53 protein-coding genes, 1 other RNA gene and 1 pseudogene (1 of these 55 cut by a window edge) are annotated in these 56461 nt (G+C 72.6%); 27 read left to right on the forward strand and 28 right to left on the reverse strand.

The features are described from left to right. Window positions 1-104: 104 nt before the first annotated feature. Entirely contained in the window at window positions 105-524 is a 420-nt protein-coding gene (locus tag ABT118_RS13115) for a hypothetical protein (RefSeq protein ID WP_350667337.1), read from the reverse strand. Window positions 525-708: 184 nt separating this feature from the next. Here ABT118_RS13115 and ABT118_RS13120 point away from each other — a divergent pair, with 184 nt between their 5' ends. Continuing rightward, a complete protein-coding gene (locus tag ABT118_RS13120) occupies window positions 709-1728 on the forward strand; it encodes an ATP-binding cassette domain-containing protein (protein WP_350667344.1) in 1020 nt (339 codons plus the stop codon). Then, window positions 1725-2546, forward strand: coding sequence for an ABC transporter permease (locus ABT118_RS13125; protein WP_350667352.1), 822 nt, complete (start codon window positions 1725-1727; stop codon window positions 2544-2546). The genes ABT118_RS13120 and ABT118_RS13125 overlap by 4 nt, the downstream gene beginning before the upstream one ends. Window positions 2547-2549: 3 nt before the next feature. On the opposite strand, the gene ABT118_RS13130 is transcribed toward ABT118_RS13125, so the two are convergent. Beyond that, on the reverse strand, window positions 2550-5861 hold the full coding sequence (locus ABT118_RS13130) for an ATP-binding protein (protein WP_350667357.1): 3312 nt from the start codon (window positions 5859-5861) through the stop codon (window positions 2550-2552). Between the two features lie 147 nt (window positions 5862-6008). On the opposite strand from ABT118_RS13130, the gene ABT118_RS13135 reads away from it, so the two are divergent. Beyond that, a complete protein-coding gene (locus ABT118_RS13135) occupies window positions 6009-6824 on the forward strand; it encodes a site-2 protease family protein (RefSeq protein WP_350667361.1) in 816 nt (271 codons plus the stop codon). Between the two features lie 98 nt (window positions 6825-6922). Here the strand turns inward: ABT118_RS13135 and ABT118_RS13140 are convergent, their stop codons facing one another. Further along, window positions 6923-7126 (reverse strand): hypothetical protein, encoded by a 204-nt coding sequence (locus tag ABT118_RS13140; RefSeq protein WP_350667364.1) that lies wholly within the window; start codon window positions 7124-7126, stop codon window positions 6923-6925. A gap of 114 nt (window positions 7127-7240) precedes the next feature. Then, the gene (npdG, locus tag ABT118_RS13145) at window positions 7241-7927 is read right to left on the reverse strand and encodes an NADPH-dependent F420 reductase (RefSeq protein WP_350667368.1); all 687 of its coding nucleotides are present in this window, start codon (window positions 7925-7927) and stop codon (window positions 7241-7243) included. A 48-nt stretch (window positions 7928-7975) separates the two neighbouring features. Between npdG and ABT118_RS13150 the strand changes: the two genes are divergently transcribed. Together ABT118_RS13150 and ABT118_RS13155 are read left to right on the forward strand one after the other, a co-directional pair. Then, window positions 7976-8569 carry a hypothetical protein gene (locus ABT118_RS13150; protein WP_350667372.1) on the forward strand — a complete coding sequence of 198 codons (594 nt, stop codon included), beginning with the start codon at window positions 7976-7978 and terminating at the stop codon, window positions 8567-8569. A gap of 43 nt (window positions 8570-8612) precedes the next feature. Then, complete coding sequence (locus ABT118_RS13155; protein ID WP_350667377.1) at window positions 8613-9923, forward strand: MFS transporter; 1311 nt, start codon at window positions 8613-8615, stop codon at window positions 9921-9923. Between the two features lie 7 nt (window positions 9924-9930). On the opposite strand, the gene ABT118_RS13160 is transcribed toward ABT118_RS13155, so the two are convergent. Continuing rightward, window positions 9931-10170: a hypothetical protein gene (locus ABT118_RS13160; RefSeq protein WP_350667381.1), complete on the reverse strand. Its 240-nt coding sequence runs from the start codon at window positions 10168-10170 to the stop codon at window positions 9931-9933. A 115-nt stretch (window positions 10171-10285) separates the two neighbouring features. Between ABT118_RS13160 and map the strand changes: the two genes are divergently transcribed. After that, on the forward strand, window positions 10286-11131 hold the full coding sequence (gene map, locus ABT118_RS13165; RefSeq protein WP_350667388.1) for a type I methionyl aminopeptidase: 846 nt from the start codon (window positions 10286-10288) through the stop codon (window positions 11129-11131). A 72-nt stretch (window positions 11132-11203) separates the two neighbouring features. Here map and ABT118_RS13170 read toward each other — a convergent pair whose 3' ends face one another. Continuing rightward, window positions 11204-11908: a bifunctional DNA primase/polymerase gene (locus ABT118_RS13170; RefSeq protein ID WP_350667393.1), complete on the reverse strand. Its 705-nt coding sequence runs from the start codon at window positions 11906-11908 to the stop codon at window positions 11204-11206. Between the two features lie 446 nt (window positions 11909-12354). Between ABT118_RS13170 and ABT118_RS13175 the strand changes: the two genes are divergently transcribed. Next, the gene (locus tag ABT118_RS13175; protein WP_350667396.1) at window positions 12355-12570 is read left to right on the forward strand and encodes a DUF8847 domain-containing protein; all 216 of its coding nucleotides are present in this window, start codon (window positions 12355-12357) and stop codon (window positions 12568-12570) included. Between the two features lie 46 nt (window positions 12571-12616). On the opposite strand, the gene ABT118_RS13180 is transcribed toward ABT118_RS13175, so the two are convergent. Next, entirely contained in the window at window positions 12617-13192 is a 576-nt protein-coding gene (locus tag ABT118_RS13180) for a PadR family transcriptional regulator (protein WP_350667402.1), read from the reverse strand. A gap of 217 nt (window positions 13193-13409) precedes the next feature. Between ABT118_RS13180 and ABT118_RS13185 the strand changes: the two genes are divergently transcribed. Then, window positions 13410-13793 (forward strand): hypothetical protein, encoded by a 384-nt coding sequence (locus ABT118_RS13185; protein WP_350667406.1) that lies wholly within the window; start codon window positions 13410-13412, stop codon window positions 13791-13793. Window positions 13794-13853: 60 nt separating this feature from the next. Next, window positions 13854-14048 carry a hypothetical protein gene (locus tag ABT118_RS13190; RefSeq protein ID WP_350667409.1) on the forward strand — a complete coding sequence of 65 codons (195 nt, stop codon included), beginning with the start codon at window positions 13854-13856 and terminating at the stop codon, window positions 14046-14048. 61 nt (window positions 14049-14109) lie between these two features. On the opposite strand, the gene ABT118_RS13195 is transcribed toward ABT118_RS13190, so the two are convergent. Together ABT118_RS13195 and ABT118_RS13200 are read right to left on the reverse strand one after the other, a co-directional pair. Further along, on the reverse strand, window positions 14110-14667 hold the full coding sequence (locus ABT118_RS13195; RefSeq protein WP_350667412.1) for a hypothetical protein: 558 nt from the start codon (window positions 14665-14667) through the stop codon (window positions 14110-14112). A gap of 122 nt (window positions 14668-14789) precedes the next feature. Then, entirely contained in the window at window positions 14790-15101 is a 312-nt protein-coding gene (locus ABT118_RS13200) for a hypothetical protein (protein ID WP_350667417.1), read from the reverse strand. 677 nt (window positions 15102-15778) lie between these two features. Here ABT118_RS13200 and ABT118_RS13205 point away from each other — a divergent pair. From ABT118_RS13205 to ABT118_RS13225, 5 genes are all read left to right on the forward strand, one after another. Beyond that, complete coding sequence (locus ABT118_RS13205) at window positions 15779-16126, forward strand: DoxX family protein (protein ID WP_350667422.1); 348 nt, start codon at window positions 15779-15781, stop codon at window positions 16124-16126. A gap of 44 nt (window positions 16127-16170) precedes the next feature. Next, the gene (locus tag ABT118_RS13210; protein WP_350667426.1) at window positions 16171-16542 is read left to right on the forward strand and encodes a hypothetical protein; all 372 of its coding nucleotides are present in this window, start codon (window positions 16171-16173) and stop codon (window positions 16540-16542) included. A 161-nt stretch (window positions 16543-16703) separates the two neighbouring features. After that, window positions 16704-17567, forward strand: coding sequence for a hypothetical protein (locus ABT118_RS13215; RefSeq protein WP_350667429.1), 864 nt, complete (start codon window positions 16704-16706; stop codon window positions 17565-17567). Next, entirely contained in the window at window positions 17561-18139 is a 579-nt protein-coding gene (locus ABT118_RS13220) for a bactofilin family protein (RefSeq protein WP_350667434.1), read from the forward strand. Before ABT118_RS13215 ends, ABT118_RS13220 begins: the two co-directional genes overlap by 7 nt. 49 nt (window positions 18140-18188) lie before the next feature. After that, window positions 18189-18587, forward strand: coding sequence for an ACT domain-containing protein (locus ABT118_RS13225; protein WP_350667439.1), 399 nt, complete (start codon window positions 18189-18191; stop codon window positions 18585-18587). Window positions 18588-18630: 43 nt separating this feature from the next. On the opposite strand, the gene ABT118_RS13230 is transcribed toward ABT118_RS13225, so the two are convergent. Further along, window positions 18631-20094: a CBM96 family carbohydrate-binding protein gene (locus ABT118_RS13230; RefSeq protein ID WP_350667447.1), complete on the reverse strand. Its 1464-nt coding sequence runs from the start codon at window positions 20092-20094 to the stop codon at window positions 18631-18633. 265 nt (window positions 20095-20359) lie between these two features. Between ABT118_RS13230 and ABT118_RS13235 the strand changes: the two genes are divergently transcribed. The 3 genes from ABT118_RS13235 to ABT118_RS13245 all read left to right on the forward strand — a co-directional run bounded on the left by ABT118_RS13235 (window position 20360) and on the right by ABT118_RS13245 (window position 23888). Then, window positions 20360-21619, forward strand: a complete 1260-nt coding sequence (locus tag ABT118_RS13235; protein WP_350667452.1) for an MFS transporter — start codon at window positions 20360-20362, stop codon at window positions 21617-21619. Beyond that, complete coding sequence (locus tag ABT118_RS13240; protein ID WP_350667455.1) at window positions 21616-22605, forward strand: TolB-like translocation protein; 990 nt, start codon at window positions 21616-21618, stop codon at window positions 22603-22605. Before ABT118_RS13235 ends, ABT118_RS13240 begins: the two co-directional genes overlap by 4 nt. 197 nt (window positions 22606-22802) lie before the next feature. Further along, the gene (locus ABT118_RS13245) at window positions 22803-23888 is read left to right on the forward strand and encodes a glycoside hydrolase family 19 protein (protein ID WP_350667461.1); all 1086 of its coding nucleotides are present in this window, start codon (window positions 22803-22805) and stop codon (window positions 23886-23888) included. A gap of 86 nt (window positions 23889-23974) precedes the next feature. Here ABT118_RS13245 and ABT118_RS13250 read toward each other — a convergent pair whose 3' ends face one another. From ABT118_RS13250 to ABT118_RS13260, 3 genes are all read right to left on the reverse strand, one after another. Beyond that, entirely contained in the window at window positions 23975-25246 is a 1272-nt protein-coding gene (locus ABT118_RS13250) for a serine hydrolase domain-containing protein (RefSeq protein WP_350667467.1), read from the reverse strand. Window positions 25247-25472: 226 nt separating this feature from the next. Then, entirely contained in the window at window positions 25473-27791 is a 2319-nt protein-coding gene (locus ABT118_RS13255) for a glycosyl hydrolase family 18 protein (RefSeq protein WP_350667473.1), read from the reverse strand. Window positions 27792-28095: 304 nt separating this feature from the next. Next, window positions 28096-28545, reverse strand: a complete 450-nt coding sequence (locus tag ABT118_RS13260) for a hypothetical protein (RefSeq protein ID WP_350667476.1) — start codon at window positions 28543-28545, stop codon at window positions 28096-28098. Window positions 28546-28836: 291 nt separating this feature from the next. On the opposite strand from ABT118_RS13260, the gene ABT118_RS13265 reads away from it, so the two are divergent. Together ABT118_RS13265 and ABT118_RS13270 are read left to right on the forward strand one after the other, a co-directional pair. Continuing rightward, window positions 28837-29400 (forward strand): TetR/AcrR family transcriptional regulator, encoded by a 564-nt coding sequence (locus ABT118_RS13265; RefSeq protein ID WP_350667483.1) that lies wholly within the window; start codon window positions 28837-28839, stop codon window positions 29398-29400. Then, a complete protein-coding gene (locus ABT118_RS13270; protein ID WP_350667490.1) occupies window positions 29397-30794 on the forward strand; it encodes an MFS transporter in 1398 nt (465 codons plus the stop codon). Before ABT118_RS13265 ends, ABT118_RS13270 begins: the two co-directional genes overlap by 4 nt. Here ABT118_RS13270 and ABT118_RS13275 read toward each other — a convergent pair. From ABT118_RS13275 to rnpB, 10 genes and pseudogenes are all read right to left on the reverse strand, one after another. Next, the gene (locus tag ABT118_RS13275; protein WP_350667494.1) at window positions 30748-32505 is read right to left on the reverse strand and encodes an immunity 49 family protein; all 1758 of its coding nucleotides are present in this window, start codon (window positions 32503-32505) and stop codon (window positions 30748-30750) included. The two genes, ABT118_RS13270 and ABT118_RS13275, sit on opposite strands and share 47 nt — an antisense overlap. A 102-nt stretch (window positions 32506-32607) precedes the next feature. Further along, window positions 32608-33312 (reverse strand): VC0807 family protein, encoded by a 705-nt coding sequence (locus ABT118_RS13280; RefSeq protein WP_350667499.1) that lies wholly within the window; start codon window positions 33310-33312, stop codon window positions 32608-32610. 87 nt (window positions 33313-33399) lie between these two features. After that, window positions 33400-33931: pseudogene (locus ABT118_RS13285) on the reverse strand (DUF1838 family protein). A gap of 280 nt (window positions 33932-34211) precedes the next feature. Next, complete coding sequence (locus ABT118_RS13290; protein ID WP_350667502.1) at window positions 34212-34394, reverse strand: hypothetical protein; 183 nt, start codon at window positions 34392-34394, stop codon at window positions 34212-34214. Between the two features lie 655 nt (window positions 34395-35049). Then, window positions 35050-35724 (reverse strand): class I SAM-dependent methyltransferase, encoded by a 675-nt coding sequence (locus tag ABT118_RS13295; RefSeq protein WP_350667508.1) that lies wholly within the window; start codon window positions 35722-35724, stop codon window positions 35050-35052. 66 nt (window positions 35725-35790) lie between these two features. Then, a complete protein-coding gene (locus ABT118_RS13300; protein WP_350667511.1) occupies window positions 35791-36528 on the reverse strand; it encodes a UCP032817 domain-containing protein in 738 nt (245 codons plus the stop codon). 345 nt (window positions 36529-36873) lie between these two features. Continuing rightward, window positions 36874-37251 carry a hypothetical protein gene (locus ABT118_RS13305; protein WP_350667514.1) on the reverse strand — a complete coding sequence of 126 codons (378 nt, stop codon included), beginning with the start codon at window positions 37249-37251 and terminating at the stop codon, window positions 36874-36876. Between the two features lie 93 nt (window positions 37252-37344). After that, window positions 37345-38193: a helix-turn-helix domain-containing protein gene (locus ABT118_RS13310; RefSeq protein ID WP_350667521.1), complete on the reverse strand. Its 849-nt coding sequence runs from the start codon at window positions 38191-38193 to the stop codon at window positions 37345-37347. Between the two features lie 24 nt (window positions 38194-38217). Further along, window positions 38218-38742: a DUF6879 family protein gene (locus ABT118_RS13315; protein WP_350667526.1), complete on the reverse strand. Its 525-nt coding sequence runs from the start codon at window positions 38740-38742 to the stop codon at window positions 38218-38220. 741 nt (window positions 38743-39483) lie between these two features. After that, window positions 39484-39884: RNase P RNA component class A (rnpB, locus tag ABT118_RS13320), an RNA gene on the reverse strand. Between the two features lie 265 nt (window positions 39885-40149). Here rnpB and ABT118_RS13325 point away from each other — a divergent pair. Next, complete coding sequence (locus tag ABT118_RS13325) at window positions 40150-41367, forward strand: cytochrome P450 (RefSeq protein WP_350667531.1); 1218 nt, start codon at window positions 40150-40152, stop codon at window positions 41365-41367. A 43-nt stretch (window positions 41368-41410) separates the two neighbouring features. Here ABT118_RS13325 and ABT118_RS13330 read toward each other — a convergent pair whose 3' ends face one another. After that, window positions 41411-42823, reverse strand: coding sequence for an MFS transporter (locus ABT118_RS13330; protein WP_350667535.1), 1413 nt, complete (start codon window positions 42821-42823; stop codon window positions 41411-41413). Then, window positions 42823-44268: an RNB domain-containing ribonuclease gene (locus ABT118_RS13335; protein ID WP_350667539.1), complete on the reverse strand. Its 1446-nt coding sequence runs from the start codon at window positions 44266-44268 to the stop codon at window positions 42823-42825. Before ABT118_RS13335 ends, ABT118_RS13330 begins: the two co-directional genes overlap by 1 nt. A gap of 189 nt (window positions 44269-44457) precedes the next feature. Here ABT118_RS13335 and yaaA point away from each other — a divergent pair, with 189 nt between their 5' ends. Beyond that, window positions 44458-45258, forward strand: a complete 801-nt coding sequence (gene yaaA, locus ABT118_RS13340) for a peroxide stress protein YaaA (RefSeq protein WP_350667544.1) — start codon at window positions 44458-44460, stop codon at window positions 45256-45258. Window positions 45259-45291: 33 nt separating this feature from the next. After that, complete coding sequence (locus ABT118_RS13345) at window positions 45292-45798, forward strand: DinB family protein (protein WP_350667550.1); 507 nt, start codon at window positions 45292-45294, stop codon at window positions 45796-45798. A 35-nt stretch (window positions 45799-45833) separates the two neighbouring features. On the opposite strand, the gene ABT118_RS13350 is transcribed toward ABT118_RS13345, so the two are convergent. The 3 genes from ABT118_RS13350 to ABT118_RS13360 form a co-directional block, all read right to left on the reverse strand. Then, window positions 45834-46991 carry a bifunctional RNase H/acid phosphatase gene (locus tag ABT118_RS13350; RefSeq protein WP_350667555.1) on the reverse strand — a complete coding sequence of 386 codons (1158 nt, stop codon included), beginning with the start codon at window positions 46989-46991 and terminating at the stop codon, window positions 45834-45836. A gap of 4 nt (window positions 46992-46995) precedes the next feature. After that, the gene (locus ABT118_RS13355; RefSeq protein WP_350667562.1) at window positions 46996-47739 is read right to left on the reverse strand and encodes a zinc ribbon domain-containing protein; all 744 of its coding nucleotides are present in this window, start codon (window positions 47737-47739) and stop codon (window positions 46996-46998) included. An 87-nt stretch (window positions 47740-47826) separates the two neighbouring features. Further along, complete coding sequence (locus ABT118_RS13360) at window positions 47827-48657, reverse strand: Nif3-like dinuclear metal center hexameric protein (RefSeq protein ID WP_350667571.1); 831 nt, start codon at window positions 48655-48657, stop codon at window positions 47827-47829. Window positions 48658-49035: 378 nt separating this feature from the next. Between ABT118_RS13360 and lanL the strand changes: the two genes are divergently transcribed. From lanL to ABT118_RS13385, 5 genes are all read left to right on the forward strand, one after another. Continuing rightward, window positions 49036-51771, forward strand: coding sequence for a class IV lanthionine synthetase LanL (gene lanL / locus ABT118_RS13365; RefSeq protein ID WP_350667576.1), 2736 nt, complete (start codon window positions 49036-49038; stop codon window positions 51769-51771). Window positions 51772-51827: 56 nt separating this feature from the next. Next, window positions 51828-53807: an alpha/beta hydrolase family protein gene (locus tag ABT118_RS13370; RefSeq protein ID WP_350667580.1), complete on the forward strand. Its 1980-nt coding sequence runs from the start codon at window positions 51828-51830 to the stop codon at window positions 53805-53807. 98 nt (window positions 53808-53905) lie between these two features. Continuing rightward, a complete protein-coding gene (locus ABT118_RS13375) occupies window positions 53906-54040 on the forward strand; it encodes a VenA family class IV lanthipeptide (RefSeq protein ID WP_350667585.1) in 135 nt (44 codons plus the stop codon). Window positions 54041-54184: 144 nt separating this feature from the next. After that, window positions 54185-55780, forward strand: coding sequence for an ATP-binding cassette domain-containing protein (locus tag ABT118_RS13380; RefSeq protein ID WP_350667588.1), 1596 nt, complete (start codon window positions 54185-54187; stop codon window positions 55778-55780). A gap of 109 nt (window positions 55781-55889) precedes the next feature. Next, on the forward strand, window positions 55890-56461 hold the beginning of the coding sequence (locus tag ABT118_RS13385) for an ATP-binding cassette domain-containing protein (RefSeq protein ID WP_350667592.1). It continues 1183 nt past the right edge of the window; 572 of the gene's 1755 nt are visible here — the first part of the coding sequence; it begins with the start codon at window positions 55890-55892; the stop codon falls past the right edge of the window.

The following is a 56461-nucleotide window of genomic DNA, read 5'->3' on the forward strand; positions in this document are numbered from 1 at the left end:
TTTTAGTCTCTGGTTTAGAGCCGTGTGATATACCGACCTACTTGGGCGGGGCGGTGCGGGGCCCCCCCCACCGCCCTTCCTCATGTCACGTCACCGACGCGTCGTCAGCAGGCGATCGGCAGGTCCAGCGTCACCGGGGTGTTGGCCCACGGGTAGGACGCGACCGAGAACGAGGCGTGCACGGTCGAGCCGCACGGCACGGTGCCGCCGACGCCGCGCACCTGGATGGTGGCCGAGTTGAAGTTGCGGTAGCCCTGGACGCTGCCGAGCGAGGCGCCGCCGACGATCCCGCCGGACAGGTTGACGATCAGCTCCTTGGACTGCGGGCCCGGGCCCGGCAGGCTGACCTGGCCGTACAGCTGGACCTGGTCGCCGGTGACCTCGGCGCAGACCTTGGTGGAGAGGCCCGACTGCAGGGCCGAGGGACCACAGGTGACGGTGGTCGCAGTGGTGGTGGCCGAAGCCGGGGTGGCGGCGAGCGCCAGGCCGGCCACGCCGGCGGCGACGAGAAGCTTGCGGAACATGGAAGTCCCTCCCTCTGGAACAGCGCGCAAGGCCCCACGCCGAGCGCTACTGCAATGTGATATTTCACTATACCCGTGAATCTGAGTGGCCGTCAGGTTGAACAGCGGATCACCTGTCAGCGACCTGTCGGTGCCGACAGCGGGCTGACAGCGGCGTGACAGCGGGCCCCGCCACGCTGATGCCATGAACCGAAACGACACCGTCCCGAACGACCGGGGGCTCAGCGGCACGAACGCCGTCGAGGTACGAGGCATCGTCAAGCACTACGGGGAGACCAAGGCGCTGGACGGCGTCGACCTGACCGTCCGCCAGGGCACCGTGCTCGGCGTGCTCGGCCCGAACGGCGCGGGCAAGACCACCCTGGTCCGGGTCCTCTCCACCCTGATCAAGCCGGACGCCGGCACCGCCTTCGTCGGCGGCTACGACGTGCTGCGGCAGCCGAAGCAGCTGCGCCGCACCATCGGCCTCACCGGCCAGTACGCCTCGGTCGACGAACTGCTCTCCGGGTACGAGAACCTCTACCTGATCGGCCGCCTGCTCGACCTGCCCGCCAAGCAGGCCAAGGCCAGGGCCACCGAGCTGCTGGAGCGCTTCTCGCTCACCGAGGCCGCCAAGCGCCCGGCCAAGACCTACTCCGGCGGCATGCGCCGCCGGCTCGACCTGGCCGCCTCGATGATCGGCAGCCCCAAGGTGCTCTACCTGGACGAGCCGACCACCGGCCTGGACCCGCGCACCCGCAACGAGGTCTGGGACGAGGTGCAGCGGATGGTGTCCGAGGGGGCCACCGTGCTGCTCACCACCCAGTACATGGAGGAGGCGGAGCAGCTCGCGAACGAGCTGACCGTGATCGACCGGGGCCGGGTGATCGCCAACGGCCGGGTGGCCGACCTCAAGGCCCAGGTCGGCGGCCGGACCCTCCAGGTCCGCCCGGTGCACCCGGCCGAGCTGCCCGAGATGGCCCGCTGCCTGCACGAGACCGGCCTGACCGGCGTCACCTTCTCGGCCGACACCGGTCTGCTCTCGGTCCAGCTCACCGACGACGAGCAGCTCACCACCGTGGTCGGCGTGCTCGGCTCGCGCGGCTTCGGCATCGCCGGTATCGACACCAAGCTGCCCAGCCTGGACGAGGTCTTCCTGACCATCACCGGCAAGCCCGGCGCCGCCCCCACCGTCCCGACCCTGGAGAAGGAGGCCGTGGCATGAGCGCCGCCACCCTCAGCCCCGCGACCGTGCCCCTGACCACCGACGACGTCCGGATCGGCCCCCGGGCCGCGCTGCGGCACATCGGCGCGCTGACCCGCCGCAACCTGATGCGGATCAAGGCCGACCCGGAGTCGATGCTCGACGCCCTGCTGGTGCCGATCATCTTCACCGTGCTGTTCGTCTACGTGTTCGGCGGGGCGATGTTCCCCACCCGGCAGGAGTACATCCAGTACATGATCCCCGGTCTGCTCGGCACCACCGGGCTGAACCTGGCGATGGCCGTCGGCACCGGGCTGAACAGCGACTTCCAGACCGGCGTGATGGACCGCTTCCGCACCCTGCCGATCGGCCGGTCCGCGGTACTGGTCTCCAAGATGGCCGCCGAGCTGCTGCGCGGGCTGGTGTCCTTCACCATCCTGATCAGCTTCTCGATGATCCTCGGCCTGGAGATCAAGACCGGTGTGCTGCAACTGCTCGGCGCCGTCGGCCTGTCCCTGCTGTTCGGCATGTCGATCGTCTGGATCTCGATGCTGCTGGGCATGGCGCTGCGCAGCGCGCAGGCCGTCCAGGGCGTCTCGATGCTGGTCATCATGCCGCTCCAGTTCGGCAGCTCGATCTTCGCCCCGACCGGCACCATGCCGGGCTGGCTGCAGACCTTCACCGAGTACAACCCGCTCTCCGCGCTGGCCGACGCCTGCCGCAGCCTGATCAACGGCGGGGCGCTCACCCACTCGGTCACGATCGTGCTGGTCTGGTCGGTGGGCATCACCGCCATCACCGCGCCGCTGGCGGTGGCCCGCTTCCGCAAGCGGACCTGAGCCTCATCCCAGCTCTCCGGCCCGGTCCAGCAGGGCGGCGGTCTCGGTCAGCCCGAGAGCGCCGCCCTCGGCGTGCGCGGCCAGGTACTCGGCCTCGCCCAGCATCGCCCGGGCGGTCGCCTCGGACTCCTCCCGCTCCTGCCGTTCGATGAAGGTGCCGCGCGGGCCGTGCAGGTTGTCGTGGGCGCCGAGCAGCACCGCGCCGAGCCGGGCGATCCGCAGGTCGTCCCGCATCCCGGCCACGATCAGCAGGGTGCCGGTGAACGCGGGCAGCAGCAGCACCGTCATGTGCTCGGCGAACACCCCGGCCGCACCGTCGACCCGCCGCATCTGCCGCCGGCCCTGCCGGAGCAGCGCCAGCGCACCGTCCGGATCGCCCGACCGGGCCACCACCCAGCTGCGGATGCAGACCAGCAGGCCGACGAAGACCTCGGGCACCAGCGGGCCGAGCATCTGCCGGTGCTCCATCAGGTGGTCCAGCCTGGCCAGCGCCTCGGGGTACTCGCCCCGGCGGGCGTGCACCGAGCAGAGCACCAGATTGCCGAACAGCTGGGCCCCGTCCGCCGACTGGTTGCCCGGCACCACCTCGGCCAGCGCGGCCCGCACCACCGCCTCGCCGCGCTCCGGGTCGGTCTGCAGGATCGACTCCCCCAGCCGGACCTTCAGCATCGGCACCTCGTGGTGCGCGCCCAACTGCTCGGCCAGCTCGATCGACTGACGGTACGTCCGCACCGCCCCCTCAGCGTCCCCCAGGTTGCTCATCGCCTCCGCCTGCGCGGCCAGCGCCTCGGACCGGCCCCACTTGTCGCCGAGCCGGGTGAAGATCTCCAACGCCTCCGCGCTGTCCAGGGTGGCCTGCGGCAGACCGCCGACCCAGTCGTTCATCATCCGGGCCCGGACCTGCAGCACGAACGCCAGGTCGCTCTCCCGGCCGTGCACCCTGGCACCCGCCACCGCACCGTCCAGCAGGCCCTTCAGGCTGTCCATCTGGCCGGCCAGGAAGGCGGCGAACACCCGCAGCAGCACCGGGAAGCGGAACGCCTGCGGCAGGTCCGGGGTGTAGACCTCCAGCACCCGCCGGGCCAGCCGGATCGCGTCGGTCTCGCCGAGCTGCTCCATGTTCCCGGCGAAGATGGTGACCAGCTTGAACAGCTGGACCTGCCGCCGGGCCTCGGCCACCATGTCCTCGGACATCGGCAGCGGCCGGTCCAGCGGGCCCTCGGTGAGCGGGACGGGCGCGGGGGCGCCCTCGGCGAAGGCGTCGGGGCCGAGCGCGCCGATCTCCACGTACCAGCCCTCGGCCTCGGTCCGGTAGTCCCGCAGCTGCCAGAACCAGCCCATCCCGAGCGCCAGGACCAGCGCCTCCTGCTCCTCGCCCCGGTCGATCGCCCGGCGGATCGCGGCCCGGATGTTGTCCTGCTCCCGCTCCAGCAGGTCCAGCACGGCCAGCTGCTCGGGGCCGTGCACCCGCAGGTCGGCGTTGCGCACCAGCTCGCGGTAGTGCCGGATGTGACGCAGCGCCACCTCCGGCTCGTCCGCCTCGGCCAGCCGCTCCCCCGCGTACTCCAGGATGGTCTCCAGCATCCGGTAGCGCGGGTGCTCGCCCAGCCCGGCCACCAGCAGCGACTTGTCCACCAGCGAGAGCAGCAGGTCGGCGACCTCCTCCCGGGGCACCTCCACCTCGTCGGCACAGACCTGCTCGGCGTCCTCCAGGGTGCAGCCGCCCGCGAAGACCGCGAGCCGGCGCAGCACGGCGCGCTCCCGCTTGCCCAGCAGGTCCCAGCTCCAGTCCACCACCGCGCGCAGGGTCTGCTGCCGCGGCAGCAGGGTCCGCGAACCGGCCGTGAGCAGGGCGAACCGGCCGTCCAGCCGGTCCGCCAGCTGACGCGGGGTCAGGCCGCGCAGCCGGGCCGCGGCCAGCTCGATGGCCAGCGGGAGGCCGTCCAGACGGCGGCAGATCTCGGCGCAGGCGTCCGGATCCTCGGCCGGGTCGAAGCCCGGGCGGGCGGCGGCGCCGCGCTCGGCCAGCAGCCGCAGCGCGACCTGGCCGGGCAGCGGCTCAACCGGGATCATCACCTCGCCGGGCACACCGAGCGGCTCCCGGCTGGTGGCCAGCACGGTCAGGCCGGGGCACTCGGCGAGCAGTTGGTCGGTCAGGTCGGCGGCGGCCTGGATCAGGTGCTCGCAGTTGTCCAGCACCAGCAGCATCCGGCGCTGCGCGCAGTGCTCGACTATCCGGCGGACCGGGTCGTGCACCCGGGCCACCTCGGCGACCGTGCCACCGGTGTGCAGCACGGTCTCGCGCAGCCCGAGCGCGGAGAGCACCGCGCCGGGGGTGGCGGCCGGGTCCTCCAGCGGGGCCAGCTCGACCAGCCAGACCCCGTCCGGCCACCTGCCGTCGGCCTGTTCGGTGAGCGCGGCCTCGACCGAGAGCCGGGTCTTGCCGGAGCCGCCGGGGCCGGTCAGGGTGGTCAGCCGGCCCGCCGCCAGCGCGGCCTTGACCCCCGTCAGGTCCTCGCTCCGGCCGACGAAGCTGGTCCGCCGCGGGCGCAGGTTGCCGGTGCTGCGGCGCTGCTCCCGGACGGTCTGCGGGGCGGGCTCCCCACCGTCCAGCAGCTCCCGGTGCAGGGTGCGCAGCGCTTCGCCGGGGTCGGTGCCGAGCTGGTCGGCCAGCGCGCGCCTGATCCGCTCGTACTGCTGGAGCGCCTCGGCGGTGCGGCCGCCGTCGCGCAGCGCGCGGATCAGCAGCGCGGCGAGCGGCTCGTCCAGCGGCCGGTTCTCGCACAGCTCGGCGAGTTCGGCGGTCACCCCGGCGGCCCGGCCGAGGGCCAGCTCGGCGGCGATCCGGTCGCGCCGGGTCTCGTCCCGCTGGGCCTCCAGCCGGACGGCGGAGCCGCCCCGGTCCGGCAGGTCGGCCAGCGCCGGGCCGCGCCAGAGGGCGAGGGCGGCGGTCAGCCGTTCGGCGGCCGGCCCGTGGTCGTCCGCCCCGGCCGCCCGGCGACCCTCGGCGGCCAGCCGCTGGAACTCGGTCAGGTCGCTGTCCGGCGTGGTCAGCCAGTACCCGGCGGGCCCGGAGCCGACCTGCTCCCGGCCGATCGTGCGGCGCAGCCGGCCGACCAGGGTCTGCAGCGCGGCGGCCGAGTCCTGCGGCGGGTCGGCGCCCCAGACCTCGTCCACCAGCAGGTCGGCCGGGACGGGGCGGCCCTGGCGCAGCACCAGCGCCGCGAGCAGCGCGCGCAGCCGCGCACCGCCCAGCGGTACGGGGGTGCAGTCGTCGAGGTGGGCGGTGGTGGTTCCGAGGATGCCGTAGTGCACCCGCCCATTCTGGGTGACGCCGGGCCCCGGGTACGCCCGGAACTGCTGTCCCGGGCGGTCCGTTCACCCAGCACGCCTTGTCCGGCCCCGGCCGGACCCGGCATGATCGACCGTCGGACCGTCCCCACGCATCGGAGCCACCCCGTCATGACCTTCGCCGAAACCCAGCGCTCGCGTCGCGAGGACCGCCGGATCAGTCCGGTGTTCTGGGTACTCCTCGCGACCCTCGGCACGGCCGGCTGGGCGGTGGCCACCGGGTACGGCAGCGCCCGGTTCGGCATCTTCCTGTTCGTGGTGGCGGGCTGGATGGTCTCGCTCTGCCTGCACGAGTACGCGCACGCCCGCACCGCGCTGCACAGCGGCGACATCTCGGTCGGCGCCAAGGGCTACCTGACGCTCAATCCGCTGAAGTACACCCACGCCCTGCTGAGCTTCGTCCTCCCGGTGGTCTTCGTGATCCTCGGCGGCATCGGCCTGCCCGGCGGCGCGGTCTACATCGAGCGGCACCGGATCCAGGGCCGGCTCAAGCACAGCCTGATCTCGGCGGCCGGGCCGCTGGTGAACGTGCTCTGCGCGGCGGTGCTGCTGATCCCGGTCGGCGCGGGCTGGCTCGACAACCCCTCGGTCCACGCCGAGCTGGGCGGCCGGGAGCTCTCGGTCTCGCCGCTGGCCGCCGCGCTCGGCTTCCTCGGCATGCTCCAGATCAGCGCCGCCCTGCTCAACCTGCTGCCGGTGCCCGGCCTGGACGGCTACGGCATCGTCGAGCCCTGGCTCTCGCCGAAGACCCGGCTCGCGGTGCAGCCGTTCGCCCCGTACGGCCTGCTGGCGGTGTTCATCCTGCTCTGGCAGTCCGAGGTGAACCGCTGGTTCTTCGACCTGGTGTACTCGGTGGTCGAGCTGTTCGGCGTCAATCCGGCGCTCAGCCAGCTCGGCGGCTACCTGTTCCGGTTCTGGGAGAACTAGGGCCGCTCTTTCGGGTCACGTCGGATCAGCGGGCGTCGTTGGGCAAGGAGGGCGCGTGCCCCGGCGACGCCCGCCCGACGTGATCCGAAAGAGAGGCCCTAGGCCTCCTGGGCGGATTCCCGGGCCAGTGCGGCGGCCTTGGCCTGGCGGGCGCGGCGCAGGTGGTACCAGGCGATGTTGCTGAAGACGCCGGCCATCAGCACCCAGATCAGCCCCAGCCAGCGGCCCTGGACGAGCGAGACCACGGCGGCGACCACCGCGAGCAGACAGACGATCGAGGCGAACAGGGCGTTGCGGGGCATGGCGCGGGACTCCTAGGGCCGGGAACGGTCGACCCATTCTCGCCGACCGCCCCGGGCGTCCCCGACGGGGTCCCGTCGGCCGGTACTCGGACGTCTGCGCTCAGACGTCCGTGCTCAGACGTCGGTGATGCGGATGCCCGCGTGGGCCTTGTAGCGACGGTTGACCGAGATCAGGTTGGCCACCAGCGACTCCACCTGGTGGGCGTTGCGCAGCCGGCCCGCGAAGATGCCGCGCATGCCGGGGATCCGGTCGGCCAGCGCCTGCACCAGGTCGGTCGCCTCCCGGTCCTCGCCGAGCACCAGCACGTCGGTGTCGATCCGCTCGATCGACTCGTCCTGCAGCAGCACCGCCGAGAGGTGGTGGAAGGCGGCGGTCACCCGGGAGTCCGGCAGCAGGGCGGCGGCCTGCTGGGCGGCGCTGCCCTCCTCCGGCTTGAGGGCGTACGCACCCTGCTTGTCGAAGCCGAGCGGGTTGACGCAGTCGACCACGATCTTGCCCGCCAGCTCCTCCCGCAGGGCGGAGAGGGTGTCCGCGTGGCCGTCCCACGGCACCGCGACGATCACGATGTCGCTGTCCCGGGCGCAGCCCGCGTTGTCCGTGCCCCGGACACCGAGGCCGAGTTCGGCGGCCGCCGCCTCCGCGCGCTCGGCCGTCCGGGAACCGATCACGACCTGCTGGCCGGCCTTGGCCAGCCGGAAGGCCAGCCCACGCCCCTGGTCCCCGGTGCCGCCCAGGACGCCGACCACCAGACCGGAGACGTCGGGGAGGGCGGGCTTGGTCACTGATTCGTGGGTAGTCATGCCGAAGATCCTGCCAAAGGGCCCCGGCCTGCTCCATCCTCTAGCCCCATGGACGCGGTGAGAGTTTCAGCACTACGCGAGCAACTGGCCGGCACCGGCTGGCCCGAGTCCGCCCTGGTCTTCGCCGGAGCGCTGCGCCGATCGGTCGGCCGCCGTACCGCCCGGGGCCTGCTGCTGGTCGGCACCGAGGCCTACGAACCCTGGCACCTGGCCGCCCACCTGGACGAGGAGGCCACCCGCTCGGGGGTCGCCCGGTTGGCCCCGACCCTGCTGCGGCACCGGGTCGAGCCCGGCGCGCCCGCCCATCTCTCGTACGGCCTGCGGGGCCTGACGGAGGCTCGGCGGGGCGCGACCGTGCTGCTGGTGGCGCCCGCCGCGGCGGAGGCGCCGCTGCTGGAGCGGGTGCAGGACGCCCGGCGCAGCGGGGCCACCGTGCTCGCGCTGGACTCCGGTGACTCGGAACTGACCGGCCTGGCCCACGAGCGGCTGACCGTCCCGGTCGCGGACCCGGCCGCGGCCCTGCTCGCGGCGGAGCCGTTCGAGCTGGTCCAACACCTCGTCAGCTCCGCCACGGGATCGCCCGGCTCCCGGCTGGCCCGGCTGGCCGAGCGGCTGGCCGGCCCCCCGGTCGCGCACTGGTAATTCGTTTGCCCTGCTCCGGCGCGCCGCCGCAGGATGGCTCCTCGTGACTTCGCACCCCTCCCGCTGGCAGCGGATACGCCCCGACCTGACGCCGTGGCGGTCCTCCAAGGACTTCCGCCTGCTCTGGAGCTCGGGGTGCATCTCCGCCTTCGGCAGCTTCCTCACCTACGTCGCGGTGCCGCTGCAGATCAAGGAGTTGACCAACTCCTCGTTCGCGGTCGGCCTCATCGGCGCGGTCGAACTCGTCCCGCTGATCGTCTTCGGCCTCTGGGGCGGCGCCCTCGCCGACGCACTGGACCGGCGCAAGCTGGTGCTCTTCTCCGAGGCCGGGCTGCTGCTGCTCTCCGGCCTGCTGCTGCTCAACGCGCTGCTGCCCAGCCCGGTGCTCTGGCCGATCTACCTGGTGGCCGGCCTGGTCGCCGCCGTGGACGGGCTCCAGCGCCCGGCCCTGGACTCGCTCACCCCGAGGATCGTCGCGCACGACCAGCTGACCGCCGCCTTCGCGCTCAACTCGCTGTACCGCAACGCCGCCTCGGTCGCGGGCCCGGCCCTGGCCGGCGTGATCGTCGCGGTGGCGGGCGTGCAGACCGCGTACGCGCTGGACGTGCTCACCTTCGGCGTCTCGCTGCTGCTGCTCGCCCGGATCCGGGCTGTCCCGCCGTCGACCGGCGCGGAGAAGCCCTCGCTGGGCACGATCGTCACCGGCATCAAGTACGCCTGGGGCCGCCGCGACCTGCTGAGCACGTACGCCATCGACACCTGCGCGATGCTGTTCGCCTTCCCGGTGGCGATCTACGCCTTCTGGGCCTCGGACCTGCGCGCCGACTGGGCGCTCGGCCTGATGTACGGCGCGACCGCCGCCGGTGCGCTGGTGGTCTCGGCCACCAGCGGGTGGACCTCCGCCGTCCACCGGCACGGCCGGATGCTGGTGCTGTCCGCACTGGGCTGGGGCGTCGCGATCGCGCTGGCCGGGTTCGTCGGCAACATCTGGCTGGTGCTGCTCTGCCTGGCCGCCGCCGGCGGCGCCGACCAGATCAGCGGCATCGCCCGCTCGACCATCTGGAACCAGTCCATCCCGGACGAGCTGCGCGGCCGGCTGGCCGGGGTCGAGCTGCTCAGCTACTCGGTCGGCCCCCAGCTCGGCCAGGTCAGGGCGGGCGGCATGGCCGGCCTGGTCGGCGTCCGGGGCTCGGTCTGGATGGGCGGGCTCGCCTGCGTGGCGGGCGTGATCGGGCTGACCGCCGCCGTGCCCCGGCTGCTGCGCTACGACGACCGGACGGACGAGAACGTCGCCCTGGTCCGGGCGCAGCACGAGGCCGCGGCGGCCGCGCGTCAGGCGGCCGCGGCCGCCTGACGGCCGGTCAGGAGTCCTTCTGCCCGGGCTCCCCGGCGCTGCCGTCGCCGTTGTTCCAGCGCGGGTCCTGCTGCCACTCGCGGTTGCGCTCGGCGGCGGTCTCCAGCGCCTGCCCGGCCTCCTCGCGGCTGGCGTACGGGCCGAGCCGGTCCTTGGCGGGGCACTCCGGGCCCTCCTCGACCTTGGCGTGCTTGATGCAGTAGAACCACTCGCCGGGCTTGCCGGTCGGCTTGCCGCGTCCGAACACCGTCTGCTCCCTCCGTCGCCGGCGCCGTTGCCGGCGCCCTGGGACGATCATGCCCCGTCCCGGCGTTCGCACGCACAGCCGGGTCCTCGGGGGCCCGGCCGATAGACTCGCGGCCATGGCTCTCGTTCCCGGCATCCAGTCCCCCATCCGCAAGGTCCCCGCGCACATCCCGCGCCCGGAGTACGTCGGCAAGCCCAAGCCGACCCCGTACACCGGGCCCGAGGTGCAGACCGCGGAGACCATCGAGAAGATGCGGATCGCCGGCCGGATCGCCGCCCAGGCGATGGCCGAGGCCGCCAAGCTGATCGCGCCGGGCGTGACCACGGACGAACTCGACGCGGTGGCCCACGAGTACATGTGCGACCACGACGCCTACCCGTCCGACCTCGGCTACCGGGGCTTCCCCAAGTCGGTCTGCACCTCGATCAACGAGGTGATCTGCCACGGCATCCCGGACTCGACCGTGCTCCAGGACGGCGACATCGTCAACATCGACGCCACCGCCTTCATCCACGGGGTGCACGGCGACCTGAACGCCACCTACTTCTGCGGCGACGTGGACGAGGAGTCCCGGCTGCTGGTCGAGCGCACCCGGGAGTCACTCGACCGGGCGATCAAGGCCGTCAAGCCGGGCCGTCAGATCAACGTGATCGGCCGGGTGATCGAGTCCTACGCCAAGCGCTTCGACTACGGCGTGGTGCGCGACTTCACCGGCCACGGGATCAACACCTCGTTCCACTCCGGCCTGATCGTCCCGCACTACGACAGCGAGCGGGCCACCGAGGTGATCAAGACCGGGATGACCTTCACCATCGAGCCGATGCTCACCCTGGGCACGTACGACTACGACATCTGGGCCGACGGCTGGACGGTCGTCACCAAGGACCGCAAGCGGACCGCCCAGTTCGAGCACACCCTGGTGGTCACCGCCGACGGCGCCGAGATCCTGACGCTGCCCTAGTCCCTGCTCGGTCCCTGAACGTGAGCGGGCCCCGGGCGGATCTCCGCCCGGGGCCCGCTCGCGTGGTCCGGCTCAGCCGATCAGCCACTGCTCCTCGGCGACCGCGCCCACCTCGGTGCAGGCGTCGGTCAGCACGTCGAGCACCCGGAGCGCGTCCGGGAGGGCGTACTCCGGGCCGCGCAGCCAGCGCACCTCGGTCCCGTCCGGCAGCGCGGCCGGGGGGAGCAGGGTGTAGGAGCCGCGGCAGTGCCAGCGCAGGCCGGGGTGCTCCGACATGGTGTCGGGCGTGCTGTCCAGCACGCTCGGCCACCACTCGTCCTCGTCCACGGGGGTGCCCCGGGTCGCGGTGAAGAAGAGGTAGCGGTCCTCGCCGACGGCGGCCACCGGGCCGTGCACGCCGAGCGCGTCGAGCCGCTCCAGTGCCAGCACGCCGGCCTCGGCCGGGACGTCCAGCACGTCGTGGGCGCGGCCGGTGGCGGTGATGAAGTTGGCCTGCGGATCGCGGGACAGCCAGCGGGCCAACTGCTCCGGATCGACCGTGGCCTGGGACTGCCAGGCGAACGAGACGGGGTGCTGGGCCGGCGCCGGACAGCCGACCCGGTCACACGAACATCGGTGCCCCGCCGGGTGCGCGGCCGGTGCCAGCGGGAAACCCGCACGCACCGCGCCGAGCAGCAGATCCAGTCGACCCGCCGCGTCCACCCCGTTCGCGGCCGTGACACGCTCGCGCTCCCGCCGCTGCCACCATGTGGTCCACCTGCTGCTGCTGGTTTCCATCGGGCCCCTTCCGCACCTGCTGTAGCTGCCGTGCCTGGTGTGACACAGCGACCGACGCAACATCCGACGCAACACCGGAGCCCGCCCCGTTGCTTCCCCGAGGACGCGGTTGGTCCGGCAGCTTCGCCGAAGGCCGGAGCCGGGGTTGCCGGACGGCCGAACGCCCGGGGGCACGGTACGGGTCACATGAGTCGGAAAACTCGGTGGGCGGGCGCGTCGCGCGCACCTCACCCGGCCCGTACGAGGGCCCGCCGACCCGGGAATCCCCGGGGGCGTACAGAGCAGGATAAGGGTGTCGGGGGGGCCGATCCGACCGGGGGGAGTGCTGCGCTGGTCACACCGGCTCCCGACGCCCTCCCGACACCCTTCACATCCCCGCCCCACCGCGCGCACCCCGGCCACCCGCACGTACCCGGACCAGCCCGGCTCCCCCGTAGGGTGGAGCCGTGAGAAGCGCGGACACGGAATTCCACGGCGGCCCCCTGGACGGGCGGGTGCTCCCCATCGCCCTGACCCCGTTCAGCAACATCCCCAAGACCTACCGGGTCCCGGTCCCCGCCCACGGCGACACCCCCGCCGCCACCCTGGTCTACCACCGGGCCAAGGAGTACGACCCCAAGGGCCGCTGGCGCTGGCGGTACGAATACGAGCCCGAGGCCTGACGCCCGCCTGACGCCCGTCTGACGCCTCTTCGGCCCGGACGCCGGGTCAGTCGCTCTCGGCGAGGATCAGGTACAGCTTCTTCCGGGCGTCGTTGAGCACCGCCAGGCCCTTGGCCCGCTGCTCCTCCGTGCCCGTGGTCATCACCTGGCGGATCGCCTGGTCGACCGCCCCGAGGGCCTGGCCGACCTCCTGGACGGACTCCCAGCCGAGCCCGCGCCCGGCCGTCTCCTCCCACGGCGACGCCGAACCGCCCGCCGCCTCGGCCCGACCGGCCTCGGTCAGCTCGAACAGCCGCTTCCCGGAAACCTCCTGACCCTTGATCAGGCCTTCCTCCTCCAGCAGCTGCAGGGTCGGGTACACCGACCCCGGGCTCGGCCGCCAGGCCCCGCCCGTCCGCTCGCCCAGCTCGGTGATCATCTCGTACCCGTGCATCGGCCGCTCCGTCAGTAGCGCCAGCAACGACACCCGGACATCGCCCCGCCGCGCCCGCCCCCCACGCCGCCCGTGCCCGGGAAACCCCCGCCCCCCATGCCCGAACGGAGGCCCGCCGAACGGACCACCCGGAGGCCGCCCGAACCCACCGAACGCCTCACGCTCCTCACGCCACTCCCACCTGCGCATCCCACTCACCGCTCTCTCAGTCGTACTATCTCGATACTTCGACGATATATCGCTACCTATCGCTCGTCAACGGATTCGGTTGCGGCTCCGACGAGGGCGCCGGTGCAGGCGGGGCGAAATCCGGTGGGTCCGGGCGATCAGGGTGTGGGCGCGGTTGCCGTTAGTGTTTGCTGCTGAACGAGGGGGTCGCTTGTCACCTGAAACAGCAGCGGCGGGGATGAAGGGGATCACGTTTCCTGCCTGGCACGGCAAGCACTACGTGACCCTGGCGGAGCTGCTGGTCCGCCTCGGGAGCTTCGGCCTGGGCCTGAGGTGGCGCGTCGAGTTCGACGAGATCGTCGATCCACGTTGCGTCGAGATGGAGAGGAAGTCTGCCGACGGCGGCATGGACACCTTGACGCTGCTGTCGCTGACGACGCCCTTCCTCCAGCTGATCGACGCTGAGGCACGTGGGTTCGCCGCGGACAAGGTCATGGTCGTTCTGACCGAAGTGGACAGCTCGTTGTGGGACGTCAGGGCGGTCGACGAGCGCGTACTCGACGAACTTCGCCGCCAATATCCCGGGGCAACGGACCTAGGCGCAGCGGCTTCGCCGCAGTAGCGGGGCCGTTTCTGGTGGGGCCACTGTCAGAGGCCGGGGGCGCTCGTAGATGATGTTGTCGTGACGAACCGCATCAGTGCCCTGATCTCGATCTTCGGTGTGGCCGCCGGCGTAGTGCTGGTCGTCCTGGCGGTCCAGCAGTACCGGTCCGGAGCATCGGTCCTCTGGCTCGCGGCCGGTGCTTTGATCTTCCTCTGTGCCCTGTTCGCCCTCGTTCGGGACGTGAAGCGGCTCCGCACCGGACCGACGGCCTGACCATCGGCACCGGGCGCACTTCGGTGAGACGCCGTCAGAGTTCCGTACGTTGTCGCGCGGGTCAGGACAGCGGCTGCCCGCCGCGGCCGGTGCGGCGGACACCGCGCGGCGAGAACGTCATCGGGCCGATCCAGCCCCGGCGGACCTGGGCGACCTGGGAGGGCAGCGGGGTCACCGGGTCCAGGGCGCGCCCGCGTGACCAGTTCGCGAAGAGGCCCTCGGTGGTCTCGACAGCGGACACCACCATGGTCACCTGACGGCCGTCGTCGTCCCAGGTGTTCCAGAGCGCCCATCCCTCCGGCCGGGCTTCGACACCGATACGCGCGCACGCCTGCTCGTAGTCGTCGTCCACTCCCGTCGGCATGACCCCGGGCTTCAGCACCGTGGCGCCGACCAGCCTGACCAGGGGGCGGTCCTCCTCCACGCAGCCGTCACCGTCGAAGTGGTAGCTTCGCAGGGCCCGGGCGAGGGCGTTGATGCTGCGTCGGAGCGGTGTCGCGTCCTCCGGGTCGGGGTCGAACGAGAGCCAGTCCTCGTTGGATGCCTCGACCGTGACCAGGTACGCGAGACGCTCGATCTCCCGCAGGTGGTCCGGATCGCTGAGTTCAGGTGTGGGCATGGCGGGCAGTCTCGCACCGGAACACCCCACCGGCACAAGCATTTTCGCCGGATTCCGAAGGGCCGCACGAGTGCCCCGGCGAGCACCACAGCGACGTTCCAGGCGAACGTCACCGACGGAACCTAGCCGCACCGGCCTCTGAGCTCCTGGGTGTCCGAGTTGATCCAGCCGATCACTTCGTTCGGATCGGCCATGACCTCGCCGATCAACCGGGATCGGTACTCCCCGAAGTCGGCGGACAGCCGCTGGAGTGCCGGGCCGACGGCGTTCCCGTTGGCTCTGAACCAGGCCCCCGTCAGGTCGTGGCGTGCCTGGAGGGCTGCGTCGGCCCGGCTGTAGGTGGTGGTCCCGGCATCGTGCTGATACCTGGTCAGGGCCGCCTCCGCCTCGTCGCAGCCTGCGGCCCGGAGGGTCGGCAACGGCGGTGCGGGCACCGGGGCCGGCGTAGGGGTGGGTACGTGCGGCGAGGGCGTGCCGGTATGAGGCGGGGGCGTCGGAGTCGGCGGCGGGCTGGGAGTCGGGCTCGGTGTCGGGCTGGGCGGCTCGGGTGTCGGAGTGGGTGACCCGGGGCCGCTGGTGGTCGGGGTGGCGGTCGGCGGCTGCGGGGTCCAGCTGCCGGCCGCAGGGACCACCGGGCCCACGTGCGCCTGCGGTGGCGGGTCGGGCGGCAGGAGGTAGGCCACCAGCGCCACCACGGCGGCCGCCGCACCCGCGAGCGCGCCGATCGCGGCCCAGTTGGGACCAGCCGACGGCGGACCAGCCCACGGCGGACCACCCGACGGCGGGCCGCTCGGTGGGTCTGCGGGCGGTGGTGTCGATCCGTTCCCCGTCATGCCGCCCATCGTGACCCGACCGGTCCGCGCCGGTCCAGACCGCGGCGGCTGAACGTTCTGAAGGCCGAACTCCCCTCACTGACGGAGGATTTCAGTGCCTTCGCAGCACACCAGTGGGCAGGCGCCCCCGCGCGGCGAGCCCCGGGTCATCGACCGCGGGACGGTGATCGAAAAGTTTTTTCGGCCGTCCGGTCACACTCGTGCGCCCCGGCGAGTCATTGCAGTGAGAGGCATCGGAGCAACCCCGCTCCGGACGCCACCTGTTGAGGAGCCCACTGATGAACACCGCCCACGTCGTCGTCACCGTCCTGGCCGCCCTGATGTCGGGCTACTCGGGCGCCGCCCTGCTGACCCGGGCGCAGTGGGTGGTGCAGATCCTGGCCGAGTACAAGGTCCCGAGCGGCTGGTGGCCCTGGCTCGGTGCCGCAAAGGCGGCCGGCGCCCTGGGCCTGCTGGTCGGGCTCTTCGTCCCCGTCGTCGGCACCGCCGCCACCATCGGCCTGGCCCTCTACTACGGCGGCGCCGTGATCACCGTCGCCAGGGCCCGCTGGTACAGCCACATCCCGTTCCCGCTGGTCTACCTGGCCCCGGCCGTCACCGCCTACGCCCTCGGCCTCGCGGCCTGAACCGGTCGGTGGCCCCGACTTCGCCGGACTGGCAGGCTGTCTCCGTGGACACGGAGACACTCGGGGCGGACGACTACGAGTCGGTGCACCGGGCCGGCCGGCGGTTGGCGGCCCGGTACGGGCCGGTGACGCTCAACGCCATGATGGAGGCGTGGGAGGCGTCGGTGCAGGAGGTCGAGGAGGGGCTCGACGCCGAACTCCTTCTGGAGTACCCGCAGATGCTTCGCTGCCGGGCCTGGCTCGCCGAGGCGTGGCCCGAGTTCACCGAGCGGGTAAGGGCTGCGCAGCAGGCCCGCCTCGACGCCCTGGACGCCCGGTTCGCGCAGGCCACCACGCCCCTGCCCGGCCACCCGGACGACGCGAGGTGGCACTCCCGCCGACCGCTGCGGATCATCAACGGCCTTCCGCCGGAGTGACCCTGCGGGCCGGGACTCGACGTCGAGCGGGAGTCGGGCCCGGGCCCGGTCTGCTGATCACCGGCCTGCGCAGCGCACCTGAGCCTCGGCCACCCGCCTGACGGACCGTCAGTACGGCATGCCAGGCTGTCACCCACGGGGGTGACGAGGAGGGGTGGCGGATGGGGACGGCAGCGCTGGTCAGGGAGGCCCGACGGGTCGGGACGACGGTGGCCCGGCTGCGCGAACTGGGCGCCGGTGAGCCGGAGGTGGCCCGGGCGGTGGCCGGGCGGATCGGGCTGACGGCGGCGCTGGCGGAGGAGTTGGCGGTGCGGTGGGCCGGGGATCACGCGGGCATCGGCGTGCTGCGGACGCTGGCGGCCCAGCCGGCCACCGGTCCGGAGTGGCTGGCGCTGTTCGCGGTGCACCCCGACGAGCAGGTGCGGCGGGCGGTCGCGGCGCACCGGGCCACTCCCAAGCCGACCGTCCGCGCACTGGCGGCGGACAGCGCGGCCACCGTCCGCCGGGCGGTGGCGGCCCGGGAGCGGGTGCCCCGCCGGGTGGTACCCGCCCTGCTGGACGATCCGGCGGCCGAGGTACGGCTGGCGATGGCCCGCCGTCCCGGCGCCGATCCCACCCAGCTGCGGGTGCTCGCCGCCGATCCGGACCCGGAGGTCCGGGCCGCGGCCGCTGCCCATCGGCACACGCCCGGCGAGGCGTTGCTCACGCTGGCCGGTGACCCGGACCTGCTGGTGCTCGCCGCCCTGGCAGGGAACAGGTTCACTCCCGAGCCCGCACTCGGTGCCCTCACCGAGGCCGCTTGCCGGGGCTTAGCGGGCCGGGGCTTAGCCGGCCGGACGGAGCCCGGCAGCTCCGACCCCGGTCAACTCCCCCGCCAGATCGTCGACTCACTGCTGGAGAACGGCCGACTCCCCACTCCGCTGCTGGAGTTGTTCGCCGCCACCGAGGACCGGGGCCTGGCCGCCCGGGCCGCCCTGCTGCTGAAGGCCCGGGCCGAGCGGGCCGGGACGGAGCACCCGTGCTGACCACCTCCGCCTGGCGGGCGCGCTTCGACCGGCTGTCCGGTTCCGACTGGTACCTGCATGCCGGTGACCTGGTCGTCCCGGAGGACCTGGACCACGACATCGCCCTGGTGGTGGACGGCGACCTGACCGTGCACGGCTTCCTGGACGACCACGTCTCGGGCGCCGGCCTGCTGGTGGTGCTGGGCGATCTGACCGTCCGTGACCTGGTGTCCCGGGGGTCGGTGCACGTCACCGGTGACCTGCACGCCGAGGGGGTGGTGTACGGCTACGGCGGTGAGCACGTCCTCGAGGTGGGCGGCCTGGTGCACGCCCGCGCCCTGGTGCCGGCGGGCCGGTCCGCCGCCTACCGGCCTGGCGAGGTGGGCGTGGAGATCGACTCCCAACGCCCGACCAAGGTCCAACTCCGGTCCGCCCGTCGGCTGTTCGTTCCACAGGTCTACGACGGCGGGGCCCGGCGGGCCCGGGAGGGGAGGCCGCCGAAGCTCGAACGCCCCAGCTGCCGCCGGGTCCGGGCCAGACTGCACACGGGCAAGCCGCTCTTCCGCGAACCGGCCATCCACGAAACGCTCTGAGCCCGTGTCGTCCCAGCCCCATGGGTCCGGTCCGGCTAGCGTGGGTGCCATGGCCGGTGAGAGTGATCTGCGGAAACTGCTGAGCGGGATGCGCCCGGAGCTCAACCCCGGGCGGTACGTCTACTGCACCCTGTCGACCCGCGTCCCGGTCGGCCTGCAGCCGGTCGTCACGGTGGCGGAGCCCGAGGGGCCGACCGTGGTGGTGGCGCAGGAGGAGGCGGATGCGCTCGGCCTGCCCTACGAGTACGTGGCGGCCTGGATCACCCTGCGGATCCACTCGGCCCTGGAGGCGGTCGGTCTGACGGCGGCGGTGGCGGCCCGGCTGGCCGAGCACGGCATCAGCTGCAACGTGGTGGCGGGCTTCCACCACGACCACCTGTTCGTCGCGGCCGCCGACGCCGACCGTGCGGTCGCCGCGCTGGAGCAGTTGGCGGCCGAACAGCGCTGAGGCGCGGAGGCCGAAGGGCCTCCGCGCCTCAGCTGTCACCGCGTCAGTGGCAGTTCGCGGTGCCCTTGTCGTTGTAGGTCTTGCCCGCCTCGGGGACGAACTCCCAGTCGTAGCTGTTGGCGTGCAGGGTGAACTTCAGCACGCCGTGGGTGTCGCTGTTGCGGGCCTCGCTGTTGGCCTGGATGGTGCCGAAGCCGTAGAAGCCCGCACCGCCCATGCCCGCCACGAAGCTGCGGATGCCGCGCGCGTTGTCCAGGCCGCCGGCGGCGTTCTGCGGGGCGAAGCGCTCGTACTGGTGGTTGTGGCCGGTCACCACGACATCGGCGTTGGCGTCGTACAGCGCCTGGTAGAGCGGCTTGGTGCCGGGGGTCGGGGCGTGGTTGGAGCCCGAGGTGAAGAGCGGGTGGTGCCAGAGCGCCAGGGTGCAGGAGGTCGGGTTGGCGGCCAGGTCGGCGCGCAGCCACTGCTCCTGGGCCGAACCCGCCGACATGGCGACGTTGGAGTTCAGCGTGATGATGTGCCAGGTGCCGACGTTGTAGGAGTAGTACCCCTTGGCCGGGTCGCCCGCCGAGGCGCCGAAGTAGCTGTAGTAGCCGGTGGCGCCCGAGGTGTTGTAGTCGTGGTTGCCGGGGACGGGCCTGGTCCGGGACTTGAAGCGGCCCCAGGTCGGCTCGTAGTAGCTGTTGAACTCGCTCAGGGTGCCGTTGGTGTAGACGTTGTCGCCGGCCGTGAAGACGGTGCCGGGGATGTTGTCCAGCAGCTTGGCGGTCGCGGTGTCGCCGGAGCCGGAGTCCGCGATGTCGCCGGCGCCGACCAGCACCGGGTCACCGGCGGGCGGGGTCGAGGTGGACGGGCTGGGCGAAGGCGACGGCGAGGCCGAGCCCGACGGAGACGGGGAGACCGACGGCGACGGCGACGGCGACGGCGTGGTGCCGGTGGTGAGCACCAGCTGCGGCGCGTCCGCCCCGCTCTCCCGGGTGTCGTAGTAGGCGCCGTCCGAACTGCTGGAGCTGGCACCGAAGCTGAAGGTCCCGTTGCCCGTCACCACGGAGGTGACGTCGATCTCGTACCAGGTGTCCTTGCTGACCGAGCCGAGGGTGGCCAGGGTGGCGCCGTCGAGCGCGGGCTTGTTGTTCCAGGTGGTGCCGGTCTCGGTCCAGCTGGTGTTGGAGACGGCCTTGAAGACACCGCCCTTGCTGGCGCCGCTGTTCCCGCTGATCGAGCGGATCCGCAGCTTCGCCCCGGTGACCGGCGCGGTGACCCCGGCCACGGTGAACTTCAGGAAGGACTGCCGCACCGGCGAGTTGTCCACCACGAACTGGGTGGAGGTGCCGTAGTTGGTGGACGGCGTGCTGTCCTGGACATAGGTGTCGGCGACGGGAGTGAAGGTCGCGGTGGCCGCCGCCGCGCTCGGGGCGTTCGCGGTGAGCAGGGTCGCGGCGAGCGCGAAGGCTGTCAGGCCGGCGGCTCCCGCCGTCGCCGCTCGCCAGGTGTGACGCGTGCCCATCAGACGGTCCCTTCTGGGGGTGGTACCCGTGGCCCGTGCCGCGGGCGGGGAGAAACCTAGGGGTCCGGCGGAGCCGACCCGGCACGCGGAGATGAACAACCGAGGTGCACCGGATGAGGATTGGGCACCGTACACGTCAAGTCGTACTCGTACACCGGTTGTTCATCCGCCACACACCCACTGGTGCCCCGGACGCTGTTGTCCGGCTTCCGGTCCGGCCCCGACGATATGGAGCGCCCTGAGCCGCCGCCGGGAGGAGACCCCGTTGTACCTGTCCACGATCGGGCGGCCCCGCACCGGCGGAGCGCGCACCGGAGCCCGGATCGGCGCCAATGTGTTCGCGCTCGGCGCGGTCAGCCTGGTCACCGACGTCTCGGCCGAGATGGTGACCGCGATCCTGCCGATGTACCTGGTGCTCGGGCTCCAGCTCAGCCCGCTGGCGTACGGCATGATCGACGGCCTGAACACCGGCGCGACCGCCGTGCTGCGCCTGGTCGGCGGCTACCTGGCCGACCGGTTCCGGTCCCGCAAGGCGGTGGCCGGCACGGGGTACGCGCTCTCCGCGGTGGCCAAGCTCGGCCTGCTGCTGGCCGGCCGCTCGACCACCGGGATCGGCCTGGCGATCGCGGCGGACCGCTGCGGCAAGGGACTGCGCACCGCCCCCCGGGACGCGCTGATCACCCTCTCCACCCCGCCCGAGGCGCTCGGCCGCGCCTTCGGTGTGCACCGGGCGATGGACAGCTTCGGCGCCTTCCTCGGCCCGCTGGTGGCGATGGCGGTACTGGCCGCGGCCGGGCAGTCCTTCGACGCGGTCTTCGTCAGCAGCTGCTGCATCGGCGTGCTCGGGGTGGTCCTGCTGGTGCTGTTCGTCCGCGACCACCAGGACGAACTGCCGCGCACCCGGGAGAAGTTGGACGTCCGCGGTCTGCTCACGGCGGCACCGGTGCGCCGGCTCGCACTGGCCGCCGTACTGCTGGGCCTGGCCACCGTCGGCGACGGGTTCGTCTACCTGCTGCTGCAGCGGCGCGAGGACCTGGCGATCGGCTGGTTCCCGCTGCTCGCGGTCGGCACCAACCTCGGCTACCTGCTGCTGGCCGCACCGATCGGCGCCCTGGCCGACCGGGTCGGCCGGCTGCCGGTGATGGTGACGGGGTATCTGGCGCTGGCCGCCGTCTACCTGCTGCTGTTCGGCCCGGTCGGCGGCTGGCCGCTGCTGGTGCTCTCGCTCGGCCTGTACGGGTTCTTCTACGCCGCCACCGACGGGGTCCTGATGGCGCTGGCGGGGCCGGTGCTGCCGGAGCGGCTGCGCACCACCGGCATCGCGCTGATCCAGACCGGTCAGGCGCTCGCCTACCTGGCCTCCTCCGTACTCTTCGGCCTGGCCTGGCAGTTCGTCGGTCCCGCCACCGCGATCCGGCTGGCGGCCGGCTGCGTCGCGCTGGCGATCGTGGCCACCGCGGTCCTGCTGGTCCGCCTGCCCGGCGCCACCCGCACCGTCCGCACCGCCCCCGAGGACCTGCGGTGAACACTCGTGCTCGCATCCTGCTCGCCGGAGCCGTCGCCCTGCTGCTGGCCGCCGTCGCGGTCGGCTACGTCACCCTGGCCGCCGACCGCACCGCCGCCACCGGCCGCCCGGCCGGCGCCGCCCCGCTCAGCCTGGGCGCCGACGGCAGCCGGCTGCTGCTGGTCGGCGACCGCCGGCTGAGCAGCACCGCGCTGGCCGACCCGAACGGCCCCCGGCAGGTGGGCGAGCTGGAGTGCGTGCGCTCCTACGCGGCGGGCGGCACCGTGGTCTGCGCCCACCCCGACAGCCAGTGGTCGTACCGGATCCTGGTACTGGACCGGGACCTGACGGAGCGGAAGAGCATCCCGATCCCCGGCCTGCCGAGCCGGGCCCGGGTCTCGCCCGACGGCCGGATGGTCGCCTGGACCACCTTCGTCGGCGGCGACTCCTACAGCGGCGGCGGCTTCGCCACCCGGACCGGGATCTACGACACCGCGACCGGTGAACTGACCTCCTCACTGGAGGACTTCGCGGTCACCCGGGACGGTGCGGCCTACCGGTCGGCGGACGTGAACTACTGGGGCGTCACCTTCGGCGCGGACGACAACCGGTTCTACGCCACCCTCTCCACCGGCGGGAAGCGGTACCTGGTCGAGGGGGACCTGGCGGCGCGGACGGTGCGCACCGTCAAGGAGAACGTCGAGTGCCCCTCGCTCTCGCCCGACGGCACCCGGCTCGCGTTCAAGCAGGCGGTGGACGGCGACCCGGGCAAGGGCTGGCGGCTCTCGGTGCTCGACCTGGCCTCGCTGCAAGTGACCGCCACCGCCGAGACCGCCAGCGTGGACGACCAGGCGGCCTGGCTGGACGACCGCACACTCGCCTACACCGTCCGGGACAGCGGCGGAAACCCCGAGGTCCGGTCCACTGCGGCCGACGGATCGGGCACCCCGGCACTGCTGGTGGCCGGCGCCGAATCCCCTGCCGTCCTGCACCCGTCCGGACTCTGACGGTCCGTCAGCACAGCTGATCAGGCCGTATCCGAACTCCCGCATGCACTTGACAGGTGTAGACCACTGCGGTTGAGTCCCCTCACACAGTCCCGTACCGGCCCCGCTTCCCGGCGGGCCCCCCACCGGACGTATCTGTAGTCGATCGTGCGGCCCCCACCGCACGTAGGGGTGATGAAGTGTCGACAAAACGACTCATGGCTCTGCTCTCCGCGATGGTCATCGCGGTCGGCCTGGCCGTCCTGGTGCCCGCCGCCGCCTCGGCCGCGAGCTGCGCCACCGCGTACAGCTCCTCCGCCGTCTACGTCGGCGGCACCACCGCCTCGTACAACGGCCACAACTGGTCCGCCAAGTGGTGGACCCAGGGTGAGACCCCGAGCACCGGCGGCTCCGGCGTCTGGGCCGACCAGGGCGTCTGCGGCGGCGGGGGCGGCACCACGCCGACCCCGACCCCGACCACCGGCACCTGCAACTACCCGAACTGGGTGGCCGGCCAGACCTACACCACCGGCAGCGTCGTCAAGTACACCGACGGCAAGTACTACATCGCCGAGCACGACAACCCGGGCTACGACCCGGTGATCAGCACCTGGTACTGGGACCCGTACAACTGCACCGGCGGCGGCACCCCCACGCCGACGCCCACCGCGACCGTCAACCCGGGTGGATTCGTGGTCTCGGAAGCCCAGTTCAACCAGATGTTCCCGAGCCGGAACTCCTTCTACACCTACGCCGGCCTGGTCAACGCCCTGAGCGCCTACCCGGCGTTCGCGGCCACCGGCAGCGACACCGTGCGCAAGCAGGAGGCCGCGGCCTTCCTGGCCAACGTCAACCACGAGACCGGCGGCCTGGTCTACGTGGTCGAGCAGAACACCGCCAACTACCCGCACTACTGCGACACTTCGCAGTCGTACGGCTGCCCGGCCGGTCAGGCCGCGTACTACGGGCGCGGTCCGATCCAGCTGAGCTGGAACTTCAACTACAAGGCGGCCGGTGACGCGCTCGGCATCAACCTGCTGAACAACCCCAACCTGGTGCAGACCGACCCGGCCGTCGCCTGGAAGACCGGCATCTGGTACTGGATGACCCAGAACGGCCCCGGCACCATGACCCCGCACAACGCGATGGTCAACGGCGCCGGCTTCGGCGAGACCATCCGCAGCATCAACGGCTCGCTGGAGTGCAACGGCGGCAACCCCGCCCAGGTGCAGAGCCGGATCAACGCGTACCAGAACTTCGTCGGGATCCTCGGCACGGTGGCCGGCTCGAACCTGAGCTGCTGATCTGAGCTACTGACCCGAGCGGGGAGGGACGGTGCACGCCCCCGTGGCGCACCGGCCCTCCCCGTCCCCGTCCCCCGCCCCGGGGGTCAGCCCAGCTTGAACGGCTGCGCCGCCGGGGCGGCCGGGGTCGGAGCGGCCGCCGCCGGGGCAGGCGGGGTCGGAGCGGCGGTGCCGCAGGCCAGTGCCGCCGTCAGCGCCAGGACCGTCCGGTCGCTGTCCGCCGTGACGGTGAGCGGGTTGATCGAGTAGCTGATCTGCCGACGGCCCGCCAGATCGCCCATCAGCATGGTGGAGTAGCCCGGGATGCCGCCGTCGTGGCCCCAGAACTCACCGCACGGCAGCTCGGTCCGCCACAGCGCCAGGCCGTACCCCACCCCGTACTTGAGCGCCTGCGGCGCGGGCGTGCGCATCTGCGCCAGCTCGGCCGGGCGGAGCAGCCGGCCGCCCAGCAGCGCGGCGTTGAACCTGGTCAGGTCCGCCGTGGTGGAGATGCCCGCACCCGCCGATCCCGCCATCGACGGGTTCAGCCGGGTCACGTCGATCCGGGTGTCGTCGAACTTCAGGTAGCCCTTGGCGTGCGGCCCCGGCACCGCGGTCGAGGTGATCGGCATCGAGGTGTCGTGCAGGCCGAGCGGCTGGATGATCCGCCGCTCCACCTCCCTGGCCCAGCTCCGGCCGGTGACCTTCTCGATCAGCTGCCCGGCCACGACGTAGTTGGTGTTGGAGTAGGACCAGTCGGTGCCGGGGGCGAAGTCCGGCTGGTGCCGGAACGCGATCGCCAGCAGCTCCTGCGGCCGGTAGGTCCGGTCGCGCCCACTGGTGGCCCACTCCCGGATCGCCTCCGGGGTGGTCAGGCCGAACTCCGGGGCCGAGGTGTAGCTGTACAGGCCGCTGGTGTGGTTGAGCAGCTGACGCACCGTGATGTTGGCGCCGTTGGGCACGGTGCCCGGCAGGTAGCGCTCGATCGGATCGTCCAGCCTCACCTTGCGCTCGGCCACCAGCTGGAGCACCACGGTGGCGACGAAGGTCTTGGTGGTGCTGCCGATCCGGAACCGGCCGTCCGCCCGGGCCGGCGCCCCGGTGTCCAGGTCGGCCTGCCCGGCCGCACCCTGCCAGACCGTCCGGCCGTCCTGCACCACCCGGGCCAGCGCGGCGCTGGAGCCGCCGACCCCGACCACGTCGCGCAGCGCGCGGTCGAGCGCCGCCCGGTCGGTCGGGACGGCAGCCGTCACGGTCAGCGCCTCCCGGGCGGGTGCGTCGGCCGCCAGCGCGACCGGCGCCACCACGCCCACCACCGTCGCCGCCGCCAGTGCCACCGCGGCTGCCCGAAGGCCCGTCCGCCCACGTCCCTTGACCATCTCTCGGTTCCCCTCGTTCGTCCGTCCCGACTGCTCCACTCTCACAGCCGGGGCCGGACCGCCGCGTCCACCCGAGGTCCGGTCGCTCTCGTCCCGGAGAGCGACCCGCTCCTCCCCCGAGCGGAGGGGGACACCCCCTACCCCGCTGAGGGTGCTGGCCGAAATGCGATCAGGGACACCGACGGCCCGCACCCCCGGGAGGGGATGCGGGCCGCACAGCTCAGGGTCAGTTCAGGCTGCTGGACATGGCGTTCAGCAGGCTGCCCGCGTTGTCGTCGTTCTCCAGTGCGAAGGCGAACATTCCGGCCAGCCCCTTGGACTTGGCGTACGCGCCGCGGGCCTGGACGGCCTGCGGGGTGTCACCGGTCCAGAAGTTGGTGCCGTCGTAGATCCAGGAGCTCTCGGTCACCGGGTCCCAGTGGGTGTTCGCGGCGGTCGGGGTGAGCTCCCGCCAGGCGGCCAGACCGGCCTCCTGGCTGAGCGGCTTGGCCGGGGTCGGGCCGGTGGCGGTCTGGTACAGGCCGTAGTTGGCACCGGCGGGGACGCCGGTCCAGCCGCGCCAGTAGAACGGGATGCCGAGCACCAGCTTGTTGGCCGGGAAGCCGCCCGCGATGCCGTACTCCGGCAGGCCGGTGGTGTAGGCGGTGAGCGCGGTGTCGACGTTGTACTTGCGGGCGCCCGGGGTGATCGGCGTGGCCGGGTCGGCCGGGCTGTCGTGCAGCGGGTCCTGGTGGTTGGTCGGGCCCTTGGCGTCCCAGGCGCCGTGCATGTCGTAGGTCATCACGTCGGCGTAGTCCAGGTAGGCGCCGATCTTGTCGGTCTCCAGGTACTGGATCTTGTCCTGGCCGGCCGGCAGTGCGGCGGTGAGCAGGAACTTCTTGCCCAGCGGGGCGCCGTACGCGTCCAGCTGCTCGCGGAACTCCTTGAGCAGCAGGGTGAAGTTCTGCTTGTCGGCGGGCGAGGTGTGGTTGCCGGTGTGGCCGCCGGCCGAGGCCGGGTACTCCCAGTCCAGGTCGATGCCGTCGAACAGGCCGGCCACCGCCGCGACGCCGCCGGACGGGTCGCCCGCGACGTTCTTGGGCAGGTCGCCCTTGAGGAACATGTTCATGCAGGAGGTGACGAAGGCCTTCCGCTTGGCGTCCGTGGAGGCCGCGTCGGAGAAGTACTTCGAGTAGGTCCAGCCGCCGATCGAGATGGTCAGCCGCAGGTTCGGGTACTTGGCCTTGAGCTGGCGGAGCTGGTTGAAGTTGCCCTTGATGGGCTGCTCGTAGACGTCGGTGGTGCCATCCACGCTGGTCGCCGAGGTGTAGTCCATCTGGTAGTCGGCGTACGCGTCGCCCGCGCCGTCACCGGCGTTGGGGTTGTCCTCGTGCGCCGCGTCGGAGGCCTTCACGGCCTCGAAGCAGGTGTGCGAGGTGGGGTGGATGTTGGCGAACGCGTAGGTGATCACGTCCAGCTTGGCGGCCGAGCCGCTGGTGTCGACGTTCTTCGCGAAGTAGGTGTTCTCGTACACGCCCCACTGGTCGAAGTAGGCCGAGCGGTACGGGGCGGTGGCCGGGGCCGCCGCCGTGGTCACGGTGACCGGGGCGGACTGGCCGGAGGCGTGGCCCGCCGCGTCGTAGCCCTGCACGCTGAAGCTGGCGGTGGTGCCGGGCAGCAGCGAGCTGACGGTGACCCTGGTGCCCATCGAGGTGGCCACCAACTGGCCCTGGCGGTACACCTTGTAGGCCGGGACGTTGTCGGTCTGGTCGGTGGACGGCTGCCAGGACAGCACCACCGCGTTGTGGGTGGTCTTCTCCACCTTGAGGCCGGCCGGCGTGCTGACCTTGCCGTCCCCGACCGGGCCGGTGGGGCTGCCGGACGGGCTCGGGCTGGCACTGCCGCTCGGGCTCGCACTGGTGGACGGGCTGCTGCTCGGGCTGCTGGACGGGCTCGAACTCGCGCTGGCGCTCGGGCTGTTGGACGGCGTGACGGTGGAGGTCGGCGACGAGCTGGCGCCGCCCGGACCGGTCAGCACCAGGTCGTCGGCCCGGTAGGTGCCCTGGCCGTACCAGCCGTGCGTGAAGACGGTCACCGAGGTGGTGGCCGCACCGGTCTTGAAGCTGGTGCTGAGCTGGCTCCAGCCGGCGGCGGAAGGCGCCCAGGACTGCGCGTTCACCCCGGTGCCGGTGGCACCCAGGTAGACGTAGCTGCCCTGCACCCAACCCGCCAGCGTGTACGTGGTGTTGGGCTGGACGGTGACGGTCTGCCGGCACTCGGCGGTGTCACCGGCGGTGGCCGCCGCGCTGAGCGCGTACGAGCCGCCGTGCACGGGGTTGCCGATCACCGACCCGCTGCCGCCCGCACAGCTCCAGCCGGTCAGTGCACCGGCCTCGAAGTCGCCGTTGGAGAGCAGGTTGACGGTGGCAGCGGAGGCCGAATCCAGTGAGGCGACCACCGCGACGCTGCCGGTGGAGAGCGCGGCGGCGAGCGCGAGAGCGCCCGCTCTCCGCCGCGAAGTGGCCCGGCGCGCAGCGGTGCGCGCGGGCATGGCTCGTTCGAGCATGGGTGAGATTCCTCCGGATGAGTGGGGTTTCCGGCGGTGCAGCGCCCAGCCTGGGGTGACGGGGCGCCCGGTGGGGGATGGGGAGCCCTCGGGGTCGTACCTGGGCACGACAGGTCACAGATTGGACTGGACCAATGCGGCCGTCAATAGCCCCTCACCGGCCTGAGGCGACGTCAGCGGCCGTTCTTTACCGAAGCGATCACCCTTCGGTGCAGGTCAACGGGGCAACGGCGGCGGAAGGTAAAGAAAGTTTCCATCCTGTTCGGCCCGGCCGAACATCCGCACCCCGACCGCCGCCGGGCGGTCAGTACCCGCCGCCGCCCCTGCGGCCGAACGGGCGCGGGTCCCCGGTCGGACTCTCCAGCCGCCCCGCCGCGAAGCCCCGGCGGCCGACCTCCACCCGCTCCCGCCCTGCCGCCGACGACTCCTCCGGCCGGCCCAGTGCATCCAGCAGACGCTGCAGCTCGCCCAGCGCGTCGAGGAGCACCTGGTCCCGCCCCGGCTCCGCCTCGGCCAGCCGCCGGGCCGCGTCGGCCGCCTCCAGCACGGCCGCCAGGTGGAGCTCCGGCCGCCCCCCGAGCTGCTCCTGACCCAGCGTCAGCAGCGCCCGGGCGAGCCGGGACAGGTACGTCAGCGGACTGACCTCCGCCAGCACTCGGTACGCCGCGATCTCCTGGTGGATTCCGATGCCCGATCCGAGCAGCACCTGCGCGCGGATCACTGCATCCCGGTCGACGTTCCCGTGGTGATTCATGACGGTGAGTCTGCGGGTCACCGGGCAGGCCGGACAAGGTTGTTCGGCTGTGCCCTTGGTCCTACGAAAAGGCCCTCTGACCTGTCATGATTGGTGTGTCGTCACCCGCCGGCCCGGCCGCTTCCGCCGCTCCCGCCGCGCCGATCCGCACCTGCTGCGACATCCCCCGTTGAGACCACTGCGGACCACTCCGCCCTCCGGGCACGGGCCACCGACACCGACTCTCCGCGAGCGGTCCTTCGAGCGGATCGAGTAGACACTGTCTACTCATCCCTGGTAGACAGTGTCTCCATGACGACCGAAGATCCCGACCTGCGCTCCCGACTGGTGGCCGCCGGCGTCCAACTAACGGCCGAGGAGGGAGTGCAGGCGCTGTCCCTGCGGGAGATCGCCCGCCGGGCCGGGGTCTCGCACGGCGCCCCGCGCCGGTACTTCCCGACCCACCTGAGCCTGCTCTCCGCGATCGCCCGGGAGGGCTTCGGCCGGCTCGCCGCCCGCTCCGCCGCCGCCACCGGGGCCACGCCTCGGGCGCACCTGGCCGAGCTGGCCCGGATCTACCTCGACTTCGCCCGGGAGAACCCCGGGATGTACGAGCTGATGTTCCGCCACGACCTCTTGGAGAGCGGGGAGCTCGGGCTCCGCGACACCAGCCTGCCGCTGTTCGGGCTGCTGGTGCAGCTGGTGTCGGACCTCCGGCCCGACCCGGCCGTGGTCGCGGGCGCACTCTGGGCCAACCTGCACGGCCTGGCCCAGCTGCGCCGCTGGGGCAGCCTCCAACTCGCCACCGGCACCGATGACTTCGAGCCACTGCTGCGCTCCGTCCTGGACGCCCACCTCGGCCCGGAGACACCGTGAGCGCCCGCCGCCGCCAACGGCTGACGCTGGCCGGGAGCATCACCGGTGCCGTGGTGGTCGCCCTGGACGGCACCGTGCTCACCGTCGCCCAGCCCACCCTGCAGCGCGATCTGGACGCCTCGTTCACCCAGGTCCAGTGGACCAGCACCGGCTACCTGATCGCGGTGGCCGCGCTGCTGGTCTTCGCCGGCCGCCTCGGCGACCGGTACGGCCACCGGCGGATCTTCGCCCTCGGCGTGCTCGGCTTCGCCGCCGCCTCGGCGGCCATCGGCCTGGCCCCCGGCATCGGCTGGGTGATCGGCCTGCGGGTGGTCCAGGGCGTCTTCGGCGCGCTGCTGCAACCCGCCACCCTCGGCATGCTGCGGGCCGCCTACCCGCCCGACCGGCTCGGCATGCCGATCGCGCTGCGCACCAGCGCGATCGGCCTGGCGGCCGCCGCCGGGCCGGTGGTCGGCGGCGCGCTCACCACCCACTTCGGCTGGCGGGCGGTCTTCTTCCTCAGCGTCGTCCCGGCGCTGGCGGTCGGCCTGCTCGCCCTGACCGTCAGGCTGCCCGAACCCACCCGGAGGGTCGGACTCGACCTCCCCGGCGCGGGTCTGCTGGCCCTGGCCCTGGCCTGCCTGGTGCACACCCTGACCGCACTGCCCCGGTTCGACTGGCCCGCCGCCGCCCTCGGCCTGACCGCCGCCCTGCTGTTCGTCCGGCACGAACGGCGGACACCGAACCCGCTGCTGCCCGGCAGCGTGCTCCGCTCCACCCCCGTCACCTCGGCGCTCGGCGTGCTGGTCTGCGCCTCGGCCGCGATGTTCGGGGCCCTCTTCCTCGCCACCTACTACCTCCAGGACGTCCTCGGCCTGGACCCGCTGGGGAGCGGGCTGCGGGCACTGCCGCTGGCCCTGCTGATGGTGCTGGCCGCACCGGCCTCGGCCGTCCTGATGCGCCGTCACGGCGCCCGCCGGAACGCCGTCGCCGGGATGCTGCTGATCACCGCCGGCATCCTGCTGCTGTCCCGGCTGACGCCCTCCAGCAGCTGGTACGGGACCAGTGCGGGCTTCCTGCTGCTCGGGGCGGGCTTCGGCACCGTGATGGTCACCGCGACCGCCGTCATCGTCCACCGCGCCTCGCTGGACACCGCCGGGGTCTCGGGCGGCCTCCAGCAGACCGCGATGAACCTCGGCCCGACCCTGGGCGTGGCCCTCGCCACCACCCTCACCACCCTCGGCCTGGCCACCGGCCCCACCCTGCTCGCCTTCGCCGCCCTGGCCGGCACCGCCGCCCTCCTGGCGGCCCGCCTCCCCGGCCCGGCCCCGGTCCTCTCGACCCCGGCCCCGTCCTCGGCCCTTTCGGTCAACTCGACGGCCGGAACAGGCCCTTCGGCAGGTACGGGGAGCTGACCGGCACCGGCCAGCCCATCCGGTCGGCGTGACAGGCCAGCGCCAGGATGTCCAGGTCGACCAGGGCGTCCGGGTCGCCGGGCAGGTCGCCGACCGTCCAGTGCTCGCGGTGCTCCTCCAGCGCATCGACCAGGGCCAGCGCGAAACCCTCCCGGTCGCCCTCCACCAGCTGCGACAGCAGGCCGACCGGCGGCGCCAGGTACAGCCCGCGCCCCTGCTGCGCGCAGACCGCGAAGGCCTGCTCCAGCGCGGGCACCGGATCGACGCCGCGCAGGTAGTCGTGCAGCGCCGCCCCGTACGCGTCGACCGGGCCGAAGTAGCACCCCTCGGTGAAGAACTCCGGGGCGACCAGCACGCAGTCGGCCAACTGCTCCCGTCCACCGGCGATCAGCGCCAGCGCCACCGCCCGCTTCCAGTGCCCCGCCCCGGGGCCGTACGCGCCCGGGCAGACCGGCAGCACCCGGGTGCTGCCGCCCACGGTGATCCCGTGCTCCGAACCGGGACCGCTGCGCGCCAGCCGGAACGCCCCCGCGCCGGCCTCGGCCCCGATCCGCAGCGCCTCGCGCTGACGCGGGTCCCGGCCGTCCGGGTCGTTCACGGACCGCTCCAGGAAGACCATCACCTGGCGGCGCATCAGCTCCGTCAGACTGCGGGCGACGTGCAGCGGCCGCTCCTCCGGGTTCCGGAACTTAGCCAACTCCCGTTCCGCCAGCCGCTCGTACACCGCACGGCCCGGCACCGCCGCGAACGGGTGCGGCGTCCGTTCGACCCGGACGGGCCCGGCCGCCAGCTCCGCCAGCGCGTCGGCCCGCTTCGCCCGTCCGTACCCCGCCACCCGGGGCACCGGCGACGGGAAGCCGCCCACCGGCCCGGCGGGCAGGTAGGGCGAGTCGACACCCGCCGGCCACGCGTTCCACCGCCGGGCCATCCCGGCGAGGGCGATCGCCTCGAACGGCAACAGGGTGCGCGGCGCGGGCCGACCCACTGCCTGCCGCTCCCGGTAGGCCGCCAACTGCACGGCCAGCGCCCGCTCGTAGCCCATCCGGTCACCCGCAGCCAGCGCCCGCAGGGTGTCCAGCGACCCGCCCCGCACCTCCCCCAGCCCCGCGACGATTCCGTCGATCACCGCGACCCGGTCCTGCGCCGACAGCCGGCCGTCCTCCTGCCGCTCGTCCCGCCACGCCTCCCGCCGCTCCACGTGCCCGTAGACGTACGCCAGCAGCGCGTGCACCAGCGCCAGCTCGGCCCGGTTCCCGTTCCCCCGCAGCGCGGGCGCCGCCGCGACGAACAACTCGCCGTACCGGTCCGTGAGTCCGGCCACGAAGGCCAGGAAGAACGTGTCCAGCCAGCACCGCGCCGCCACCCCACCGGGCTCCGCAGCCGGCCGGCCCTCCCGGTACGACACCCCCGAGCCGGTGTACTCGATGAACACCTGCGGATGCCCGCCCCGGCCCACCCGCAACGCCAGCGACCCGAGCGCCGCGGCGGCCGCCGACTCGCACGCGAGCCGGGCGTCCTTGCCGCCCAGCTCCGGATCGGCCACCGACCGCGCCCCCAGATAGTCCAGGAACGACTCCGCCACCAGCTCCCAACCCCAGCAAGGGGATTCGTCGCTCTGCATCAGATCGACCTCGCCCCCGACCCGCTCGGCGAAGTTGTCCAACGCACTGCTCAACGCAGCCTCGCCGACCTGGTGGCGTTCGATCCGCACCGTCCCACCCCCGTGCTGTCCCCACCCCGTAGCCCTGCCGCCCCAGCATAGGCAGCCGCCCTGACGCACCGTCGGCTCGGGGTCGGGGGTGGGGAGCGGCGGCTACAGTGCTGCCGCCGGAGCGGCCGTTGCTGCGGCCGTTGCTGCGGCTGCGGCTGCGGCCGCCTGGCCGCGGGCCCGGGCGCGCTTGGCGTAGAGCAGCGTCCAGACGATCAGCGCGGCGGTCACCGCGTACGAGAGCACCGAGTTGAGCGTCACCATCGCGCTGGTGCTGAGCACGTACGACAGCCAGACCCGGACGGCCGCCTCGACGACGTACGTGCCGCCCCACCCGATGGTCAGGTTGCGCTGGACGGCCCGGAAGCCGGGCAGGGCCCAGAGGCCGTTCCAGCGCTCGATCCCCTCCGGGGTGCCGTCGGTGCCGAACTTGCGGCCGAAGTAGAACATCAGCGGACGCGGTGCGGCGAGAGTCGCGAGACAGACCACCCCGAACAGACCGGTGACCAACGACTCCTTCACCAGCAGCAGTTGGGCCGACTGCGGACCGACCAGCGCCACCACCAGGGACAGCCCGAGGAAGACCAGCGAGAGCATCGCGAAGTCGTCCACCCGACGGTGCCAAGCCAGATAGATCGCCGTGTCGACCACCGGCCACAGCGCGGAGATCAGCAGCGCCGAGACCTCGCTGCTTCCGTGCTCGACCAGTTGGTTGTACGTGATGACCGGTGCCACGATGTTCAGCCCGATGGTCAGCGCCCAGCCGATCGCGACCGAGCCGCCCTTCCGGGCAGCAGCTTGCTCCGACACGGTGTTCCCCCGATGATCTTCCGAATGTGCCGGAGGGGACCCTAGCTGACCGGCTGTCAGCACCGCCAGGCCTGGTCGGATCGGACTTCAGCGGGGCGGGTGGAGGGAGCGGAAGTACGTCCAGCTGGTCTCGTTCGGCTCGCTCCACTCCTGCGGGGCGGAGGCGTACTCGGGATGGCGGGCGGCGATGTAGGCGCGGGTCCGCTCGGGTACCTCGTCGGCAGCGGCGAAGGGTAAGCGAGCGGGATCTCCAAGCTGAAGCAGACCTGGTCACCGAGCTCCGTCACGGGGATCGGAAAGGGCCGCAAGTGCTGGTTCGCCGAGTCGTTCCAGACGTGGACTCCAGGATCTCCCGACTCTGCGGGTCCAGATAGAACGCCGCCTCCCGCGACAGCAGCCGGTACCCGGGCTAGGCCTCGACCAACCGGGCGACGTTCAGCCCCTCGAACCCGAACACCCGCTGGTACGGCTCGTCCGGCGCCCAAGAGTAGACGTCCCCGGACCACCAGTACGTCACCTCCCGCCCGTCGAGCGAGGCCCGGGTACGGGCGAACGCGTCAAGGACGGCGAGGAAGTGGTCGCGGCAGGGTTCGAAGAACCTGTCGCGCTCCGGTGCGATCGGCACCGCAGAGGAGCCGCCCTTGCCCATCCTCGACCGGCCCTTACCCGACAGCCGCCGCGCTCTGCACAGTCGCGCCGGCCACCACCCGCAGCTGGGTCCAGCGCGGCCTTCTGACGGCGTCAGGCCTCACCGAACGCTGTCACCCCTCATACGCCCGGCTCGACGTCGCCCGGCCGAATACGTCACCCGCGACCGCGTCGGCCGCACCTTTGGGCAAGCTGCATGACGCGCCCCGGCTGGAGGCCGGAGCCCTGCGATTCGGCAGGGCTCCGACTGGTCAGGCCAGACCCGCCACCTGAGCCAGCAACACCGTCGCAGCAACGCCACCGGCCGTGTACGCCATGCCTCGCACGAAGCTGACGGTCGCCAGCCTCAGGAGCCACCGCCTCCGGCGACGGGTCGCCGTGCGGGTGACAACTTCGAGTTCTGCCTTCTTCTTACGCGTGCTCTCGTCCATCATGGGAAAGTCCTCCACGGACATCCAGGTCAGCTCGCTGCTTGCCGGCTTCCGAGCTGACTGACCATCACACCCCTGATCAGGGTTGCGATGAGCAGGGAATGCCCCCTTCTCGGGGGGCTTCCCTGTGTCCCCAAAGGCTGACACCGTCGGCACCTTACGACGCGCCACCTGGCCAGAAATCCATCACTTCATGCGAGTTGCCACTACTGCGATTGACGTAGGGTTGGCTCACGAACAGAGGTTTGGCTGTGGCCATGATCGTGGACTGCGCTCCGACTCTTCGCTCTGGGGCACCTGGCGGAGCCCCGGACTGAAGGCACTGGTAGGAGCGCCCCAGCCTGCGAAGCTTCGATCGCGGCCCGGGCGCATGATTCGGCGTTCGGCCTGCCTATGCTTGCAGGCAGCTTCCACGCCGCTCAGCAACGTTCGACCCCCTTTGCCCAGCTGGCTACGACACCCGGCGGATGGGCATGGCACTCCGTGCCACAGCGACGTCCGGTCTTACAAACTCCGCCCCTGCTCACTCGGCTCGACGTCGCTCGAGCTGAACGCACCGCCCACGACCGCCTCAGCCGCACCTTCGACCAGGCCCTGACCGTCCGACACCCACATCGGACGGTGCATCAGAACGAGGCGAACGTTGCCTGATGCGGGACTAGGCCCGGCGCCCGGACACCAGAAGCGTGCCGATCGTGCGCCTGCCTGGGACCGGGGCCGGCAGGACGGAGGTCGTCACGTCCTTGAACCCGTACTCCTTGAGAAGCGCCTCCCAGGTAACCAAGGAGAAGTCCCACCGCCTCACGATCGCCGGGTCCTCATCGTCTCCACGCGGGATGTACGACGCCTGGCAGCCGTAGCAACCCTCAACGGCCGGCCGCTGCGACAGGGCGAACACTCCACCCTGGGCAAGCCGCGCGTGGACGGCGGGCAGCATCCGGTCGGGGTCGGTGAAATACGCCGCTCCGAAGACGGAGTAGACCGCGTCGAAGGTCCTGGTCGACTGCGCCAAGAAGCCCAGCGCCTCGGCTTGGTGCAGCTCGAAGCCGGCACTGCCCCAGCGCTGACGCGCCTTGCCGAGCTGGGCAATCGAGAGGTCAACTCCAGTTCCCTGCATGCCGATCGACGCCAAGTGGGCGAGGTTTCCGCCCGCACCGCATCCGAGGTCCAGCACGCTGCCACCCGCGCTGAGCGACAGCAGCTCAACTCCGGGTCCGTGGTCCGGGTACTGGGTCCAGTTGAACCACGTGGTCTCGCCCTTGGCGTTCGTGAGACGCCGCTGCGGCTGAGACGCGGAGTACGAGTCCCAGGCCGCACTTTGGATCTCTTGCACTGTTCTTCCGCTCTTGTGGACAGGGCACGGCGCCCCGGCGCGAAAGCCGGGCCGCCGCCGGAGGAACTACTTGCCCACGGGGCTGTCGGAGCAACCCGCGTGGCACTGGTTGCAGTCGGCCGCACCCTCGCCCGGCCAGAACTCCGCATCGATCTCGAACCCGGCCACCACGATCGCAGCCTTCGTGGACTCCATCAGGGCCCGGCTGGTGTCCAGGTCCATTCGGCCGGCCTCCTCGGGCACGTGGTGGATGAACCCGTTGCCGAGCCTCTCGCAGAAAACGGCGTAGGGAACCGTGCGGAGGATGAACCTGTGCCAGAACTCATCGATCCGCAGCGACGGGGTGAGGATCTCGGTGGTGCGGCTGCTGGTGACCAGGAAGGCCACCATCTGGTTCACGCCGCGCTCGCCCATGTCCTCGGTGAGGTCCGGCCAACCCTTCCGAACGTCCTCGATCAGCAGCGCCCTGTCCTCGGGGCTGATGAAGCTGTCGGCCTTGGTGATCGTCTTCACGTCTGTGCCTTCCTTGTCGGATGGAACACGAACCCGCTTACCGGTCCATCGGATCACCGCTGTCGATGGGTGACAGTGGCCGAAGCAGGGGTCTGTGAGGTGCGCGTCCTGCGATCCGCGCGAAGTCAGCAGCCAGGCGAGGACCGTGAACAGCAGGACCGCCGCGATCGTGTAGGACCATGTCTCGGCCCGGCTGGTGCTGCGAAGCCTGGTCCGCAGCTGGCCCTCGCGGTACTCGTTCATCATCTGGTCAGCCATGGCCTCCCCAGGGGACACCGGGTTGTCGTCCACCTGGAGTCACGCCCTGTCCGTCCTGGATACCCAGCACGGGGCAGAAGCCGGAAGGCGAACAGCCCTTGCACACATGGGCTCAGCACCTACCCCCACCGCCTGAAGAACCGGCGGGGTCCAGGGGCCAACCCGTAAGGCCTGTCTTCGAGCGTGGCGCACCCCGTTGAAGAAGCCGCCGACGCCGTAGGCCGAGGTCGCGTAGCTGTCCATCAACCGGCCTGCAACCCGGTTGACTGCCGGGCCCCAGGCGCAGCGCGGTGCTGCGGGCACTCGCAGGCGGGCCACAGAGCCGAAGTCGGGTATTCACCCCTCGACTCCGACCGGACAACCTCCACTCGGGAGCCGTCAGGCCGCAAGCGGTAGACAACCAACGTCAGCGTGCCCGTACTGCCGTACCTCCCCAACGGGACCTCCCTTGGTCTGAGTTGGGTAGCCGAACAGCTCCCTGTCGTTGTGCTGGTACGGCTGGATGTCTTCGAGCGACCGCACGAGCGGTCGGCACTCGGACCCGGACCACAGCTCCAAGCTGCAGCTGTAGAGACCGACTTCAACCACCAGGAGCGGAGCGCGAAGCGGCGTGTCGCCCCGGATGTCCGCGACCAGGTCCCCCACGACCGGCCGCCACAGCACGGCGTTGGCTTCGGCTTCGACTTCGGGAGCAGGCCCTCGGAAGGCGATCGGAACCGCACGCGTTATGGGCCGGGTGAGTGTGCCGGTGCTCATCGAGGTGCCTCCGTCGCTGGCGTTTGGTGACAGCACAGACGTTAGGAGTTACAGCCAGTCAGGTTCCACGTTCTTGCACGTTCTTGCACGCCACTACTCAAGTGCAGCTATGGCCAGTCTGATCAGCGTACGGGCGTGGTCTCCGTAGACAGCGATGCGGGTGAGCATCCTGAACGCCTTGTCGTACGAAGCTACTTCGCCGGGTGCTGTGATGTTCACAGCCGCCGACAGCGACTCGGTCATGACCCGCTTGTCATCGAAGATCACGAAGGCTTCGAGTGGCCAGATGTCACGCTCGGCTGTGAAGGGGATGACGCCCAGGCTGACCCGAGGGAGCTTCATCACGGCGAGCAGTGCTTCGAGCTGGCTCCGCATCGCAGCACGACCACCAAGGCGGTACCGGAGGATTGTTTCCTCGACCAGAAACGCGTACCGATGCTCGCCATCGTAGAGCAGCTCAGAGCGAGCCAGCCGGGCTTCCACTGCGGCTTCAACATCGTCGGGGGTCTCCTGGAACCGGGTGATGTGGTGCATGAGTGCGAGCGCGTATTCGCGCGTCTGAAGGGGGCCGGGGACGACGTTTGAGCAGTAGCCCCGGTACAGGCGGGTGCGCTTGAGCAGAGGAAGGTACTCCTCCTGGGCGCGGCGCATGCCGCTGCGGTGGATCTTCTTCCACTGCACGTACATCGAGTCAGCGGCACGGTTCGCGGCGATGAGGTCCGCCGCTTCGTCCTCCGCACCGCAGGCGCGGCACCAGTCTCGGATGTCAGAGTCTGATGGCGCGGTCTTTGCATGCTCAATCCGGCTGGACTTCGAGTCGCTCCAATCGCAGCGAACGGCCAGATCATGGCCCGTCAGGCCTGCGTCCTGGCGCAGTACTCGCAGGCGTGTGGCTACAGCCTCGCGAGCTGCTTGTGCGCTTGATGAAGGCGACAGAGCCATGATCCAGCAGTTCGGCGTGTCGTATCAGACCGGAAACTTCTCATGCGGGACAGCGAGGGTCCACACCGATTCGAAGGCGTCAGCACACAGTGCCGCCACCGAGGGCTCATCAGTGAATGTCTCACCCAAGTACTCACCATGGCCGGAGAAGTGTCCGAAGCGCACAAGCTTGCCGTCCAGCAACCAGAAGTCATTGCCAGGGAGGAACAGGGTCGAAGCCTGCTTGCGAGGGAGCCATCGCACCTCTTCGCCAGCGGCGAGGTTGACGACCGTACCGGCGTGCTCATACCGGATGTAGTCGGACACAGGCTCAGACACGATCCGGGCCCGACGTACGCGGACACCACGCGCTGTCAGTTCGGAGATGATCTGAACCCATGCCGACCAGTACGGGGAAGCAGGGTCAGTGTCGCGCTCGCCGCCGGCCAACCAGCTGGCATAGTCGTCTGCCTCATCCGCGACACCGTAGGCGTCCCGCATCTCCAGATGAACGGCGCTCGATCGAACGGACGTCAACTGGTCAATGAAGTCCGGAACGCTCTGCGTCATCACACGCCTTCCTCAGTATCGGCACCATGCTTGCTGGAAAGTAGATTACGGACTCGTGGTCCGGGACGGAGTTCTCATGCCCCGGACCGTGCCCGGCATCCAGGGCTTCGGCAAGGAGTTCCGCACTCGCCGTGTACCCCTGCAACACGATGCGGCCGTTCTTGTCGTCCACCCAAACAGTCGGACTGTTCGCTGTTCCGGTGTCCGGCTCGATACCTACGAACCGTAGCGGCATGGCGGCCCCTCCCGTCACATCACTTGCGCGATCTTGCATGAGTGTGGTCCGACCCATGGTTCCGCGTGTACGTACGGGCTGTCAGGCGTATCAGTATCTGACAGACCGTCAGGCGGCTAGAGGTATCTCCGTGCCTTCGGCGACTCTCGGTAGCTTCTAGCCATGGAGATCACCCACTGACCGACGCCGTGGACCTTCTGGCTTCGGCGAACGCGATGTGTCTGACCTGTGACCACGGTCAATCCAGCTTGGTCATGGCCAGATGCCGGCGCCCAGTGCGTACAGAGCGGCCAAGAGCCTGGCCAAGCGACTCCGCCCTGGCCCCTTGGACCTCCGGCATGAGCGGCCGTTCCCGTGGGCCCCGGAGCGCTCCGCCATCGCCGCACAGCGCTCAGAAAAGGCCCCAGTAGGCACGAAGAGTGAGCACTGCATCACGGTTGAGCGGGAGGAAAAAAGGGCCCCCGGCCTGCATAGTCGCAGGTCAAGGGCCCTTCTCAGCTGGGCGGCGGACGAGTCGGCCTGTACGCCGGGTTCTGTCTCCCGGGGTGCTTGCGCGGCCCGGGGAGGCGGCCATCCATCTAGGGCTGCCGTTGCCGACAGCCTCGTGCGGTCTACCCGCGGACTCGGGCGAGCAGCCCTCATGCATCCGCGCACGGCACCCGAAGGCACCGATCTTGACCTTGCTCCAGGTGGGGTTTACCAAGCCGGCCGAGTCACCTCGGTCGCTGGTGGTCTCTTACACCACCGTTTCACCCTTACCTCCGGCCGGAGCCGGGGGCGGTCTGTTCTCTGTGGCACTGTCCCGCGGGTCACCCCGGGTGGGCGTTACCCACCACCCTGCTCTGTGGAGCCCGGACGTTCCTCGGCGGGCCCCAGTGGGACCCGACGCGACCGCCCGGCCGGCTCGTCCGCCGTACTGGTCATCGTAGCCGGTCGGGGACGGCGTTCCGGACAGGCTCGGACGGGCGGATGCCGGAGACCGGCCCACCACCGGCCCGATCACGGCGGGTGGCAGGGCAACGGAGGTGCAGGGAAAGGCGGTTGGGGCTGGACGGGACACGCGCTCCCCGGATGCTCCGATGCTCCCCGCCCCGCGCCGGGCCGCCGGGCGGAATGTCACTAGCGTGGAAGGTCTGCCCGAGCCAGCCCGTCACCGCTACGGACGGAGCGCCATGACGTCATCCGGACCGGCCCCCGACATCCTCTCCCCCGACTTCGCGCGGGACCCCTACCCCGTGTACCGCATCCTGCGCGACGACTACCCGCTGCTGTGGCACGAGGCGACCGAGAGCTACCTGCTCTCCCGCCACCAGGACGTCCAACGGGCCGTCCGGGAAGCGGTGTTCAGCAGTGACAACTACATCTGGCAGGCCGAGCCGGTGCACGGCCGGACGATCCTGCAGATGAGCGGCCGCGAGCACGCGGTGCACCGTGCGCTGGTGGTGCCCGCCTTCCGGGGCAACTCGCTCCGGGACACGTTCACGCCGATGATCGAGCGGAACGCCCGCGAGCTGATCGACGGGTTCCGCCGGGACGGCTCGGTCGACCTGGTGCACGACTTCGCCACCCGCTTCCCGATCAACGTGATCGTGGAGATGCTCGGCCTGGACCCGGGGGAGCACGCGCGCTTCCAGTCCTGGTACAGCACCTTCGTCGCCTTCGCCGGCAATCTGAGCCAGGACCCGGAGGTGGCCGCCGCCGGGCTGCGGGCGCACGACGAGCTGGCCGCCTATCTGATCCCGGTGATCCAGGAGCGCCGGGCCCACCCCGGTGACGACCTGCTGTCCACGCTCTGCGAGGCGGAGGTGGACGGGACCCGGATGACCGACGAGGAGATCAAGGCGTTCTGCAGCCTGCTGCTGACCGCCGGGGGCGAGACCACCGACAAGGCGATCGGCGGCATGTTCCGCAACCTACTGGCCCGCCCCGAGCAGTTCGCCGCCGTACGGGCGGACCGGAGCCTGATCGCCAAGGCGCTCGCCGAGACGCTCCGGTTCACCCCGCCGGTCCACATGATCATGCGGACCCCGACCGAGGACGTGGAGATCGCCGGCGGGACGGTCCCGGCGGGCAGTGTGGTGACCGCCCTGCTCGCCTCGGCCAACCGGGACGACCGGCGGTTCGCCAACCCCGACACCTTCGACGTGTTCCGGACCGACCTCTCGGCGACCACTGCCTTCTCGGCCGCCGCCGACCACCTCTCCTTCGCGCTGGGGCGGCACTTCTGCGTCGGGGCGCTGCTGGCCCGGGCCGAGGTGGAGATCGGCACCAACCTGCTGCTGGACGCGCTGCCCGGACTGGAGCTGGAGCAGGCCGAACTGCCGCCCGAGCGCGGCGTGTTCACCCGGGGCCCGGTCGCACTGCCGGTCCGCTTCACCCCGACCGCCTGAGCGCGACGGCCCCGCCTGAGCACGCGCCCGGCCGCGTCAGAGGTCAGAGCTCGGCCGCGACCCGGGCCGCGGTGCCGGTCGCCCACGGGGTGGTGGTGGCCCAGCCCAGCAGCAGGACGGTCAGGCCCAGCCCGGTGACGATCCACCAGCCCGCGTGGCTCGCGTCGGTGAACCCGACCGCGGCGGTCACCCCGCCGGCCACCACGGTGCCGATCACCGCGACCCCGAGCGACTGGCCGATCTGACGGCTGGTCGAGGCGACGGCTGCGGCCACCCCGGCCTGGGCGAGCGGCATGCCGGAGACGGCGGCGTTGGTGATCGGGGCGTTGACGAGGCCGAAGCCGAGCCCGAACAGCGCGTACGCGGTGAGCAGCAGGGCGGCGGACGAGTCGGCCTCCAGCCGGGTGAGCAGCAGCCCGCTGGCGGCCATCGCCGCGCCCGCGCCGAGCAGCGGGTACCTGGGCCCGTACCGCCCGACGATCCGGCCGGAGAAAGGGGCCGCGACCAGGGTCAGCCCGGCCATCGGGAGGGTCCAGAGGCCGGCCTCGACCGGGCTGTAGCCGCGGACGTTCTGCAGGTAGAGGGTGTTGAGGAAGAGGAAGCCGCCGAGCGCGGCGAACGCGCAGACCGCCGTGACCGTGGCACCGGTGAACGGGGCGCTGCGGAAGAACCGCAGGTCGATCAGCGGTTCGGGGATCCGCCGCTCCCACCACAGCAGGGCGGGCAGGGCGGCTCCCGCCGTGGCCGTCAGGGCGAGGATCAGCGGCGAGGTCCAGCCCAGGCCGGGGCCCTCGATGATCACGGCGGTGCCGGCGCCGAGCAGCAGCACCATCAGCAACTGCCCGACCGGGTCGAGCCGCCGGGGCTTCGGGGCCCGGGACTCCGGGACGTACCGGAACGTCAGCAGGCAGGCGATCAGCCCGATCGGGATGTTGATCAGGAAGATCGATGGCCAGCCCGCGGTGTCCACCAGGAAGCCGCCGATCAGCGGGCCGAGCGCCATGCTGATGCCGACCACGCCACCCCAGACCCCGATCGCCCGGGCCCGCTCGGCCGGGTCGGTGAAGGTGTTGGTGATGATCGACATCGCCACCGGATTGAGCATCGAGCCGCCCACCGCCTGGAGCGCCCGGAAGCCGATCAGCCACTCCAGCGAGGGGGCCAGGCTGCACAGCAGCGAGCCGAGCACGAACAGCACCAGCCCGGCCCGGAACACCCGGCGCCGCCCGATCCGGTCGGCGACCGAGCCGGAGAGCATCAGCAGCGAGGCGAGCACCAGGGTGTAGGCGTCGATGATCCACTGGAGGCCGGAGGCGGGTGCGTCGAACTCCCGCTGGATGGCGGGCAGGGCGATGTTCACCACCGTGTTGTCCAGGCCGACGATGAACAGGCTCAGGCAGCAGATGCCGAGCACCAGCAGCCGCCCCCGGCGATCGAGCTCCCCCCGGGCACCCATCAGGCGGGCGCGAAGCGGACGGTCCGGGCGGCCGGGTCGGCCAGCGTGAGCTTCACCTTGATCCGCTCGCCGAGCGGCAGTGCGCCGCCGCCCTCGCACCTGGCCACCACGGCGGGTTCGCGGAGCTGGACGGTGCCGGTCGCGGGCCGCCGCTCGTCGACGTCGATCACCACCGCGTCGAAGCGCTCGCCCTCCCGGCCGCGCAGCAGCTCGGCCTCGACCAGGTCGATGCAGGCCCGCTCCACCTCCCGGGCCCGCCGGTCGCCGGCCTCCATCAGGGCCGGGACGGCGAGCAGTTGCTCGCTCACCCAGTGCGGCACGTCGGTGCCCCCGGCGACCGCCACGCAGATCTCCTGCGCGTACCGGTCCGCCAGCCGCCGCAGCGGCGCGGTGCAGTGCGCGTACGGGGCGGCCAGCGCGGCGTGCCCCGGGTCGGCCGGCGGGGCGACGCCCTGGGCGGCGTCGAAGGCGTGGTAGCCGGCGCCGCGCAGCAGCCCGGTGCACTCCTTCAGGAACGCGGCGTGGTTGGCCCGGGCCGGGTCGAGCGAACGGATCAGCACGGGGTACGGGGTGCCCTCCGGCCAGTCCACCTCCAGCGCCTTCGCCGTCCGGCGGAGCCGGGCGTACGCCGACTCGGGGGCGGCGGGCAGGGTGCGCAGCAGGCCGATGCCCGCGTCCAGCATCAGGTCGGCGGCGGCCATGCCGGTGAGCAGCGAGATCTGGGCGTTCCAGCCGTCGGCCGGGCGGGGGGCCCGGTACCCGAGCCGGTAGCCGCCGTCGACCGCCTCCACCTCCTGCTCGGGGACAGGCAGGCTGACCCCGCCCCGGTCGGCCTCCCTGGCCTCGCGCAGCCGGCCGATCTCGCCCAGCAGCCGGAGCTGCTCGTCCGCGCCGCCGGAGTCGATCGCGCCCTGCACGCCCTCGTAGTCGAGCCGGCGGCGGGAGCGGACCAGTGCCCGGCGGACGTCGGCCAGCAGCACCGCGCCGTCGGCGTCCAGGTCGAGCTGCCAGAGCAGGGCGGGCCGGAGCTCGCCGGGCAGCAGGCTGGCCGCGCCCTCGGAGAGCCGGGCCGGGTGCAGCGGGATCCGGGTGTCGGGGAAGTAGAGGGTCTGCACCCGGCGCCGCGCCTCGGTGTCGATCGCGCCGCCGGGCTGGACGAAGGCGGCCACGTCGGCGATCGCGTAGTGCACCCGGTAGCCGCTGCCCCGCCGGCTCAGGCCCATCGCCTGGTCCAGGTCCATCGACCCGGGCGGGTCCAGCGTGAACAGCTCCAGGTCGGTCGCGTCGAACTCCGGCAGCCTCGGCACCCCGGCCACCCGCTCGGCCTCCGCCAGCACCTCGGCCGGCCAGTCGCGGTCCAGGTCGAGCCCCGCCCGCAGCTCTGCCAGCTCGCGGTTGATCCGCGCGGTGTCGGCGGCCCTGATCCTCAGCTGTTGACGCGGCATGGTCGCAGCGTACGGCGCCCGGGACCTGACGGCCTGTCGGACCTGGCGGCGGCGCGGCCCGCCTGATCGCCGCGGTCGCTGCGGTCGCCGCGATCGGCGCGGAGGTCGCTCCTGGGGCTCAGCGGCCGGGGCACCGGTCCGCGTAAGGTGGGAGGGTTCACTGCCACAGAATGTTGAAGGGGTGTCGTCGTGCTGGTGCTGTTGCCGCCGTCGGAGGGGAAGGCTGCTGCGGAGGCCGGGGCACCGCTGGTGCTGGAGGAGCTGTCGCTGCCGGGGCTGACGGCCGGGCGGCGGGCGGTGTTCGAGGCGCTGGTCGGGCTCTGTGCGGGCGAGCAGGAGACGGCGCGCGAGGTGCTCGGGCTGAGTACGGGCCTGAGCGGCGAGGTGGGGAAGAACGCCGGGCTGCGGACGGCCGGGGCGCTGCCCGCGGGCGAGGTGTACACCGGGGTGCTGTTCGACGCGCTCGGGCTGGCAAAGCTGGACGAGGCGGCGTACGCGCTGGCCGAGCGTTCGCTGCTGGTCTTCTCCGGGCTGTGGGGGGCGGTGCGGATCGGGGACCGGATTCCGCCGTACCGGTGCTCGATGGGCGTGAAACTGCCGCCGTTGGGAGCGCTCGGGGCGTACTGGCGGCGCGAGATGGCCGAGGTGCTGCCGGAGGTGGCGGGCCGGGGGCTGGTGCTGGACCTGCGGAGCGCGGCGTACGCGGCGGCCTGGAAGCCGGCCGGGGAGACCGCGGCCCGCACCGCGACCGTCCGGGTGCTCCAGGAGCGCGAGGTGGACGGGCAGCTGAAGCGCTCGGTGGTGAGCCACTTCAACAAGGCCACCAAGGGCCGGCTGGTCCGCGACCTGCTGAACGCCGGGATCGAGCCGGGCTCGCCGGGCGAGCTGGTGGACGCCCTCACCGGGCTCGGCTACCGGGTCGAGGTCTCCGCCGAGGGGTCGGCGCGCAAGGCGTGGCAGCTCGACGTGGTGGTCACCGAAATTCACTGACCTCGGCCGGAGCGGCCCTGGGATGATCATCCGATGGATGATCAGAGCAGGACCGAACCGTCCCGGGTCGCCGACGAGCGCGCCTCCCTGACCGGCTTCCTGGACTACCAGCGCCGGACCCTGGCGATGAAGTGCGCGGGGCTGACGGCGGATCAGCTGCGCACCCGGGCCGTCCCGCCCTCGGCGATGTCCCTGCTCGGGCTGGTCAGGCACCTGGCCGAGGTCGAGCGCAGCTGGTTCCTCAACGTGGTCGGCGACCAGGGCGTGCGCAGCTACTGGGGGCGCACGGCGGACGGCTCGCACGCCGACTTCGAGGTGGCCGGGGCCGACCCCGACGAGGCGTTCGCGGTCTGGCAGCAGGTCTGTGAGCAGGCCAGGACGGTGGTGGCCGGGATCGGGTCGCTGGACCGGGTGACGCACTACGACGGGCAGCCGTACTCGCTGCGCTACGTGCTGACCCACATGATCGAGGAGTACGCCCGGCACAACGGCCACGCCGATCTGCTCCGCGAGCTGATCGACGGCAGCACCGGCGAGTAACCGCTCCGGGGGCGGCACGGCCGCCCCCGGAGGGTTCAGCGCAGGTGCGAGGTGTCGTTCAGCAGCCGGAGCGAGGCGTTGCCATCCGCGTAGTACTGGACCGCGCAGAACGAGGCCGCCGAGAGCTCCATCCGGTAGAGCGAGTCCGGCGGGGCGCCGAGCGCCAGCCGGACCAGGGTCTTGATCGGGCTGACGTGCGAGACCACCAGGACGGTCTTGCCGGAGTACCGGGCCAGGATCTTGTCCCGGGCCACCCCGGCGCGGTGGGTGAGCGTGGTGAAGCTCTCCGAGCTGCCGGTCGGCCTGGCCTTGGCCGAGCCGAGCCAGGCCGCCAGGTCCTCGGGGTGGCGTTCCTGCACCTCGGCGAAGGTGAGCCCCTCCCAGTCGCCGAAGTCCAGCTCGCGCAGGCCCTCCTCGATCCGGACCTCCAGGCCCAGCCGGTCGGCCACCGCCCCGGCGGTCTGCCGGGTGCGCTGCATCGGCGAGCTGACGATCGCCTGGATCGTGCCCCGGGCGGCCAGCGACTCGGCGGCCCGGGCGGCCTGCCAGAGGCCGCGCTCGGAGAGCGCGGGGTCGCTGCCGGTGCTCCCGGAGAAACGCTTCTCCGGCGTGAGCGGGGTCTCGCCGTGCCGCAGCAGCACGAAGGTGGTCGGCGTACCGAGGTCGGCCGGGCCCGCCCAGCCCGCCTTCGGTGCGGCCGGCGCGGGCAGCGGCTCGTCCACGGGGGCGCTCACGGCGGCGGCCGCCGTCGGGCGGGCCCTGGGCTCCCACTGCCGGCCGGCCTTGCCCGCGTCCATCGCCTCGTTGGCCAGCCGGTCCGCGTCCTTGTTCCGCTCGCGCGGGATCCAGCTGTACTCCACCTGGGAGCGCGGCAGCACGGTGGCCGCCTCGGCGGCCAGCGGCCGCATGTCGGGGTGCTTGATCTTCCATCGCCCGGACATCTGCTCGACCACCAGCTTGGAGTCCATCCGGACGTCCACCCTGGCCTCGGGGTCCAGCTCGTGCGCCGCCCGCAGACCGGCGATCAGGCCCTTGTACTCGGCCACGTTGTTGGTCGCGTGCCCGATGTACTCGGCCGCCTCGGCGATGATCAGGCCGGTGTCGCCGTCCCGCACCACCGCGCCGTACCCGGCCGGGCCCGGGTTGCCCCGGGAACCGCCGTCCGCCTCGACGATGAACCTGCGCCCCGCCATCGGATCAGACGCCCGACTCGGAGGTGCGCACCAGGATCCGGCCGCAGTTGTCGCAGCGGACGACGGCGTCCTTCGGCTCGGCCTTGATCGCGTTCAGGTCGGCGTTGGCGAACTCGACCCGGCAGCCCTCGCAGCGGCGCTGGAACAGCCGCGCCGCACCGACGCCGCCCTGCTGCTCGCGCAGCCGGGTGTAGAGCTTGATCAGGTCGGCCGGGAGCACCACGGCGACGGCCTCGCGGTCGCGCTTGACCTTCTCGGCGTCGGCGTCGATGTCGGCGAAGGCGGCGTCGCGGCGCTCCTCGGCCTCCTTGAGCACCACGGTGGAGTGGTCCAGCCGGGCCGTCAGCTCGACCACCCGGGTCTGCGCGGACTCCAGCCGCTCCATCACCTCCAGCACGACGTCCTCGAGGTCGGACTGACGCTTCGCCAGCGAGTCGTTCTCGTGCTGGAGGTTCTCCAGGTCGCGCGGCGAGCCGACGGCGCCGGAGTCCAGCCGCTGCTGGTTGCGGGCGGTCCGGGCGCGGACCTGCTCGACGTCGCCCTCGGCCTTGGTGAGCTCGCGCTCGGTGTCGCCGAGCTGGGCCTGGGCGGCGATCACCAGGTCCTTGAGGGCGGTGTGGTCGGCGTTGGCCTTGTCGATCTCGGTGTGCTCGGGCAGGCTCCGGCGCCGGTGGGCCAGCTGGTCGAGCCGGGAGTCGAAGGCCTGGAGGTCGAGCAGGCGGATCTGGTCGGCGGGCGCGGAAATCAAGGCGAGGGCTCCTGTTTAGGTGTCAACTGGTCGGGCGGCGGGGGCTTCGGTCGTCCGAAGCCAGTGCAGGTCTAAGCGGTCACAGGTCTAGGAAGTCATCGGGGCGTGCGCGGTCCACGGGTCGGTGACCCGGTGCGAGACCTTGGTCTCCAGCTGCCAGCCGTGCCGGGCCGCCGCCTCGGTCAGGCCGCGCTCGGCCAGCCGCAGCCAGGGCCACTCGGTGGCCCAGTGGGCGGCGTCGACCAGCGCGAGCGACGAGGCCTCGGTGGCCTCGGAGACCGGGTGGTGCCGCAGGTCGGCGGTGACGTAGGCGTCCACCCCGGCGGCCCTGGCCTCGGCCAGGAAGCCGTCCCCCGAGCCGCCGCAGACCGCGACCCGGGTGATCACCCGGTCGCCGTCGCCGGCCACCCGGACCCCGGTGGCGGTGGCGGGCAGCCCGGCCGCGACCTGCGCGGCGAAGGCGGTGAGGGTGAGCGGCGGTTCGAGCACGCCGATCCGGCCGCTGCCCCGGCGGCCCGCCGGGTCGGTCGGATCGGCCACCAGCGGACCGAGCACCCGCAGGCCGACGGCCTCGGCCAGGGCGTCGGAGACACCCGGGTCGGCGTGGTCGGCGTTGGTGTGCGCGACGTGCAGCCCGATCCCGGCCCGGATCAGCCCGTGCACCACCCGGCCCTTGAAGCCGGTGGCCGCGACGCTGGTGACACCGCGCAGATAGAGGGGGTGGTGTGTGACCACCAGGTCCGCACCCCACTCGACCGCCTCGTCCACCACGGTCTGCACCGGGTCGACGGCGAACAGCACCCGGCCGACCTCGGCCTCGGGATCACCGCAGACCAGCCCCACGGCATCCCAGGACTCGGCCCACCTCGGCGGGTACAGCTCTTCGAGCGCATCGATGACGTCGGACAGTTTCGGCACCTGTCGAGACTACCGCGCGCGGGCGGCTCCCCCGGCCCCGGGCGGTGGCGGCCGGCCCGCGCCGGTGCTCGTCAACCGGCGTGCGGGGGCAGCGCGAGGTGTGCGACGGGCGGACGGGGCGCCCGGCAGCGGTGGGCCCTGGCCACATCGCCCCGGTCGCACGCATTCGAAAACGATTCGAGATCACCCTTACGAGTGAAGTGACCCGTTCCGCGTTGAGTCGGACCGCCACCGAAAGTAACTTCGGTGTTGCAAACGGGAGTTGCCCCGACCGGGGGGTCTTGAGGGCGCACCGCCGAATTGCCGGCGGGGCGACCGGGGTGCATTCCGACACTTCCGTGAAAACCGATGACGCGAGAGAGAAGGGGTGTGGGGCAGATGGGGGCGGTCACACCGCTGCGCACGGCCGGGGGGCCGGAGTCGGTGGCAGGCGGGCCGGCTGTCGACGGCCCGCTGGCGGAGGTGGTCCGGTCGGCCGTGGCCGGCACCGGGCGCCGGGGAGGCGGTGGTGACTGGGAGTTCACCACCGAGGCGCTCTGGTGCACGGTCCGGCCGGCCGGGTCAGTGGTCCCCGAGCAGGGGTGGAAGCTGCACGTGAGTGCGGCGGGCGAGGCGGCGGCCGAGGTGCTCGCCGCGGTGGCCGGGGTACTGGCCCTGGACGCCTGTGTGTTCAAGTTCGCCGCCGATCCGGAAAAGCTGCACCAGGTGAATTCCCGGAACAGCGAGCGCGGCTCGGCCGGGAAATTCATCACCGTCTATCCGGCGGACGACGAGCAGTTCCGTCGGCTCGCCGCCGAATTACACCGGGCCACGGCGGAATTCCCCGGCCCGTCGGTGCTCTCCGATCGGCCGTACGCCCCCGGCAGCCGGGTGCACTACCGCTACGGGGTCTTCGCCCGCCGGGCCGAGCTGGGCAACGACGGGGCGTACCGCTCGATGCTGCACGCGCCGGACGGCACCAGGACCGAGGACGTCCGGGCCGCGAGCTACCGATGTCCGCCCTGGCTGGTCGACCCCGTCGAGGGGAGGGGGTCGACGACCGCACCCGCCGCACCTGCTTCGCCGTCCGGCGAACGGCGCACGGGGGGCGTGCTGCTGGGGGGCAGGTACGCGCTGACGGCGGCGGTCCGGCACGGCACCAAGGGCGGGGTCTTCCTCGGGCGGGACACCGAGGGCACCGACGTGGTGGTGAAGCAGGCCAGGGCACACATCGAGGTGGACCGCTCCGGCACGGACGCGCGGGCGGCGCTGCGGCACGAGGCCGAGGTGCTCGGCCTGCTGGCCGGGGCCGGGCTGGCCCCGGCGGTGATCGACCTGATCGAGCAGGGGGACGCGGTCTACCTGGTCCAGGAGCGGGTGCCCGGGGTGGCGCTCGGCAGCTGGGTGGCCGGGCAGCTGCGACGGGACGGGAGCCCGGACGTGCCGTGGCAGACGGCGCGGGGGGTCGCGCTCGGGCTGGTGGAGCTGGTGCAGCAGGTCCATGCGCGGGGGTTGGTGCTGCGGGACCTCTCGCCGGGGAACGTGATGGTGCGGCCGGACGGGTCGCTGCGGTTGGTCGACCTGGAGCTGGCGGCGACGGCCGGGGCGACGGTGGGTACGGCGGGGACGCCGGGGTACCGCGCGCCCGAGCAGGAACTTCCGGTGTGCGAAGCCGGGTTCGGTGCGGATCTGTACGCGTTGGGGGGCCTGTTCTTCCTGCTGGCGACCGGGCACGACCCGCTGCTGCCGCCGGGGGAAGGGTCGTTGGAGCAGTGGCTCGCGGCTGCGGCCCAGGAGGGCGGGACGGCACGGGAGTTGATGCCGCTCGCGCTCGGGCTTCGCACGAGCGACCCGGCCCGGAGGTGGCCGCTGAGCCAGGTGCTGGACCAGCTGTCTCCAGCGGCCCGGGGAGCGGCGAGGACGTCCGGGGTCGGAGAGCAGTTCAAGGCCCGCCCCGTTGCGGCGGCGGCCCTGGTCGCCGACGGCCTGGACCACCTGGCGGCGACCGCGACGCCGGAGCGGGCGGATCGGCTGTGGCCGACCGTGCCCGGCGGGCAGTTGACCGATCCGTGCAATGTGCAGCACGGGGCCGCCGGCGTGCTGGCCTTCCTGGCCCGGGCCACCGCCGCCGGGCTGCCGGCGGGCGAGTCGGCCGGGCAGGCGGCCCGGTGGATCGAGCGCAGGGTGGCGGCCGAGCCGACCGTGCTGCCGGGGCTGCACTTCGGTCGGTCCGGCGTGGTCTGGGCCCTGCTCGACGCGGCCGAGGCCCTCGGCGATGCCGAACTGGCGCGACGCGCCGTCGCGTTGGCCGCCCCGATCCCGACCGCCTGGCCCAATCCCGATGTCTGCCACGGCGCGGCGGGCGCCGGCTTCCTGCACCTGCGACTGCACCGCTCGACCGGCGACCAGGCCCACCTGGACCGCGCCTCCGACTGTGCGGCCGGTCTGCTGGCCGCCGCCGAGCGGGAGCCGTACGGGCTGACCTGGCCGGTGCCGAAGGGCTTCGACTCGGCGCTCGCCGGGGCGCGTCACCTCGGGTACGCCCACGGGGTGGCCGGGGTGGGTGCCTTCCTGCTGGCCCTGGCCGAGGCGGCCGGGGACGCCCGGGCACTCGACGGCGCCGGGGAGGCGGTCCGGACGCTGGCCGCGACGGTCCGTCAGGACGGCGGTTCCGCCTGGTGGCCGCAGAGCGCGGGCGATCCGCCGCACGTACGGCTGGCGCACTGGTGCAGCGGGTCGTCCGGGGTGGGCAGCTTCCTGGTCCGGTACTGGCGGGCCACCGGGGACGAGACCGCGTACCGGCTGGCGCTGGCCGCCGGACAGGCGGTGCTGGACGCCCGCTGGCACAGCGGGGTGAGTGCCTGTCACGGCCTGGCGGGGAACGGCGAGTACCTGCTCGACCTGGCCGGGGCCACCGGCGAGGAGCGGTTCCGCACCGGGGCCGAGGAGTTGGCCGGGCTGATCGCGGCCCGCGCGGTGCGGCGGGACGGGCGGCTGGTGCTGCCCGACGAGACCGGGCTGGGTTCCACCCCCGCGTACGGCACCGGCACCTCGGGGCCGCTGGCCTTCCTGCTCCGGCTCCAGTACGGCGGCCCCCGGCTCTGGCTCGATCCCCGGTCCCCGCAGATCCACTGACCTGCTGGCCCGCTGATTCACCGTCAACGACCGATCACCGAAGGAGGTGAGCCCGGATGAACACCGCGACCCGTACCACCGCCCAGGCGCTGCGCCGTCTGAGCTTCACCTTCGCCCTGGACGGCTCGCACGCGGCCTGCCTGGCCGCCGGGGCGGACGGCGGCTGGTACGCCGAGAGCTGGCGCCTGCCCGCCGAGGGCCCGGCCGTCCCGACCGCCCTGCCCCTGCCGGGGAACCGCTCCGAGAACCTGCACTCGCAGCTGATCAGCCTGCCGGACGGCCGGGTGCTGCTCTGCCGGCACGACGGGGACCGGCACACGCTGCTGCTGCTCTCCGCCCCGACCGCCGAACACCCGACCTTCGAGCAGGAGTTGGCCACCCTCCGGCGGCCCGGCCTGCGGCTGCTCCCGCTGCCCGGCGGCCAACGGCCGGCCGGGGCACCGGTCGCGGTCGCCCTCGGCACCGACACCCGCCCGGTCACCACGGTCTGGCTGGTCCCGGCCGACGGCACCGCGCCGATAGAGGTCGCCGAGTTGCCCGGGCTGCACGGCGGCGGGGTCTGGCTGGACCACACCGGCCGACTGCTGGCCCTCGACCGGGTCCACCAGGGCAAGATCCGCACCGTCGTACTGGATCTCGAACTCGGCCAGGTCACACCGCTGTTGGAGATCGGCGAGCAGAGCAACGACCGGCTGGCGCTGTACGACCCGGACACCCGCTTCGCCATGGTGCGCAGCGACGCCCCGGGCACCGACCGGCTCGGCTGGGGGCTGCTCGGCGGCCAGGAGCCGCTGCGCTTCCCGGACTGCCTGCTGGTCCCGGGGGTCTTCCTGCGGCCGATCGCCCTCGACCGGCACTCCGGGCCCGGCGGCCGGCGGGTGGTGCTCCAGATCGACCACGGCGCCTCCTCCGCCCTCACCCTCTGGCAGCCGGACCTCAACCGGCTCACCCCGCTTCCGGTACCGCCCGGGCGGCTCGGCGCGATCGGGCACTGGTCGGCGGCCGGCCTGCGGATGCCGTACTCGGCCCCCGACCATCCGGCCGCGCTGGCCACCATGGACGTGGACGAGCTGGTGGCGCACGGGCAGCCGGGCCAGGCGGCGGTTCCGCTGCCGCTCCAGCTGGCCCCGCTCGGCAGCGACCGTCCGGTGCAGACCGGCTGGGCGCACGGTCCTTGGGCACCCGGTCCGGGGAGCGGTGCGGCGGGCTGGCGGCTGGACGGGAGCACGGGCCCCGGCGACGGCGGCCGCTGGCACCCGGCGCAGAGTCTCGAACTGGCCGGCCCCGCCGGGCCGATCGAGGCCGTGGTGTACGGCGGCGACGCCTGGCTGAGCGCCCCGCACCTGGTGCTGGCCCTGCACGGCGGCCCGGCGGACGCCTGGCGGCTGGAGTTCGACCCGGCGCTGCAGCGGATGGCGGCCGAGGGGCTGGCCGTGGTCGCACCCAACCAGCGCGGCTCCACCGGCTACGGGGTGGAGCACGCGGCGGCGGTCCGGAGCGCCTGGGGCGGTCCCGACCTGGCCGACGTGCTGCACCTGCTCGAGGGCGTCGCGGGCCAGCGGGCGGCGCTCGGGCTGGAGCCGCCCGCACTGTTCGGGGTCAGCTACGGCGCCTTCCTGGCCCTGCTGGCCGCGGCCCACGCGCCGCAGGGGCAGGTGGCCCGCTGCGCGGTGGTGGCACCGTTCCTGTCCGGCGCCCGGCTGCTGGCCGAGGCGGCCGCCCCGGTCCGGGCGCTCACCACCCGGCTGGGCGGCGGCGATCCGATCGACGACCACCGCGGCCCCCGGGACGTGCTCCAGCTCGCGCACCGGATCGGTACCCCGCTGCTGATCGTGCACGGGGACCGGGACGAGGTGGTGCCGGTCAGTCAGTCCCGTTCGCTGCGGCACGAGTTGCTGCGACTGGGGCGGTCCGAGGGGTCGGACTTCCGCTACGTCGAGGCCGCCGGGGCCGGGCACGAGGTGCTCGCCGAGGAGGGCGCGGCCGTGCTGCACGAGCTGCTGGCCGCCTTCCTGCGCACCGGCCGGCCCACCTGACCCACCCGGGTCCGCACAGACTTCCCTGGCCCGACCGGGCCAGGGGCGACGTCACCCGCACGGTGCGGGTGACGGACTACCAAGGGGAGGAACCCATCATGGAGAACTTCGAGACCGACCTGGCCGCCCTGCAGGACCTGCCGGAGACCGAGGCCGTCGAGCTGGGCGGGCACGGTGGCGGCTGTCAGTTCACCTGTCTGATCCTGACCTGCCTGATCTTCACCGTCAGCTAGTAGGTCAGCAGGCCGTACGGGGCCGTGCCCACTCCCTCCTGGGGGGAGCGGGCACGGCCCCCGCCGTAGTGGCCGGCCCACAGTCCTTATCCCCTGCCCGGCAGCCCCTGCCGGGCCCGTTGTCCTTCCGGAGGTGGCAGCGCCATGCGCGGCTGGGTGATCGTGCTCTCGGTGGCCGTGCCGGTCGAGGCGGCGGCGACGCTCGCGCTGCCCGGCCTGGTCGGCCGGGCGATCGACGGCGGGCCCGCCGTCCTGCTCGGCGCGGTGCTGCTGGTCGGTGCGCTGGCCGGAGCGGCCGCCACACTGGCGGGCCCGGCGGTGGCCGCCGGGACGACGGTGACGCTGCGGCAGAGCCTGCTCCGCCGAATACTGGCCCGGGGCCCCGTACCGGACGGCCCGGCCACCGGCGACCTGACGGCCCGGCTGGTCGGTTCGGCCGCCGATGCGGGCGGTGCGCTGCCGTCCCGGATCACCGCCGCCACCGCGCTGCTGACCTCGCTCGGGGCGGTGCTCGGCCTCGGCCTGCTGTCCCCTTGGCTGGCGGCCGCCTTCTTCGCCGGAGTGCTGCCCGGGGTGGTGCTGATCCGGCTCTTCCTGCGCGACGCGGCCCAGGCGTTCACCCGGTACCAGGAGGTCCAGTCCGAGCTGGCGGCCCGGCTGACCGGTGCGCTGGCCGGGCTGCGCAGCATCCACGCCGCCGGGGCCGGGGAGGCCGAGACCGCCCGGGTGCTGGCCCCACTGCCCCGGCTCGCCGAGGCGGGGCACGCGCTCTGGAACACCCAGCGCCGGACGGTCTGGCAGGCCACCCTGCTGGTCGCGGTGGTCGAGCTCGCGGTCCTGGCCACGGCCGGCCGACAGCTGGCGGACGGGACGCTGCGGCCCGGCGACCTGGCCGCAGCGGCCGGCTGGGCGGCGCTCGGCCTGGGCTTCTTCGAACAGGTCGAGGCGCTGGCCGGGGTGGCCCACGCCCGGGCCGGGCGGGACCGGGTCGGCGAGCTGCTGGCGCTCCCCGTGCCGCCCCGGGGCAGCCGCGATCTACCGGACGGGCCGGGCGAGTTGACCCTGATCGGGGTCGGGGTCGACGGCCTGCTAGGCCCGCTCGACCTCACCGTCCCCGGCGGCCGGACGGTCGCCCTGGTCGGCCGGTCCGGCTCCGGCAAGTCCCTGCTCGCCGCCGTCGCGGGCGGCCTCCGGGCGCCCTCGACCGGGCTGGTGCTGATCGACGGCGTCCCGCTCGCCGACCTCGCCCCCGATCAGCGGCGGTCCGCCGTCGGGTACGCCTTCGAGCGCCCGGTGCTGGTCGGAGCCACCGTGGGCGAGGCGCTGGAGGGAGCGGGCGAGGCCGAGACCCGGGCCGCCCGGGCCGACGGCTTCCTGGCCCGGCTCCCCCGGGGGGCCGACACCCCGAGCACCGAACTCCGGCTTTCCGGCGGCGAGTTGCAGCGTCTCGGGCTGGCCAGGCTGCTGGCCCAGCGACCCCGGGTGGTGATCCTGGACGACGCCACCTCCAGCCTGGACCTGGCCACCGAGCACCAGGTGACCGAGGCCCTGGCCGCCGCCACGGCCGGCCGGACCCGACTGGTGATCGCCCACCGCCCGGGCGTCGCCGCCCGGGCCGACCTGGTCGCCTGGCTGGACGGCGGCCGCCTGCGCGCGCTGGCCCCGCACACCACCCTGCTCGCCGACCCCGACTACCGGGCCGCCCTGGCCGCCGTCCCCGCGCCGAGGAGCTCCGTGTGACCCGCTCCCTCGCCCATGCTCTGTCGTGGGGTCAACTCGCCACCACCCGACCTGCGTTGCTCTCCGGTCTGCTGACCGCCACTGCCGTCCTCGCGCCGAGGAGCGCCCTGTGACCCGCTCCCCCGCCCATGCCCTGCTGCGGGATCAACTCGCCACCACCAGACTTGCGTTGGTCCGGGTACTGATCTGGTCCGGGGTGGAGGCGTTGCCGTCGCTGCTCTCTGGTCTGCTGATCGCCGCCGCCACCGACCGGGGCTTCCTGGCCGGCCGGCCCGCCGTCGGCTGCGCCTGGCTGGCCGCCTTCGCCGCCGCCGTCGGCGTCCGGGCGTACGCGGCCCGGGCCGCGTTCCCGTATGTCGCGGCCGTGGTGGAGCCGCTGCGGGACGCGCTGGTGCGCCGGGTGGTGAGCGGCGCGCTCGGCCGCTCCGGGCCGGTCGGCGACGGCCCGGCCGAGGTGGCCCGGCTGACCGAACAGGTCGAGTCGGCCCGGCAGTTGACGGCCACCCTGCTCCGTACCCTGCGCAGCGTCGGCATCACCGTACTGGCGGCGGTGATCGGCCTGGCCGTGCTGGCCCCGGTCACCCTGCCGCTGGTGCTGCCGCCGCTGCTGATCGGCGGCCTGCTGTTCGCCCGGCTGCTCGGCCCGCTGGTGGACCGTCAGCGCGAGGTGGTGCTGGCCGA

Source organism: Kitasatospora sp. NPDC002040 (assembly GCF_040296785.1).
In the GTDB taxonomy this organism is placed as follows: domain Bacteria; phylum Actinomycetota; class Actinomycetes; order Streptomycetales; family Streptomycetaceae; genus Kitasatospora.

Excerpts from the sequence above, each read along its gene's own strand:
- ABT118_RS13205 (WP_350667422.1), top strand. The coding sequence starts at position 15,779 with ATGAACACCGCCCACGTCGTCGTCACCGTCCTGGCCGCCCTGATGTCG.
- npdG (WP_350667368.1), bottom strand. The coding sequence starts at position 7,927 with ATGACTACCCACGAATCAGTGACCAAGCCCGCCCTCCCCGACGTCTCC.
- ABT118_RS13290 (WP_350667502.1), bottom strand. The coding sequence starts at position 34,394 with ATGATGGACGAGAGCACGCGTAAGAAGAAGGCAGAACTCGAAGTTGTC.
- lanL (WP_350667576.1), top strand. The coding sequence starts at position 49,036 with ATGGGGGCGGTCACACCGCTGCGCACGGCCGGGGGGCCGGAGTCGGTG.
- ABT118_RS13185 (WP_350667406.1), top strand. The coding sequence starts at position 13,410 with ATGAAGGGGATCACGTTTCCTGCCTGGCACGGCAAGCACTACGTGACC.
- ABT118_RS13325 (WP_350667531.1), top strand. The coding sequence starts at position 40,150 with ATGACGTCATCCGGACCGGCCCCCGACATCCTCTCCCCCGACTTCGCG.
- ABT118_RS13125 (WP_350667352.1), top strand. The coding sequence starts at position 1,725 with ATGAGCGCCGCCACCCTCAGCCCCGCGACCGTGCCCCTGACCACCGAC.
- ABT118_RS13265 (WP_350667483.1), top strand. The coding sequence starts at position 28,837 with ATGACGACCGAAGATCCCGACCTGCGCTCCCGACTGGTGGCCGCCGGC.
- ABT118_RS13120 (WP_350667344.1), top strand. The coding sequence starts at position 709 with ATGAACCGAAACGACACCGTCCCGAACGACCGGGGGCTCAGCGGCACG.
- ABT118_RS13230 (WP_350667447.1), bottom strand. The coding sequence starts at position 20,094 with ATGGGCACGCGTCACACCTGGCGAGCGGCGACGGCGGGAGCCGCCGGC.
- ABT118_RS13140 (WP_350667364.1), bottom strand. The coding sequence starts at position 7,126 with ATGCCCCGCAACGCCCTGTTCGCCTCGATCGTCTGTCTGCTCGCGGTG.
- ABT118_RS13345 (WP_350667550.1), top strand. The coding sequence starts at position 45,292 with ATGGATGATCAGAGCAGGACCGAACCGTCCCGGGTCGCCGACGAGCGC.
- ABT118_RS13150 (WP_350667372.1), top strand. The coding sequence starts at position 7,976 with ATGGACGCGGTGAGAGTTTCAGCACTACGCGAGCAACTGGCCGGCACC.
- ABT118_RS13135 (WP_350667361.1), top strand. The coding sequence starts at position 6,009 with ATGACCTTCGCCGAAACCCAGCGCTCGCGTCGCGAGGACCGCCGGATC.
- ABT118_RS13310 (WP_350667521.1), bottom strand. The coding sequence starts at position 38,193 with ATGGCTCTGTCGCCTTCATCAAGCGCACAAGCAGCTCGCGAGGCTGTA.
- ABT118_RS13350 (WP_350667555.1), bottom strand. The coding sequence starts at position 46,991 with ATGGCGGGGCGCAGGTTCATCGTCGAGGCGGACGGCGGTTCCCGGGGC.
- map (WP_350667388.1), top strand. The coding sequence starts at position 10,286 with ATGGCTCTCGTTCCCGGCATCCAGTCCCCCATCCGCAAGGTCCCCGCG.
- ABT118_RS13335 (WP_350667539.1), bottom strand. The coding sequence starts at position 44,268 with ATGCCGCGTCAACAGCTGAGGATCAGGGCCGCCGACACCGCGCGGATC.
- ABT118_RS13225 (WP_350667439.1), top strand. The coding sequence starts at position 18,189 with ATGGCCGGTGAGAGTGATCTGCGGAAACTGCTGAGCGGGATGCGCCCG.
- ABT118_RS13215 (WP_350667429.1), top strand. The coding sequence starts at position 16,704 with ATGGGGACGGCAGCGCTGGTCAGGGAGGCCCGACGGGTCGGGACGACG.
- ABT118_RS13115 (WP_350667337.1), bottom strand. The coding sequence starts at position 524 with ATGTTCCGCAAGCTTCTCGTCGCCGCCGGCGTGGCCGGCCTGGCGCTC.
- ABT118_RS13180 (WP_350667402.1), bottom strand. The coding sequence starts at position 13,192 with ATGCGCAGGTGGGAGTGGCGTGAGGAGCGTGAGGCGTTCGGTGGGTTC.
- ABT118_RS13330 (WP_350667535.1), bottom strand. The coding sequence starts at position 42,823 with ATGGGTGCCCGGGGGGAGCTCGATCGCCGGGGGCGGCTGCTGGTGCTC.
- ABT118_RS13245 (WP_350667461.1), top strand. The coding sequence starts at position 22,803 with ATGGCTCTGCTCTCCGCGATGGTCATCGCGGTCGGCCTGGCCGTCCTG.
- ABT118_RS13380 (WP_350667588.1), top strand. The coding sequence starts at position 54,185 with ATGCGCGGCTGGGTGATCGTGCTCTCGGTGGCCGTGCCGGTCGAGGCG.
- ABT118_RS13305 (WP_350667514.1), bottom strand. The coding sequence starts at position 37,251 with ATGAGCACCGGCACACTCACCCGGCCCATAACGCGTGCGGTTCCGATC.
- ABT118_RS13375 (WP_350667585.1), top strand. The coding sequence starts at position 53,906 with ATGGAGAACTTCGAGACCGACCTGGCCGCCCTGCAGGACCTGCCGGAG.
- ABT118_RS13255 (WP_350667473.1), bottom strand. The coding sequence starts at position 27,791 with ATGCTCGAACGAGCCATGCCCGCGCGCACCGCTGCGCGCCGGGCCACT.
- ABT118_RS13250 (WP_350667467.1), bottom strand. The coding sequence starts at position 25,246 with ATGGTCAAGGGACGTGGGCGGACGGGCCTTCGGGCAGCCGCGGTGGCA.
- ABT118_RS13195 (WP_350667412.1), bottom strand. The coding sequence starts at position 14,667 with ATGCCCACACCTGAACTCAGCGATCCGGACCACCTGCGGGAGATCGAG.
- ABT118_RS13315 (WP_350667526.1), bottom strand. The coding sequence starts at position 38,742 with ATGACGCAGAGCGTTCCGGACTTCATTGACCAGTTGACGTCCGTTCGA.
- ABT118_RS13260 (WP_350667476.1), bottom strand. The coding sequence starts at position 28,545 with ATGAATCACCACGGGAACGTCGACCGGGATGCAGTGATCCGCGCGCAG.
- ABT118_RS13170 (WP_350667393.1), bottom strand. The coding sequence starts at position 11,908 with ATGGAAACCAGCAGCAGCAGGTGGACCACATGGTGGCAGCGGCGGGAG.
- ABT118_RS13370 (WP_350667580.1), top strand. The coding sequence starts at position 51,828 with ATGAACACCGCGACCCGTACCACCGCCCAGGCGCTGCGCCGTCTGAGC.